The 57,671-nt window shown below is 40.3% G+C and carries 60 protein-coding genes (2 of these 60 cut by a window edge); 30 read left to right on the top strand and 30 right to left on the bottom strand.

Going from position 1 to position 57,671, the window contains the following annotated elements; translation table 11 throughout:
- On the bottom strand, nucleotides 1-636 hold the 5' portion of the coding sequence (motA, locus tag CSV63_RS13695) for a flagellar motor stator protein MotA (protein WP_099696315.1). It extends 174 nt beyond the left edge of the window; the window shows 636 of its 810 coding nt (coding positions 1-636); its start codon is at nucleotides 634-636; its stop codon lies off the left edge, out of view.
- Nucleotides 637-821: 185 nt separating this feature from the next.
- On the opposite strand from motA, the gene CSV63_RS13690 reads away from it, so the two are divergent.
- The 4 genes from CSV63_RS13690 (at nucleotide 822) to CSV63_RS16375 (ending at nucleotide 3,304) form a co-directional block, all read left to right on the top strand.
- The gene (locus CSV63_RS13690; protein ID WP_369823855.1) at nucleotides 822-2,054 is read left to right on the top strand and encodes an aminopeptidase; all 1,233 of its coding nucleotides are present in this window, start codon (nucleotides 822-824) and stop codon (nucleotides 2,052-2,054) included.
- 107 nt (nucleotides 2,055-2,161) lie between these two features.
- Nucleotides 2,162-2,302, top strand: a complete 141-nt coding sequence (locus tag CSV63_RS16670; RefSeq protein ID WP_169535197.1) for a hypothetical protein — start codon at nucleotides 2,162-2,164, stop codon at nucleotides 2,300-2,302.
- A gap of 107 nt (nucleotides 2,303-2,409) precedes the next feature.
- Nucleotides 2,410-2,988 carry a beta-class carbonic anhydrase gene (locus CSV63_RS13685; protein ID WP_099636950.1) on the top strand — a complete coding sequence of 193 codons (579 nt, stop codon included), beginning with the start codon at nucleotides 2,410-2,412 and terminating at the stop codon, nucleotides 2,986-2,988.
- 64 nt (nucleotides 2,989-3,052) lie between these two features.
- Nucleotides 3,053-3,304, top strand: a complete 252-nt coding sequence (locus CSV63_RS16375) for a hypothetical protein (RefSeq protein WP_143565406.1) — start codon at nucleotides 3,053-3,055, stop codon at nucleotides 3,302-3,304.
- 31 nt (nucleotides 3,305-3,335) lie between these two features.
- Here CSV63_RS16375 and CSV63_RS13680 read toward each other — a convergent pair whose 3' ends face one another.
- Entirely contained in the window at nucleotides 3,336-3,881 is a 546-nt protein-coding gene (locus tag CSV63_RS13680) for a GNAT family N-acetyltransferase (RefSeq protein WP_099631768.1), read from the bottom strand.
- A gap of 231 nt (nucleotides 3,882-4,112) precedes the next feature.
- Here CSV63_RS13680 and CSV63_RS13675 point away from each other — a divergent pair, with 231 nt between their 5' ends.
- The 4 genes from CSV63_RS13675 to map all read left to right on the top strand — a co-directional run bounded on the left by CSV63_RS13675 (nucleotide 4,113) and on the right by map (nucleotide 6,117).
- On the top strand, nucleotides 4,113-4,421 hold the full coding sequence (locus CSV63_RS13675; RefSeq protein WP_099696313.1) for a hypothetical protein: 309 nt from the start codon (nucleotides 4,113-4,115) through the stop codon (nucleotides 4,419-4,421).
- A 4-nt stretch (nucleotides 4,422-4,425) separates the two neighbouring features.
- On the top strand, nucleotides 4,426-4,830 hold the full coding sequence (locus tag CSV63_RS13670; RefSeq protein ID WP_143565405.1) for a hypothetical protein: 405 nt from the start codon (nucleotides 4,426-4,428) through the stop codon (nucleotides 4,828-4,830).
- A 101-nt stretch (nucleotides 4,831-4,931) separates the two neighbouring features.
- Nucleotides 4,932-5,273, top strand: coding sequence for a magnetosome magnetite crystal formation protein family (locus CSV63_RS13665; RefSeq protein WP_099696311.1), 342 nt, complete (start codon nucleotides 4,932-4,934; stop codon nucleotides 5,271-5,273).
- A 94-nt stretch (nucleotides 5,274-5,367) separates the two neighbouring features.
- Complete coding sequence (gene map, locus CSV63_RS13660) at nucleotides 5,368-6,117, top strand: type I methionyl aminopeptidase (RefSeq protein WP_099696310.1); 750 nt, start codon at nucleotides 5,368-5,370, stop codon at nucleotides 6,115-6,117.
- Between the two features lie 163 nt (nucleotides 6,118-6,280).
- Here the strand turns inward: map and CSV63_RS13655 are convergent, their stop codons facing one another.
- Both CSV63_RS13655 and CSV63_RS13650 read right to left on the bottom strand, forming a co-directional pair.
- Nucleotides 6,281-7,462 carry a DEAD/DEAH box helicase gene (locus tag CSV63_RS13655; protein ID WP_099631764.1) on the bottom strand — a complete coding sequence of 394 codons (1,182 nt, stop codon included), beginning with the start codon at nucleotides 7,460-7,462 and terminating at the stop codon, nucleotides 6,281-6,283.
- A 38-nt stretch (nucleotides 7,463-7,500) separates the two neighbouring features.
- Nucleotides 7,501-8,544, bottom strand: coding sequence for a lipid II:glycine glycyltransferase FemX (locus tag CSV63_RS13650; protein ID WP_099631763.1), 1,044 nt, complete (start codon nucleotides 8,542-8,544; stop codon nucleotides 7,501-7,503).
- Nucleotides 8,545-8,830: 286 nt separating this feature from the next.
- Between CSV63_RS13650 and CSV63_RS13645 the strand changes: the two genes are divergently transcribed.
- A complete protein-coding gene (locus CSV63_RS13645) occupies nucleotides 8,831-10,564 on the top strand; it encodes a methyl-accepting chemotaxis protein (RefSeq protein ID WP_099696309.1) in 1,734 nt (577 codons plus the stop codon).
- A 48-nt stretch (nucleotides 10,565-10,612) separates the two neighbouring features.
- Here CSV63_RS13645 and CSV63_RS13640 read toward each other — a convergent pair whose 3' ends face one another.
- The 3 genes from CSV63_RS13640 to CSV63_RS13630 all read right to left on the bottom strand — a co-directional run bounded on the left by CSV63_RS13640 (nucleotide 10,613) and on the right by CSV63_RS13630 (nucleotide 13,068).
- The gene (locus CSV63_RS13640; RefSeq protein ID WP_099696308.1) at nucleotides 10,613-11,827 is read right to left on the bottom strand and encodes a carboxylate--amine ligase; all 1,215 of its coding nucleotides are present in this window, start codon (nucleotides 11,825-11,827) and stop codon (nucleotides 10,613-10,615) included.
- Nucleotides 11,828-11,902: 75 nt separating this feature from the next.
- A complete protein-coding gene (locus CSV63_RS13635; protein ID WP_099696307.1) occupies nucleotides 11,903-12,604 on the bottom strand; it encodes an RluA family pseudouridine synthase in 702 nt (233 codons plus the stop codon).
- Complete coding sequence (locus CSV63_RS13630) at nucleotides 12,601-13,068, bottom strand: low molecular weight protein-tyrosine-phosphatase (protein WP_099696306.1); 468 nt, start codon at nucleotides 13,066-13,068, stop codon at nucleotides 12,601-12,603. The genes CSV63_RS13635 and CSV63_RS13630 overlap by 4 nt, the downstream gene beginning before the upstream one ends.
- Before the next feature lie 221 nt (nucleotides 13,069-13,289).
- Between CSV63_RS13630 and CSV63_RS13625 the strand changes: the two genes are divergently transcribed.
- A complete protein-coding gene (locus CSV63_RS13625; RefSeq protein ID WP_099696305.1) occupies nucleotides 13,290-13,664 on the top strand; it encodes an SLAP domain-containing protein in 375 nt (124 codons plus the stop codon).
- A 41-nt stretch (nucleotides 13,665-13,705) separates the two neighbouring features.
- Here CSV63_RS13625 and CSV63_RS13620 read toward each other — a convergent pair whose 3' ends face one another.
- On the bottom strand, nucleotides 13,706-14,422 hold the full coding sequence (locus CSV63_RS13620; protein ID WP_099696304.1) for a YebC/PmpR family DNA-binding transcriptional regulator: 717 nt from the start codon (nucleotides 14,420-14,422) through the stop codon (nucleotides 13,706-13,708).
- A gap of 547 nt (nucleotides 14,423-14,969) precedes the next feature.
- Here CSV63_RS13620 and CSV63_RS13615 point away from each other — a divergent pair.
- The 6 genes from CSV63_RS13615 to CSV63_RS13590 all read left to right on the top strand — a co-directional run bounded on the left by CSV63_RS13615 (nucleotide 14,970) and on the right by CSV63_RS13590 (nucleotide 19,657).
- Nucleotides 14,970-15,677: a phosphoadenylyl-sulfate reductase gene (locus CSV63_RS13615; protein WP_099696303.1), complete on the top strand. Its 708-nt coding sequence runs from the start codon at nucleotides 14,970-14,972 to the stop codon at nucleotides 15,675-15,677.
- A 66-nt stretch (nucleotides 15,678-15,743) separates the two neighbouring features.
- Entirely contained in the window at nucleotides 15,744-16,886 is a 1,143-nt protein-coding gene (sat, locus tag CSV63_RS13610; protein ID WP_099696302.1) for a sulfate adenylyltransferase, read from the top strand.
- Nucleotides 16,887-16,897: 11 nt separating this feature from the next.
- The gene (gene cysC, locus CSV63_RS13605) at nucleotides 16,898-17,494 is read left to right on the top strand and encodes an adenylyl-sulfate kinase (RefSeq protein WP_099696301.1); all 597 of its coding nucleotides are present in this window, start codon (nucleotides 16,898-16,900) and stop codon (nucleotides 17,492-17,494) included.
- Nucleotides 17,495-17,506: 12 nt separating this feature from the next.
- Entirely contained in the window at nucleotides 17,507-18,283 is a 777-nt protein-coding gene (cobA, locus tag CSV63_RS13600; protein ID WP_099696300.1) for a uroporphyrinogen-III C-methyltransferase, read from the top strand.
- A complete protein-coding gene (locus tag CSV63_RS13595; protein ID WP_099696299.1) occupies nucleotides 18,280-19,041 on the top strand; it encodes a sirohydrochlorin chelatase in 762 nt (253 codons plus the stop codon). The genes cobA and CSV63_RS13595 overlap by 4 nt, the downstream gene beginning before the upstream one ends.
- The gene (locus tag CSV63_RS13590; protein ID WP_233192108.1) at nucleotides 18,992-19,657 is read left to right on the top strand and encodes a precorrin-2 dehydrogenase/sirohydrochlorin ferrochelatase family protein; all 666 of its coding nucleotides are present in this window, start codon (nucleotides 18,992-18,994) and stop codon (nucleotides 19,655-19,657) included. The genes CSV63_RS13595 and CSV63_RS13590 overlap by 50 nt, the downstream gene beginning before the upstream one ends.
- Before the next feature lie 72 nt (nucleotides 19,658-19,729).
- On the opposite strand, the gene CSV63_RS13585 is transcribed toward CSV63_RS13590, so the two are convergent.
- From CSV63_RS13585 to CSV63_RS13575, 3 genes are all read right to left on the bottom strand, one after another.
- The gene (locus CSV63_RS13585; protein ID WP_099696297.1) at nucleotides 19,730-20,074 is read right to left on the bottom strand and encodes a DUF6568 family protein; all 345 of its coding nucleotides are present in this window, start codon (nucleotides 20,072-20,074) and stop codon (nucleotides 19,730-19,732) included.
- A gap of 389 nt (nucleotides 20,075-20,463) precedes the next feature.
- Nucleotides 20,464-22,188 (bottom strand): assimilatory sulfite reductase (NADPH) hemoprotein subunit, encoded by a 1,725-nt coding sequence (gene cysI, locus CSV63_RS13580; RefSeq protein WP_099696296.1) that lies wholly within the window; start codon nucleotides 22,186-22,188, stop codon nucleotides 20,464-20,466.
- A gap of 24 nt (nucleotides 22,189-22,212) precedes the next feature.
- Nucleotides 22,213-24,027: an assimilatory sulfite reductase (NADPH) flavoprotein subunit gene (locus CSV63_RS13575; RefSeq protein WP_099696329.1), complete on the bottom strand. Its 1,815-nt coding sequence runs from the start codon at nucleotides 24,025-24,027 to the stop codon at nucleotides 22,213-22,215.
- A 331-nt stretch (nucleotides 24,028-24,358) separates the two neighbouring features.
- On the opposite strand from CSV63_RS13575, the gene CSV63_RS13570 reads away from it, so the two are divergent.
- The 3 genes from CSV63_RS13570 to CSV63_RS13560 all read left to right on the top strand — a co-directional run bounded on the left by CSV63_RS13570 (nucleotide 24,359) and on the right by CSV63_RS13560 (nucleotide 27,974).
- Nucleotides 24,359-25,441: a DUF2157 domain-containing protein gene (locus CSV63_RS13570; protein ID WP_099696295.1), complete on the top strand. Its 1,083-nt coding sequence runs from the start codon at nucleotides 24,359-24,361 to the stop codon at nucleotides 25,439-25,441.
- Nucleotides 25,431-25,970, top strand: coding sequence for a GDYXXLXY domain-containing protein (locus CSV63_RS13565; protein ID WP_099696294.1), 540 nt, complete (start codon nucleotides 25,431-25,433; stop codon nucleotides 25,968-25,970). The genes CSV63_RS13570 and CSV63_RS13565 overlap by 11 nt, the downstream gene beginning before the upstream one ends.
- Before the next feature lie 270 nt (nucleotides 25,971-26,240).
- A complete protein-coding gene (locus tag CSV63_RS13560) occupies nucleotides 26,241-27,974 on the top strand; it encodes an AAA family ATPase (RefSeq protein ID WP_099696293.1) in 1,734 nt (577 codons plus the stop codon).
- 53 nt (nucleotides 27,975-28,027) lie between these two features.
- Here the strand turns inward: CSV63_RS13560 and CSV63_RS13555 are convergent, their stop codons facing one another.
- The gene (locus CSV63_RS13555; RefSeq protein ID WP_099696292.1) at nucleotides 28,028-29,344 is read right to left on the bottom strand and encodes a cytochrome P450; all 1,317 of its coding nucleotides are present in this window, start codon (nucleotides 29,342-29,344) and stop codon (nucleotides 28,028-28,030) included.
- Nucleotides 29,345-29,439: 95 nt separating this feature from the next.
- Between CSV63_RS13555 and CSV63_RS13550 the strand changes: the two genes are divergently transcribed.
- Nucleotides 29,440-29,595, top strand: coding sequence for a DUF1540 domain-containing protein (locus CSV63_RS13550; RefSeq protein ID WP_099631738.1), 156 nt, complete (start codon nucleotides 29,440-29,442; stop codon nucleotides 29,593-29,595).
- Nucleotides 29,596-29,617: 22 nt separating this feature from the next.
- Here CSV63_RS13550 and CSV63_RS13545 read toward each other — a convergent pair whose 3' ends face one another.
- Entirely contained in the window at nucleotides 29,618-30,526 is a 909-nt protein-coding gene (locus tag CSV63_RS13545; RefSeq protein WP_099696291.1) for a DMT family transporter, read from the bottom strand.
- 42 nt (nucleotides 30,527-30,568) lie between these two features.
- A complete protein-coding gene (locus CSV63_RS13540) occupies nucleotides 30,569-30,976 on the bottom strand; it encodes a PaaI family thioesterase (protein WP_099631736.1) in 408 nt (135 codons plus the stop codon).
- A gap of 385 nt (nucleotides 30,977-31,361) precedes the next feature.
- Here CSV63_RS13540 and speD point away from each other — a divergent pair, with 385 nt between their 5' ends.
- The 6 genes from speD to nspC are packed head-to-tail and all read left to right on the top strand — an operon-like array spanning nucleotide 31,362 to nucleotide 37,715.
- Nucleotides 31,362-32,186, top strand: a complete 825-nt coding sequence (gene speD, locus CSV63_RS13535) for an adenosylmethionine decarboxylase (protein ID WP_099696328.1) — start codon at nucleotides 31,362-31,364, stop codon at nucleotides 32,184-32,186.
- A gap of 10 nt (nucleotides 32,187-32,196) precedes the next feature.
- The gene (locus CSV63_RS13530) at nucleotides 32,197-33,651 is read left to right on the top strand and encodes an aminotransferase class I/II-fold pyridoxal phosphate-dependent enzyme (protein WP_483315658.1); all 1,455 of its coding nucleotides are present in this window, start codon (nucleotides 32,197-32,199) and stop codon (nucleotides 33,649-33,651) included.
- Nucleotides 33,651-34,502, top strand: a complete 852-nt coding sequence (speE, locus tag CSV63_RS13525; RefSeq protein ID WP_099696289.1) for a polyamine aminopropyltransferase — start codon at nucleotides 33,651-33,653, stop codon at nucleotides 34,500-34,502. Before CSV63_RS13530 ends, speE begins: the two co-directional genes overlap by 1 nt.
- Nucleotides 34,492-35,352 carry an agmatinase gene (gene speB / locus CSV63_RS13520; RefSeq protein ID WP_099696288.1) on the top strand — a complete coding sequence of 287 codons (861 nt, stop codon included), beginning with the start codon at nucleotides 34,492-34,494 and terminating at the stop codon, nucleotides 35,350-35,352. The genes speE and speB overlap by 11 nt, the downstream gene beginning before the upstream one ends.
- Nucleotides 35,353-35,368: 16 nt before the next feature.
- Nucleotides 35,369-36,568, top strand: a complete 1,200-nt coding sequence (locus CSV63_RS13515) for a saccharopine dehydrogenase family protein (protein ID WP_099696287.1) — start codon at nucleotides 35,369-35,371, stop codon at nucleotides 36,566-36,568.
- Between the two features lie 10 nt (nucleotides 36,569-36,578).
- Nucleotides 36,579-37,715 (top strand): carboxynorspermidine decarboxylase, encoded by a 1,137-nt coding sequence (nspC, locus tag CSV63_RS13510; protein WP_099696286.1) that lies wholly within the window; start codon nucleotides 36,579-36,581, stop codon nucleotides 37,713-37,715.
- Nucleotides 37,716-38,168: 453 nt separating this feature from the next.
- Here nspC and cax read toward each other — a convergent pair whose 3' ends face one another.
- The 7 genes from cax to CSV63_RS13475 form a co-directional block, all read right to left on the bottom strand.
- A complete protein-coding gene (gene cax, locus CSV63_RS13505) occupies nucleotides 38,169-39,215 on the bottom strand; it encodes a calcium/proton exchanger (RefSeq protein ID WP_369823857.1) in 1,047 nt (348 codons plus the stop codon).
- A gap of 204 nt (nucleotides 39,216-39,419) precedes the next feature.
- A complete protein-coding gene (gene nikC / locus CSV63_RS13500; protein ID WP_099696284.1) occupies nucleotides 39,420-40,316 on the bottom strand; it encodes a nickel transporter permease in 897 nt (298 codons plus the stop codon).
- A 17-nt stretch (nucleotides 40,317-40,333) separates the two neighbouring features.
- Nucleotides 40,334-41,338, bottom strand: a complete 1,005-nt coding sequence (locus tag CSV63_RS13495) for an ABC transporter permease (protein ID WP_099696283.1) — start codon at nucleotides 41,336-41,338, stop codon at nucleotides 40,334-40,336.
- A 93-nt stretch (nucleotides 41,339-41,431) separates the two neighbouring features.
- Nucleotides 41,432-43,060, bottom strand: a complete 1,629-nt coding sequence (locus tag CSV63_RS13490; RefSeq protein WP_099696282.1) for an ABC transporter substrate-binding protein — start codon at nucleotides 43,058-43,060, stop codon at nucleotides 41,432-41,434.
- The gene (locus tag CSV63_RS13485) at nucleotides 43,057-44,076 is read right to left on the bottom strand and encodes an ABC transporter ATP-binding protein (protein ID WP_099696281.1); all 1,020 of its coding nucleotides are present in this window, start codon (nucleotides 44,074-44,076) and stop codon (nucleotides 43,057-43,059) included. Before CSV63_RS13485 ends, CSV63_RS13490 begins: the two co-directional genes overlap by 4 nt.
- Nucleotides 44,051-45,076, bottom strand: coding sequence for an ABC transporter ATP-binding protein (locus tag CSV63_RS13480; protein WP_099696327.1), 1,026 nt, complete (start codon nucleotides 45,074-45,076; stop codon nucleotides 44,051-44,053). Before CSV63_RS13480 ends, CSV63_RS13485 begins: the two co-directional genes overlap by 26 nt.
- A 208-nt stretch (nucleotides 45,077-45,284) precedes the next feature.
- Nucleotides 45,285-47,225, bottom strand: coding sequence for an alkaline phosphatase family protein (locus tag CSV63_RS13475; protein ID WP_099696280.1), 1,941 nt, complete (start codon nucleotides 47,223-47,225; stop codon nucleotides 45,285-45,287).
- Between the two features lie 98 nt (nucleotides 47,226-47,323).
- On the opposite strand from CSV63_RS13475, the gene CSV63_RS13470 reads away from it, so the two are divergent.
- Nucleotides 47,324-47,494 carry a hypothetical protein gene (locus CSV63_RS13470; RefSeq protein WP_233192107.1) on the top strand — a complete coding sequence of 57 codons (171 nt, stop codon included), beginning with the start codon at nucleotides 47,324-47,326 and terminating at the stop codon, nucleotides 47,492-47,494.
- A 67-nt stretch (nucleotides 47,495-47,561) separates the two neighbouring features.
- Here the strand turns inward: CSV63_RS13470 and CSV63_RS13465 are convergent, their stop codons facing one another.
- The 3 genes from CSV63_RS13465 to CSV63_RS13455 form a co-directional block, all read right to left on the bottom strand.
- On the bottom strand, nucleotides 47,562-48,365 hold the full coding sequence (locus tag CSV63_RS13465; RefSeq protein WP_099696278.1) for an alpha/beta hydrolase family protein: 804 nt from the start codon (nucleotides 48,363-48,365) through the stop codon (nucleotides 47,562-47,564).
- A 290-nt stretch (nucleotides 48,366-48,655) separates the two neighbouring features.
- Nucleotides 48,656-50,014 (bottom strand): sodium-dependent transporter, encoded by a 1,359-nt coding sequence (locus tag CSV63_RS13460; RefSeq protein ID WP_099696277.1) that lies wholly within the window; start codon nucleotides 50,012-50,014, stop codon nucleotides 48,656-48,658.
- 84 nt (nucleotides 50,015-50,098) lie between these two features.
- Nucleotides 50,099-51,307, bottom strand: a complete 1,209-nt coding sequence (locus CSV63_RS13455) for a CDP-glycerol glycerophosphotransferase family protein (protein WP_099696276.1) — start codon at nucleotides 51,305-51,307, stop codon at nucleotides 50,099-50,101.
- Between the two features lie 130 nt (nucleotides 51,308-51,437).
- On the opposite strand from CSV63_RS13455, the gene CSV63_RS13450 reads away from it, so the two are divergent.
- Nucleotides 51,438-52,655, top strand: coding sequence for a glycosyltransferase (locus CSV63_RS13450; RefSeq protein ID WP_199203671.1), 1,218 nt, complete (start codon nucleotides 51,438-51,440; stop codon nucleotides 52,653-52,655).
- The gene (locus CSV63_RS13445) at nucleotides 52,624-53,358 is read left to right on the top strand and encodes an HAD-IIB family hydrolase (RefSeq protein ID WP_099696275.1); all 735 of its coding nucleotides are present in this window, start codon (nucleotides 52,624-52,626) and stop codon (nucleotides 53,356-53,358) included. The genes CSV63_RS13450 and CSV63_RS13445 overlap by 32 nt, the downstream gene beginning before the upstream one ends.
- 30 nt (nucleotides 53,359-53,388) lie before the next feature.
- On the opposite strand, the gene CSV63_RS13440 is transcribed toward CSV63_RS13445, so the two are convergent.
- The 3 genes from CSV63_RS13440 to CSV63_RS13430 all read right to left on the bottom strand — a co-directional run bounded on the left by CSV63_RS13440 (nucleotide 53,389) and on the right by CSV63_RS13430 (nucleotide 55,374).
- The gene (locus CSV63_RS13440) at nucleotides 53,389-53,940 is read right to left on the bottom strand and encodes an integrase (protein ID WP_099696274.1); all 552 of its coding nucleotides are present in this window, start codon (nucleotides 53,938-53,940) and stop codon (nucleotides 53,389-53,391) included.
- A gap of 254 nt (nucleotides 53,941-54,194) precedes the next feature.
- Nucleotides 54,195-54,524 (bottom strand): KGG domain-containing protein, encoded by a 330-nt coding sequence (locus CSV63_RS13435; protein WP_099696273.1) that lies wholly within the window; start codon nucleotides 54,522-54,524, stop codon nucleotides 54,195-54,197.
- A gap of 556 nt (nucleotides 54,525-55,080) precedes the next feature.
- A complete protein-coding gene (locus tag CSV63_RS13430; protein WP_099696272.1) occupies nucleotides 55,081-55,374 on the bottom strand; it encodes a KGG domain-containing protein in 294 nt (97 codons plus the stop codon).
- Between the two features lie 234 nt (nucleotides 55,375-55,608).
- On the opposite strand from CSV63_RS13430, the gene CSV63_RS16665 reads away from it, so the two are divergent.
- Entirely contained in the window at nucleotides 55,609-55,767 is a 159-nt protein-coding gene (locus CSV63_RS16665) for a hypothetical protein (RefSeq protein WP_199171374.1), read from the top strand.
- Nucleotides 55,768-55,807: 40 nt separating this feature from the next.
- On the opposite strand, the gene CSV63_RS13425 is transcribed toward CSV63_RS16665, so the two are convergent.
- The 3 genes in view from CSV63_RS13425 to CSV63_RS13415 are tightly spaced (at most 13 nt apart) and all read right to left on the bottom strand, a layout consistent with a single transcriptional unit that may run on beyond the window.
- The gene (locus tag CSV63_RS13425) at nucleotides 55,808-56,542 is read right to left on the bottom strand and encodes a hypothetical protein (protein WP_099696271.1); all 735 of its coding nucleotides are present in this window, start codon (nucleotides 56,540-56,542) and stop codon (nucleotides 55,808-55,810) included.
- Between the two features lie 13 nt (nucleotides 56,543-56,555).
- Nucleotides 56,556-57,323: an ATP-binding protein gene (locus CSV63_RS13420; protein WP_143565404.1), complete on the bottom strand. Its 768-nt coding sequence runs from the start codon at nucleotides 57,321-57,323 to the stop codon at nucleotides 56,556-56,558.
- Between the two features lie 13 nt (nucleotides 57,324-57,336).
- Nucleotides 57,337-57,671, bottom strand: partial view of an AAA domain-containing protein gene (locus CSV63_RS13415; RefSeq protein WP_099696269.1) — the 3' end only. 2,725 nt of this gene lie beyond the right edge of the window; the window shows 335 of its 3,060 coding nt (coding positions 2,726-3,060); the start codon falls outside the window, past its right edge; its stop codon occupies nucleotides 57,337-57,339.

Here is a 57,671-nt window from a genome sequence, read left to right as displayed (position 1 = left end):
TGATTTCCGTACGAGTTTATTGGAGAACGGATGCCATAAGACGTATCCCGTAAAAATCCCAAGCAATGTCGCAATAAATGCAGCAGAAATCGCGTGGCCTAACGCATCGATATTATTCATGTCTTTTAGTGCGGCAATCAGTCCTACAACAGCACCGAGAACCCCAAGTGTTGGAGCATATGTACCGGCTTGCGAGAAGATCTGTGCACCTACTGAATGTCGCTCCTGCATCGCCTCCACCTCTTCACTTAATACATCACGAATATAATCGGCATTCTGACCGTCAATCGCCAAACCCAAACCATTTTTCAAAAACGGATCATCAATTTCCTCTGTTTTTGCTTCCAAGGCAAGTAACCCTTCTCGACGAGCAATATCAGCCCAAGAAGAAAATAGACGAATTAATTCTGCATCCGATGCAAGCTTTTGCTGAGTAAAAATAATTTTAAATAATTTAGGTACCTTTTTTAATTCATTCATCGGGAATGCGATGACAACAGCGGCAATCGTTCCTGCTATGATGATTAGAATAGCGGCCGGGTTAAGTAATGCATCGGGCGTTACCCCTTTAAGCGTCATCCCGACGAGGAGAGCTACAAATCCTAATACTAAACCTACAATTGTGGATAAATCCATGTATAAAGCCTCCAAATACTACATTCTTCTTATTATTTCGGTTAATTTCTGACGTTGTTTAGGGAAAACTGTCGACTATTCTTAGGGAGTTAAGAGTATTTCATCCTATCCTGATTGCTTTATCGTTGCGAACTGTGAACTTCACTTGTTAGAATTGTCACATTACGTAAAAAGGAGATGTCATGATGAATCCATTTCAAAACCAACTTTCCAATTATGCCGACTTAGCTGTAAAGGTGGGTGTAAATATTCAACAAGACCAATATCTATTCATCAGCGCTTCTACTGAAAATACTTCATTTGTTCGATTAATCGTTGAAAAAGCTTATGATGCAGGAGCACGACAAGTCTTCGTAGACTGGAGCGATGATGTCGTCACACGTCTACGTTATGAAAAAGCACCAGCGGATTCGTTTTCCGAGTTCCCTACGTGGAAACAGATGGAGCGTGAACAGCTAGCTGAGAAAGGCGCTGCTTTCATGTCGATCGTATCGCAAGATCCAGATTTATTAAACGGTATCGAACCTAGTAGAATTCGCGATAATCAGAAAGCCTCCAGCACTGCGCTTAGCAAATTCCGCCAGGCTATGCAGGCAGATAAATTCAGTTGGACAGTAATTGCCGCACCTTCAACAGCATGGGCAGCAAAAATTTTCCCTGAACTACCTACAGAAGAACAAGTATCCGCTCTATGGGATTCTATTTTACGTGCTGTAAGGGCAGATCAGCCAGATCCAGTGCAGGCATGGAAAAAGCACAATGTAAACTTGCATGAAAAAGTAGATTATTTGAATGGTAAACATTACCGCAAACTTCATTATACAGCTCCAGGCACCGACTTAACAATAGAATTACCGGAAAAACACTTATGGTGTGGGGCGGGTAGTGTCAATCAGGCAGGTCATGAGTTCATGGCCAATATGCCAACTGAGGAAGTCTTTACGGCACCGTTGAAAACTGGAGTGAATGGTTCTGTTACTAGCACTAAACCACTTAGCTATGCAGGAACAATTATCGAGGACTTCACGCTTCAATTTAAAGATGGTAAAATCACTAACGTTACAGCTACTCAAGGCGAGGAAATTCTGAAACAACTCGTCAATACTGATGATGGCTCACAATTTCTTGGCGAAGTAGCACTAGTTCCGCATGACTCACCCATTTCTAATTCGAATGTGTTATTCTATAATACATTATTTGATGAAAACGCTTCGAATCATTTGGCCATTGGAAGTGCCTACGCTTTTTGCCTAGACGGTGGGAAAGAAATGGATTCCGAACAACTACAGGCTAATGGATTGAATCAAAGCTTAACACATGTCGACTTCATGATTGGTTCTGAAAAGATGGATATTGATGGAATATTAGAAGATGGAACAGTAGAGCCTATCTTCCGTAATGGAAATTGGGCATTCTAAAATCCGTCACTTTTCATTCGAAGTTTACAGAAGCTCTTAATATTTTCTCGAAAATCATGTATAATAGATAAGAGAACATAATACATTTCAGAAAGAGGGGCTTTCAAATGGCTTTAATGTATACAACAGTTATCGGTTACATGGTTGTTCTTGGACTTGCATCCTTGTTTACGATGCACTTCTTATCTGGATCAATGGATTCAAACGACTCCATTACTATTGATCCGAAACCAGAAGGCAGAAACTAATTTTTTCAATTCCAGTTTTAATGGAAGTGGATTTCATGATTAGAGTTGCCTAAAATGGCGACTCTTTTCTTTTACATACTATAAACAGTACGGAGGAGATTACAACAATGACATCATTATCCGAAATCATGATTTATAACAAAGGCTTCGTTGAGGAAAAAAAGTATGAGGAGTTTTCCACTACGAAATTTCCTAATAAACGGATTGTCATCCTTACATGTATGGATACCAGATTAATCGAGCTTCTCCCGAAAGCAATGAACTTGAAAAATGGCGACGCTAAAATTATTAAAAGTGCTGGCGCGATTATTACATCACCTTTTGGCGGTCTGATGCGAAGTATATTAGTTGCCGTTTATGAATTACAAGCAGATGAAATCTATGTCATTGGTCATCATGATTGTGGCATGAGCTCTATCAACACGGATCACATTATAGGAAATATGATTGACCGCGGTGTTGATCCAAACATGTTCAAAACATTGAAATATTCCGGAATCGAGATGGAAAAATGGTTGCACGGTTTCAGCGATGTGACAGAGAGCGTGAAAAAGAGTGTGGACGCAATCCGTAACCACCCTCTCATCCCGACCGACGTAAATGTGCATGGTCTTGTAATCGACCCTGCAAACGGCAAGCTGGACGTTATTGAAGATGGTTACAAAGCACAAGAATTGTCTCAGTAAAATAGCTTTATGAAAAACCGGCCTCTTCTACGTGAAGGGCCGGTTTTGTTTGTTGATGGAGGGGGTGGGTTTTAGGAAGTCTATAGAGCGGTTCCGAGTCGACTATGAGCGCTCGGGGCGAGGGTATGAGCGGTTTCTATATGACATAGAGCGGTTGACTGGTTTGATAGAGCGGTCATCCCGTTTGATAGAGCGCGTAGTCATGATCTATGAGCGCTTACACCAAACGTTGATCGAAACACATCCACACCGCCCTAAACCTCAAAATCAAGAAAAACCAGCATCTTCTATTCGAAGAGCCGGCTTTTCCATATAATCATCCACTTTTCCAAAAGGGTCTTACCCTTTCAATAATCCCCTTCCACAATGGCATACATATAATGATCTTCCCACACACCATTAATGAACAGCAATTGACGCAATAATCCTTCACGCTGGAATTGTGCTTTCTCCAATACTTTCACTGAACCTACATTACGAGGAGATACATATGCTTCCACCCTATGCAGATTCACTTTTTCAAACGCAAATTGATTAATGAGTGAGACTGCTTCAGTACCTATTCCTCTTCCAGTTTGTCGTTGATCAATGGAATACCCCACAAAACCACTGGAAAACGGTAACCGTTTAATACTATACAATGAAATTTGACCAATGATCATACTTGTTTCCGAATCAAAAATTCCGAAGTTGTACTCTCGTCGGTCACGCATTTGATAAAGAGACTCCCGAATTTTATCTCGCTGCATTGCTACTGTGTAATACGTATTGTCATGTCTTGGTTCAAATTCTGTCCAGTATTCCTTATTGGCAATAAGTAGCTGGGTGAATTGGTATGCGTCATCTTCCGTGAGTATTCGTAGGTAGCATTGCTCCCCTTCGAGTAAAATCATTTGTCCCCATCCTTTTCGAAGCATTCTGTTCTTATCTTCTACTTTATCCAATCGGTGCGAATGAAATGAAGAATCAGTTCTAGTTATCTGAATTCATTAGTTCTTATTATAGATTTTTTACATGAACAAGACAATAGAATGCCACATTTTCTCATTTGTAAAGGAATATTCATACTTTCCCACTCCATCGATCCGTATTCTCTGTATACTGTTGTTCAGGAGGATTTTATCATGCTAAGAATTATTTTGATGGTACTTTCGCTACTCATCATGATTGGAACTCATATCGCTGCAAATTTAATCCCACTTAATGGACTGACTACTTGGGAAATTGCTAATCGGGTACCGGTTCTATTCATGCCTGCAGAGTACGTTTTTTCAATTTGGATAGTGCTAGATCTGTTACTTGTCAGTTGGCTATACATGTTTTTCAAAACAGTAGCTAGACTTTCTTCATCTGTCGCCAATTTACGTGCAACCTCGTTCTCGGTCAGCTGTTTTTTAAATATCGCATGGCTATTATTATTGGGCCATCGTTAGCGTAATGGCTTTATTAATTTGTTTACTCGTGTTGTATTTCAGTTATGTAAAAATAGAGGGAACGAATCGCGAACGACTTCCGATCTCGGCTTACATGGCATGGATCTTCATCGCTGTCATCGCGAATTCTAACTATGCTTTCAAATTCCACGATTGGACAGGATGGGGTTTGAGTGATCCACTATGGACAGTATTGTTCTTGACTCTAACTACAGCAATTGCCTTACATTTTATGTATCACTACCATGACTCTATGTTTAATTTAATTATCATTTGGTCTTTCATCGGTATTGCAATAAAAAATGGAACGGATGAACTATTTGTTTCAACAGCCGCTTTATTTCTTTCCGCGGTAATTGGTTTTATACTATTTATGGGCCAGCGTTTTTCAAAGCCTAAACAATTATAACACGGTGCCAATTAGGCAGCCGTGTTTTTTTCACGATTATACCGTAAACTAGGGTATAGGTTAGAGTGTGGACTATCATGCTAAAGAGTGGAGGTTACGCTATGTCAAATTCAAAGTTATTGTCATCACTTAGTTATTTTAGTGTCTTTTTCGCCCCCCTTCTACTGCCAATCATCATTTATTTCATTGCGGATGAATTCGAAGTTCGCCGTCATGCAAAAAAAGCACTCGTTTCACATATCGTCCCTATGGTATTACTAATTGCTGGATTCATTATTATGTCCTTTTCGATCTTTTCCTTTAATCCTGATAGTATGATAAATGCAAACAACAATATGATGTTCTGGGGATTCATTCCTGTGTTATTCATCACTTTATATAGTTTATTGTTTGTAATCGTCTTGATTTGGAATGTCTATCAAGGTGTAAAAGTCCTGAAGTAAGGAATGGACAGAACAAGCTAATCATTAAAAAAACATCAATAAAGTATGATATAGTAGAATTGAATAAATTGTACGGAAGAAAGGACTTGTGAACATGATTGTAAAAAATGATGAAGAATTAGAGGGGTTACGGGCAATAGGTAAAATTGTTGCAGAAATCCGTGAAGCGTTGAAAGAAGCTACAGTACCCGGCATCACAACGAAAGAACTTGATGATATGGCAGGTCGTCTGTTTGCTGAAAAAGGTGCGGTTTCTGCTCCTATCGACCAGTATGACTTCCCTGGCTATACATGTATCAGCGTCAATCATCAAGTAGCGCATGGCATTCCAGGAAGCTACGAAATCCAAGACGGTGATCTTGTAAATATAGATGTTTCCGGATCAGCTGGCGGCTATTTTGCAGATACAGGTATTTCATTCGTGGCAGGTACACCTGACGAGCAAAAACAGAAGTTATGCGACGTAGCAAAGTCAGCTTTGGACCGCGCGTTATTGAAAGTAAAAGCAGGCTCTAGTTTGAATCAAATCGGTAAAGCTGTGGAGCGTGAGGCGAAAGATCATGGCTTACATGTGATTAAAAATTTAACCGGTCACGGAATTGGCACGTCTCTTCACGAAGAGCCTCAGCATGTTCTGAATTATTATGATCCTTGGGATAAAACATTATTGAAAGATGGTATGGTTCTGGCAGTGGAGCCATTCGTTTCTCAGGCGGCTGAGCATGTGATTGAATTGGATGACGGTTGGACTTTTGTTACGCCTGATAAGTCATTAGTTGCCCAAATTGAGCATACGATTGTCGTGACGAAAGATCAGCCTATCATTTTGACTCAACTTGATTAATAGTAAAAATGAGTGTGTGCGGACGGTTCCGTGCACACTCATTTTTATGTCACAAAGTTTTGGTTAATTGATAAAGTAGTAAAAGAAAAAGACTGAAGAAAAGCCTCCTCGTATCCGGGCTGTCTCCAGTCTTTACATATCATCGTTTGGATGTTTCGTTTTATTATTTCTTTTTCTTAACTTTCGGCTTTGATTTCTTCGGTGCCGCTTTTTTCATTTCTTCCACTGTCTTGGAGTTTCCTTCAATCAGTTGTCCGTTGTACCAAACTTTTTGAACGGTTTTGATGCCTTTGGAAACTTTTCGGTAGTCGCGTTCTTCCGAGTAAGATAGGAGTGTTAGGACTTCCCCATCTGCTCCTGCACGACCCGTTCTTCCTGATCTGTGCACGTATTGCTCGGCTGTATGGGGAACGTCGACATGGATGACGTGTGTCAACCCTTCGATGTCCAATCCTCGCGCTGCTAAGTCTGTTGCAATCAGTATGCGAATAGTCCCTTTTCTGAAGTCTTCTAACGTTTTCTGGCGATCTAGTTTCTTCATATCTGAGTAAAGGACTGCAATTGGTGCATCATTGTAAAGTAGTTTTAGCTCTTTCATGCGCAATTGATCTACATTATTCATGAATGTTAGTGCGCGCACGCCTGATATTGCGGAGATTCCTCGAAGTACATCGGTCTTTTTGCGTTCATCCACTTTTACGTAAGAATGAATTACTTGACCACTATTTGGAATCTCATCCGCGTTGACTTGCAGACGAATTGGATCCTTCATCATTTGCTTCGCAACCAGTTCGATTTCATCTGTAATTGTTGCGGACACAACGGCTAACTGACGTTCAGGATTTGCCGCTTCAATCAAGCTTTTCACTAGTACACGATATTCGCGCGACAGAAGTTGATCTCCTTCATCAATAACCAAGTATTTTATATCATACATTTTCAGCTTTCTTTCTCTTACTAGTTCATTTAATCTGCCTGGTGTACCGACTACGATTGTCGGTTTTTTCTTCAGCCTTTCGACTTGACGTTGCATATTTGCACCGCCAATTAGCTGGGTTACGGTAACTGGAGTACCTTCCACCAATTCGCGTATCACATTGACGATCTGCATGGACAGCTCTTGTGATGGTGTAATGATTAACGCTTGTGTCTTCGGTAGATTCCCATCAACCATTTGAATCACAGGTAATGTATAGGCAAGTGTTTTACCCGTTCCCGTTGGTGATTCCGCTACTATATCTTTACCAGACAACATCTCGGGTATCATTTGAGACTGAATCGGCATAGGTTGTTTAAATTTCCATTTTGTGCGTAAAGATTCATTCAGCTCATCTAAAAAATTCATTCGGTTCACTCTTTTCTATAGTTGAGGACTTCAACCGGTTATTTTTTTTGAAGCTTCTTTTTCAACTTCTGAATTTTAGGCACTACTTTTACAAATAAGTTATAAATGAATGGTTTGTATACTTTATCGATTTCACCGATAAATTCTGTCACTCCGTCCACTTGACAAAAACTGTTTTTAAAATTATATAAGCCATCCTGCTCACTGTCGAGTACGAATACCCCACCGAGATCATACTGTTCCGCTCCGATTTCCAATCCCCACTTCATCATTTCATAGTTCATAAGATAACTTGGATTTAGATTGCGCTTCGTGTTGGAACTGCCGGCATATAAGTAATACAACTTCCCGTTATAATTAATAGTTATAGCGCCAGCTAAATAGTCGTCTTCGTGCTTTGCTATATAGATGCGTAAATCATCGAATGCCTCTCGCATTTTGACGAAATAATCATATGAACGAATGGAGATCTGATTACGAACAGACATTTCTTCATGAATTTCAAAGAATTTCTTTAAATATTCATCACTGCGTGAATAGGAAATCTCCACACCTTTACGTGCAGAGCTTCGAATTTTACTTCTCGTTCTGCTACGGAACTTAAGCATTAAAGAATCTTCATCTTCGTCAGTCAATTTAACAATCATATTATAACGGGGCTGTATTAAATCTTCTTTACCCGCGCCTTCGTTACGTACTATGTAACCCGCATCACGGTATAGCTTGTCCAATTCATCTGTATACAGCTGTTCCGGATCCATTTTTAATGCAAAGGCTTTATGTTTTTTTACAAGCACCTCTGCCTCTTGAATCAATTCTGCAACCAACTTCTGATTATGTAAATCGCAAATAGGTCCTCGTGGTGCATAGAGTAAGGAAAATCCACCTGGTACTTTCCGTATCAATAAGGACATAGCGGCTACAATTTCTCCGTCCCGTTCTACATATACCTGTTCATTACCCCAGTCGTCTTTCACATTTGCCCAATTGGGATCTTGTGTAATGGAACGAAATGGAGAATTTCTCATAAATGTTTCATATCTTTTTACATCTTCCGCATTGCTTTTATCTAAAATCGGCACTGCTCGAACACTCCTTACATTACTATGACTCCGTACAATTTCCGTTTTAATCGTTTGAAAATCTTAAAGAACCGCACAGCCACAGCTCTATTAAGTGTAGCCTACTGTATTTTTCAAGTCAAGAATCGAAGAGTAGTTCGCTGTCATTTACCAACGGAGTTTGAAAATTAAGTAATAAATTACTATTAATTGAGACAAGCTATTCCGTTATTAATTAGAATAGCCTATACTATAAAAAGGGGAGAAAGGTTTCATGTAGCAAACATGCAAAAGGGGGCATTACATATTGAAAGGTTCAGTACGTAACAAGTTGATAGCGCTTGCAGCACTAGTTATTTTAATTCCATTATTAGCTGTTGGTATCGTCAATTACTTCGTAGCAAAACAAGAACTTGAGTCTGTTGGAGAAATGGGATTACAGAATGGAACGTATGCGATCCTAGACTTGATAGACGAGCTCAATGTTCAAGTAGAGAACGGTACAATGAGTTTAGAGAACGCCCAAAAACGGGCTAAAGACAAAATTATGGGACCTATGGCCACTGATGGTACTCGATCTTTAGAAAATCCAGCGAAATATGGGGAGAACTTCTACTTTTATGTAGTGGATGAGGAAGGCACTTTGCTCGTACATCCGCAGAAAGAAGGAGAAAGTCTCTATGAAACCCAAACAGCAGATGGTCGTTACTTCATTCGAGAAGTAATCTCAGAAGCTAAAAGCGGAGGTGGTTATGTACAGTATGACTGGCCGCTGCCAAGTAACCTGAATGTTGAAGCGCCAAAAATCACGTACAGCCTGCAAGATCCAAATTGGGGATGGATTGTAGTGGCAGGAACCTACCTAGTAGACTTTAATGCTGGAGCGAAAAATGTTTTATGGTATACCTTACTATCAGTTATTATCTCTGTCATAGTGGGTGTTACTTTATTCTCAATCTTCTCAGGACGTCTAACATCCTATATTAAGAATATCCGCCACATTACGGCTGAAATTGCGCAAGGTAAATTATCTGGCGAAGACATTCCGATCCGTTCACGTGATGAGCTCGGTCATTTAGCTGAAAATGTGAATACAATGAAAAATAATCTAAATGAGATGGTCGGTCATACAAGACTTTCTTCAGACCGTATGAGAACCTCTTCCGAAACACTTAGCGCTATTACGGAAGAAGCGACTGCATCGGCTGACGAAATCCATAGCGCTATTACGGAAGTATCCTCAGGGGCAGTTGTGCAATCCGAAGAAGCAGATATCGCGATTACAAAAGTTAGTCAATTATCCAAATTGATTTCCAATGCATCAGAGCAATATGAAAACGTTGTGACAGAAATGCATAGCATGAACACTCTACAAAGTTCAGGTATGCAAAAGGCCGAGACTTTGGAAGAAAACTCTCAGAATTTCAACATCGTCATTAACGACTTACAAGGTAACTTCTCACAACTTGTATCTAGAATGAATGAAATACAAGCAATTGTCCAAACGATTTCCTCGATCTCAGAGCAAACGAATTTACTGGCGTTAAACGCTAGTATTGAAGCCGCTCGCGCAGGAGAACATGGAAAAGGATTCGCTGTAGTTGCCAATGAAGTACGTCATTTATCTGAAGACACAAACGAGGCAACTACAAGAGTTCGCGATCTACTCGTGCATATTCGGAAAGATACGACGACTGCCGAGAACCAAATGAAACACACATTAGATTTGACAAGTCATCAAGAAGGTACGATTCTGGAAACTAAAAATGCTTTCGAACAACTATCCGATTCTATTCTCAACATCACATCGCTATTGAAGACTATGGAAAATGATATGAGTAGTATGGATGAGAATCGACAACACGTTGTTCAAGCAATAGATCAAATTGCAGCTGTCGCAGCCGAATCAGCTGCTGCTACTGAACAAGTCAATGCATCCATTGATGAACAAAAAGCTGCAATCAGCACGATTATGCATGCTTCCCTAGACCTTCATACAGAGGCGGAGAATATGCACGACTTAGTTGATCGATTTAGCTAATTTGTTGAGTGAAGTAAAACATCCCTGCGCGTAGGCAGGGATGTTTTTTCATTCAACAGCATTTTTATATTTCTTGTAATAGTTGATTTGGCGCATCAGTAAATACAATTTACGCTTCATATGTTTATCTTTACTGTAAAATAAAGGATTACCATACTTTCCTGCTTTGATAAGTGACCGAATCTCTTTTTCCATAGGCGGATTATTGACAAACTTTTTTAATACTGCTTTCGGTACGACAGTGAATAGAAAATGGTCATCTAGATATGTTAGAGGTTTTTCCTTCCCGTATACTAAGTCATCGACTAAATACTTCGCCATATTTTCACCGCATTGCGTAATGTAATAACTTGAACGCCCTTGACGGATATTCACTTCAAACGCTTTAAATTTGCCATCGCGTTCATCGTATTTCAAATCGAAGTTTCCATAACCTACATAGCCAATCGCTTCAAGGAAGTTAGCCAATTTCGTCATAATTTCTTCATCATACCGCGTAATCAATGCTGTATAGTTTCCGATCGCCGTCATCGCACGTTCTTGTAATACTACCTGAGCCAATGTGATTAATTGCGCTTTACCATGCTGATCAGCGTAATATACAGCATCCCACATATACGTATCATCGCCAGGAATGAAATCTTGAATGATCAGATCTTCTGTGTATCCACTGGCTTTTACCATTTGGATAATGCGATTGATTTCCTCATATGTATCGACTTTATAGATCTTCTGCAACCCTTCAAACGGATGGCGATAGTATTGAACACCATCGCTAGGCTTGATGATGACCGGGAATAGTACTTCTTCTGTAAATGGTTCATCAGATACACATGAGTGGAAATATGTGGAAGGTGTATCTATTCCATGCTCCGCGCATAATTCATAGAAGTTTTTCTTAATATAGACGGCATTCATAATTTCTTCATCGATATAATTGAACAAGAAATCTTCTTTCAAAGCTTCTCGCTGCTCGATAATCAAACGGACATATAAATCGTCTGTTCCGACAAGTACTAATTTCTGATCAGCAGTGCGATACTTTTTGGCAATTTCACGTAAAAACTGGACGAATACTTTAGGGTCATGCAAACCTGGATGTAGTTCCTGGATATCTGTAATCGTACTATAGCTTGTGAAAGGCAATGGTTCTCTACCTACAATTACAGGTTTAATGCCATATTCTTCATGAAAAGAAATCGCCATATTATAGGCGTTAATATTAGTTCCGACAATAATCGGGATAAAAGAATGCTTACTCATATATTCCTCCAACAGACGTTTTTCCATTTAGTGTAGTTGTACCAAATTCGTAAGTCAAGAAAGGACCGTTCTTCACTAACCATACGTTTTATAAACTTGATCATGAGTAGAATATAATTCCCAAGGATAAACTCGCGGTGCTTCCGAGGTAAATTGCATCATTTCCTTTGTTGTCGGATGTTCAAATTCTAGTTTGTGCGCCCACAACGCAATCTGTTCGCCACGCCTGTTCATTGAACTTCCGTATTTCTGATCACCATAGAGTGGATGGCCTTCTGTAGCCATTTGTACTCGAATTTGATGTGAACGTCCTGTATGTAAACGTACACTTACTAAGCTGTGATCAATTTTTTTATCAAGTACCTGATATTCCAAACTAGCTACTTTCCCTTCTGGATGATTTGGCTTCACACTGTACACTTGATTTTTCAGACGATCTTTGTATAAATAGTGCTGAAGAGTGGATTGTTTTTTTCGAGGCACACCGCGGAGAACCGCTAAGTATTTTCGTCCAATGACGCCACGACGAAGCTGATCGGATAGACGAGATGCTGCTTTGGAGGTTTTAGCAAACACCATCACACCCCCAACTGGACGATCGAGACGATGTACTAAACCAAGATATACATTTCCCGGTTTTTGATAGCGTCTTTTAATATCTTGCTTTAATATAGTCAATACGTCTAAGTCTCCGCTCTCATCTTTTTGCACCGGTACGTTGACCGGCTTTTCCACGACTAAGAGATGGTTATCTTCATATAGGATAGGTATCTTCATTTAATGGATGCCTCTTTTTTTATAAGTTCCAATAATGCCTGACAACCTTCAAGCACCAAGTCATATGTTTCCTGAAAATCACCCGTGAAGTACGGATCTGGAACGTCTTTTTGATGACTAGTCAAATCCAAAAAACGGAGCACACGCTGGTGGTCATGATCACCAAATATGTTATGAATATTTCGGATGTTTTGTTCATCCATTCCAATAATATATTCAAATTCCTCTGCATCTTTTATGTTTAACTGACGTCCAGCCATCCCATCTGCTGAAATTTGAAATTCTGCCAGTTTGGACAGCGTTCCTTCATGTGGAGCTTTCCCGACATGCCAATCGCTTGTCCCTGCCGAGTCTACTTCGATGTGATTCTCCAATCGTTCATCATGAATCATCTTACGAAATACACCTTCTGCCATAGGTGAGCGACAAATATTCCCGAGACAAACGAATAATACACGTATCATACGACTCTCTCCCTTTATGATTATATTTCTATTCTAGTATACATCATTCGATAATTTACTTCATTTTATGTGTAATAATCAGCTACAATTCCGAATGCTACGAAATGTATATCTTATACAAGAGAATTAAGTCGTAATTAATATTTATTATTATTCTGTGATATAATAGGACTTAAATATCAATATCTAGGGAATGATATAGGAGAAAGGGGATCTATCCTATGCATATTGTGTTTGAAAAAACGTGGGAAGCTACTTTATCGGATCAACAAAAACAGGCTTTTATTTATCAATACGAAACGAAAAGAACTGTACATGAAGAATTTACAGCTACACCTATACTGATAAAGAGAAAACGTAATGGAGGGATAGTCGCTACGGTATTTTTGCAAAATAATCGTGATGAATTATTATCCATCCGTGAAGCTACAGTATGTGTAGTAAATGAACATGGAGAAACCGCGGCTGAGGAAACATTTTTATTGTCCCTCGATATTCCACCTTTCGCTGCAACGCCTTGGTCTTTCGTCTTTTTACCAACTTGTGTAGATTCCACTGAAGAACCGACTGATGGATGGAAAGTCACCATAAAGTAATACATGAAAAAACAGCTGCTCCTTGTGGAACAGCTGTTTTTTCATGTTAACTCAACATTATGATGAACTTGTTGTACATCTTCTAAATCATCGAGTGCATCAATCATTTTTTCAAACTGTTCCTGCGCTTCTGCATCTAATGAAATTTCATTCTGAGCTATCATGGACAACTCTGCTACAGTAAAGTCCGTGATACCTGCTTGACTGAATGCTTCCTGCACCTCATGGAAATGGGTAGGATCAGCGTATACAACTACTTGCCCGTCTTCCTCCTCGATATCGTTTACATCAACGTCTGCTTCCATCAATAACTCTAATACTTCCTCTTCCGTTTTGCCTTCTACACCGATAATCGCAGCGGGATCAAACATATAAGCTACAGAACCACTCACGCCCATATTGCCTCCATTTTTACCAAATGCCGCACGCACTTCGGAAGCTGTCCGATTAACGTTATTTGTCAACGCATCCACGATGACCATTGAGCCATTCGGTCCAAATCCTTCGTAACGAAGTTCATCGAAGTTTTCTTCACCACCACCTTTTGCCTTTTCGATTGCACGGTCGATGATTGCTTTCGGTACGCTGTACGTTTTTGCACGTTCCAGTACGAATTTCAGTGCTTGATTCGATTCGGGACTTGGATCTCCTGATTTTGCTGCTACATATATTTCACGGCCAAACTTTGCATAGATTCTACTTGTATTCGCATCTTTAGACGCTTTCTTTTCTTTAATATTATTCCATTTACGGCCCATTGAGTACACACTCTTTCCTTTAGTTTTAATGGTTTGCTACTAGTAAGTATACCAATTGCTTTTTTACATGAAAAGTAAAAAGATAAATAGACGCAGGTAGACACCGCTAATCTTCACCCCAAGCGGACATTCGTCTTTTGCGTGTTTTCGTCTGTAACGAAGTGTGATTAGCATTGTATTCCTTACATATATTGTAGCGAAGTAAGTACCTAGACTAGAAATTTGTTTTGGCAGAACCACTATCCAACCACGCCTGTTGCGGAGGCCGAGCAACGGGCTATCTACTAGCGCCGAAGTAAGGATAATGAATTCTTCACTTACACTGCCAGCCCTATACGTAATGTCTTTCATACCCCTTAAGGAAAGCTGTTTCTAAAAAACACTATCCATTATCGGTTATTCATTACTATGCAACGGACCTTACATCAAATGTATAGGCTCTACTATTTACGCAAATAATTTTTAATCCCTACTATTCTAATTTGCATTGACTATTTTTAATTCTCTGGTAAACTGTTAATAATATAACAGTTAGCGGGGGGATAAAATGGTCACATTTGAATCGTGGAAAGATGCACCGGTCTTACCAGAGTTTAAAGCAGACTCCGAGACCAAAGGAGCTTCCGAAGTGTTGCAATGGGCTTATGATCACTACGGAGAAAAGCTAGTCTATGCTTGTAGCTTTGGTATTGAAGGAATTGTATTGATTGAACTGATTTCACGCGTGAAGCCCGATGCCAAAATTGTTTTCTTAGACACGAATTATCATTTCCAAGAAACATATGACACGATAGAAAAAGTGAAGAAGCGTTATCCACAGCTTCAAATCCATTTGCAACAACCTGGATTGACTATTGAAGAACAGTCAGTTCAATACGGAAAGGATCTTTGGAAAACCAATCCGAACCAATGCTGTGATTTACGAAAAATTAAACCATTGGAAGAAGCAATTGCCCCTTCTACTGCTTGGATATCAGGGTTACGTCGGGAACAGTCTGCAACGAGAAAATCTACGGAGTATCTAAATCTAGATAACCGTTTTAAGAAGATTAAAGTGTGTCCGCTGATTCATTGGACATGGAAAGATGTTTGGCGTTTCGCCCACACACATGAACTGGACTATAATATACTTCATGATCAAGGTTATCCGAGCATTGGGTGCGCAAACTGTACAAAACCTGCTTTTACTGAAGAAGACATGCGTTCTGGACGCTGGACTGGCAGTGGTAAGACAGAATGTGGACTGCATACGTAATTTTTTTAATTTAAAACCTAGTATTTCTATATGACTTATTAAAATGAAAAGGATAGGTGTTTACAAATGACAACAATACAACCACATGGCGGTAAGTTAGTAAATTTATATGATCCCACTCTTTCCACTAAGGGATTGCACAAAACAGTCTCAATTGATGCCACATCATTAAGTGATTTGGAACTAATCGCAACAGGCGCATACAGCCCACTCACTGGATTTTTAACTTCTGAAGATTATCATGCAGTGGTCAATGATATTCGTCTTGCGGACGGCACGATTTGGAGTTTACCTATTACGCTACCCGTAAAAGACAGTTCATCATACTCCGTAGGCGATACGGTTTTACTCGACTATCAAGGTGATATATACGGCACACTTGAAATTACGGATATCTTTGAACCCGATCAACAAATTGAAGCAGAAAAAGTTTATAAGACAGCTGACCGGGCACATCCAGGTGTAGCAAAATTACTTGATCGTGGCCATATCTATCTTGGCGGTCCGATTAAACTGATTAGACGAATAGAACAGAAAAATTTTGCTGAGTTTTATTTTGATCCTTCCGAAACTCGTGAAGCATTTAAAAATAATGGTTGGAAGACGGTTGTCGGATTCCAAACGCGTAATCCTGTGCATCGTGCGCATGAGTATATTCAAAAAACTGCACTCGAAATCGTAGACGCACTTTTGCTCAACCCGCTAGTTGGTGAAACAAAGTCTGACGATATTCCCGCTGATGTACGCATGGAGAGTTATCAAGTATTACTGCGTGACTACTACCCCGAAGACCGTGTGAAGTTGGCTGTCTTCCCTGCCGCGATGCGTTATGCCGGACCACGTGAGGCAATTTTTCATGCCCTTGTGCGTAAAAATTACGGTTGTACACACTTTATCGTTGGCCGTGACCATGCAGGTGTTGGAGATTATTATGGCACGTACGAAGCACAAGAAATTTTCTCGAACTTTACAGCGGAAGAAATCGGCATCACGTTACTGTTCTTTGAACATAGTTTCTTCTGTAAAACTTGCGGCAATATGGCAACACCTAAAACTTGCCCGCACTCCAGTGAAAACCATGTGATCCTTTCGGGAACTAAAGTACGTGAAATGTTGAAAAACGGCATCTTGCCTCCACCGGAATTCAGTCGCAAAGAAGTGGTTGATGTACTGATCAAAGGATTACAAGAAAAAGAACTGGCAAAGTGAGGGATGACGATATGGCAGAGAACATCGTATGGCATGACCAATTAATTTCAAAAGAAGAACAACGGACAAAAAATAAACATCATAGCGCAGTACTGTACTTCACCGGCCTATCCGGTTCGGGTAAATCCACGATCGCCAATGCAGCCGCACGCCGGTTGCACGATCTTGGTGCTAACACGTATGTACTTGATGGCGATAATGTGCGCCATGGCTTAAATAAGGACCTTGGCTTTTCTGATGAAGCACGTAAAGAAAACATTCGTCGCATTGGAGAAGTCTCGAAATTATTCATTGACAGCGGACAGCTTGTATTTACCGCATTCATCTCTCCTTTCCAAGAGGACCGTGACAGCGTTAGACGCTTAGTGGAAGAAGATGAATTTGTTGAAGTGTATATCAGTTGTCCTCTTGAGGCTTGTGAGAAACGCGATCCAAAAGGTTTATATGAAAAAGCTCGTGCCGGTGTCATTCCAGAATTTACCGGGATTTCATCGCCTTATGAAGCACCAGTAAACCCTGAACTTACATTAGAAACTGATCATTATACGATTGAAGAGTGTGTCGAACAATTAATCGACTACTTACGCGATAAAAAATGGATTAATTAAGGAGTGAGTAAAATGGGCAAAGTTTGGCTAGTCGGAGCGGGTCCTGGAGATCCAGATTTATTGACCGTCAAAGCAGTGAAAGCTATACAGCAAGCGGATGTAATTCTTTATGACAGACTGATCAATCAAGAGATTTTAACTCATGCGAAGCCCGATGCGGAATTGATTTTTGTAGGCAAACTTCCTAAGCATCATTTCGTTCAGCAGGATATGATCAATTTCTTATTGGTTAAACATGCGAAGCAAGGTAAACAAGTCGTACGTCTGAAAGGCGGCGATCCATTTATATTCGGTCGCGGTGGAGAAGAAGCAGCGTTTGTGGTAAAGCATCACATCCCATTCGAAGTGATTCCGGGCATTACGTCCGGAATCGCAGCTCCAGCATATGCAGGAATCCCTGTTACTCATCGTGATTACAGTGCTTCATTTGCTATTGTCACAGGGCATCGTAAAGAAGGTGTAGATGAAGCAGATAAATGGAAGGCTCTTGCAAAAGGAATCGATACACTTGCGATTTATATGGGTGTCAGCAATCTTCTGTATATTCAACAACAACTGATTCAGCACGGTAAAGATCCAGATACACCTGTTGCTTTCATTCATTGGGGAACGACTGAGACACAGCACACGGTTACTGCAACGCTTTCCACCATGACGGAAACAGCGCGTCTAGAAGAAGTCAAAAATCCGAGTATGATCGTAATCGGTGAAGTCGTTCGCTTGCGCGATGAATTACAGTGGTTTGAAGAATCAAGTAAAGAACGTCGATTACACGAGGCGATAGTATGAAAGCAATTCTATATATTTGCCACGGCAGCCGCGTAAAGGAAGGACAGCAGGCTGCTTTGGCATTTATTGAGAAGACAATGGAAACCAAAGCGGCCCCTATCCAGGAAGCATGTTTTCTAGAACTTGCCGAACCGTCGATTGCTGAAGGTGTTGCACGCTGTATCGCACGGGGCGCAACAGAAATTATAGCTATCCCCTTTCTGTTATTGCGCGCAGGTCATGCCAACGTGGATATACCTACTGAGCTACAGGAAGTCATGATGAATTACCCTGATATTCCCGTTTACTACGGCGATCCGATTGGTGTGGATGAACGAATGATCAATGTGCTAATCGAACGCTTGCACGAAGCAACAGAATTCATTCCTAAGGATGCATCCATTTTATTGATTGGAAGAGGCAGCAGTGATCCTGCTACGCAAGATGATTTTGCAGAAATTAAAAGGATCTTCCAAGAGAAAACTAAGCTTCGAGATGTCAGTGTCGGTTATCTAGCAGCTTGCGAGCCCTTTTATGAAGTTGAACTTGAACGGTTATTAGAACATCAGCCTAAGAATCTGTATATTTTACCGTATTTATTGTTCACTGGTATTTTGATGAAATCAATTGAACGAACACTAAAGAAAACTAAAACAACAACCGCTATTCATCTATGCCCCGAATTAGGCTATGATCCAGTGATTCAGGCGATTCTGAATGAAAGGGCCGATGAAGCAACAGAAAGGAAACGTGGTCTCTATGTTCCCCATCATGCTTGAAAACATGGATGAATCAAATATCTTTCTAGTCGGAGGAGGGCACGTCGCATATCACAAAGTACTCAACCTACACCGTTTCGGTATTCATCCTACTATTATTAGCCCTGAATTCCATCCGTCTTTTGAAGAATTAGAACAACGAGGTACGGTTACGCTTATCACGAAAGAAGCGGAATGGGAAGACGTTGCAAATGCTTTTCTTACCTTGCTCGTAACGGATGACGAAGCCGTAAATGATCGTCTTGCCAAGCAATTGAAAGAAGCGGGTAAACTAGTCGTTCACGCTTCCAATCCGTCTTTGGGCACTGCACAGATTCCAGCGGTTACTACCCGCGGTAAATTAATTATCAGTGTATCAACAAGTGGCGCAAGTCCTTCATTGGCCAAAAAGATTCGGACCGAAATAGCAGAAACCTATGACGAACGTTATGAAGACTATCTAGACTTCTTGGCAGATGTCAGACATTATGTGAAGCAGCATGTAGCGGATCGTCCAGAGCGTAGGACATGGCTCAAAGAAGCCATTGAGCCCATTTATCTTCATAACACAGAAGAGCGCCAGACTTTCCTGAACGAACTACAGCTAACCTTTCCTTCAGAACAGCTCATTCAGTAAAAATTATATAAATAAAAAAGATCCTTAATTCATGTGCGAATTAAGGATCTTTTTTATGGTGTTTTAAGTTGATTACTTATTCATGAAAGTTTTAATTTCTTCTTCAGACATTGAGGAATCACATTTAACGTTTACAGTGTCTCCATTTGTGTAAATGAAGCCAGGAACTGTCGGAATGTCATATTCGTTTCGGAAAGCAGAAATGCCTTTCATATCAGCGTTTTCTACACTGTTCATGTAGTAGATATGTGCATCTGTTTCTTTGGCTACTTTATTTAGTTTTTCAACGAATATTTGGCAATAAGGACATACGGATTTACCCACATAAATTACAGCCTCTCCATCACCTTTTACTAATTCCTCTGCTCTCGCTGAATCAATTTTATCAAAACCAGCTACATTTTCTTCATAACTCATTTTAAATCCTTCTCCTTTCCCTACTATTAGTAGTATACCGCATTATTTTATGAATCAAACAAATCAACTTATGGGTACGATGCTAAAAGAATTCAAGGGACTTTCAAATTGAAGCCTGTTGAATTCTAAACATCCAATTTTCTTGATAGTGGTTATAAGCCGTTGATCTACGTTGCAGCCCGCCGCGTGTCCTTTAGGCGGGGTCTTCCTGGATCCTCCCGTCGTCGGCTGTTGCGAGGATCAACTAAGCGAGTGCTTAAAACATTATTCCAGTCATTTATCTAATGATATTCAACACCTGGAAGAATCTTTACACTACCTGCAAATACCGTTTTGTCATTCATAAATAAAAGCAGCTAGATTTTACTCCAGCTGCTCTGCATAACTAATTATACTTTATGGAAATTGGTTCCGTCCGTAGTTTCAGCAACAATGCCAGCACGAATTACAAAATCTCCAAAGTGTTCACCGTCATCGCGTTCTTTCGCATAACGTTTTAATATAGGTCCTAATTCACTCAAGATCTCTTCTTCTCCAATATTTTCACGGTAGATCTTGCTCAGGCGTTGTCCCGAAAAACCGCCACCTAAATACATATTGTACTTGCCGGGTCCTTTACCGATGAAACCTAGTTCCGCTATCGCTGGACGTGCACAACCATTCGGGCAACCCGTCATACGCGTTACGATTTCTTCATCTCCAAGCCCCGCCTCATCGAGCAAGCCTTCGATTTTCGTGATCAATGAAGGTAGATATCGCTCGGCCTCCGCCATCGCTAATCCACAAGTCGGTAGCGCTACACACGCCATAGAGTTCTTACGCAGTGCTGACTGCTCTGTTGGCGATTCTAACCCGTATTTCGCAATAATTTCTGCTATATTCTTTTTATTTGAATCCGCTACATCACCTAATACTAAGTTTTGATTCGGACTCAAGCGGAAATCACCTGTGTGGATTTCTGCAATTTCACGAAGTGCGGTCATTAATTTATAGTTTTCTGTATCACGCACTCGACCGTTTTCAATAAAGAATGTATAATTCCAGCGATCATTTTCTGCTGCAACCCATCCATAGCGATCACCGTTATGATCAAAGTGATAAGGGCGTGTTTCTTCCAACTCCCAGCCAAGACGACTATGGAGTTCGCTAATTAGCCAATCTAGTCCTCGAGAATCAATTGTATATTTAAATCGTGCATACTTTCGTACAGAACGGTTTCCATTGTCACGCTGGATCATCATCAAGTGCTTCGCTACCTCCACCACTTGTTCAGCAGGCACAAAACCGATTAAGCGTGCTAACTGCGGATACGTCTGCTCATCGCCATGCGCCATTCCCATGCCGCCACCTACCGCAACGTTGAAGCCGACCAATTTTTCATTTTCTACTATCGCAATTAATCCAATGTCTTGAGAAAATACATCAATATCATTCATTGGAGGTACCGCTATTCCAATTTTGAACTTTCTAGGCAAATAGGTCGCGCCATAGATTGGCTCTACTTCTTCCCCTGCCGTATCCACAACTTTTTCCTCATCCAACCAAATTTCATGATAAGCCGTTGTTTGTGGCAATAAGTCTGAGCTTAAACGCTTCGCCCACTCATATATTTCCGCGTGAACCGATGACTGATTCGGATTCGGACTGCACATGACATTTCGGTTAACGTCACCACAAGCGGCGATAGAATCTAGTAATGCGTCATTCATTGCTTGGATATTTTTCTTCATATTCCATTTCAAAATACCATGCATTTGGAACGCTTGGCGTGTCGTTAATTTTAATGTTCCATTACCGTATTTATGTGCCAATTCATCCATAACCAACCATTGTTTTGGTGTTGCAAAGCCAGCTGGTGTCCGCACGCGAATCATGAACTGATAGGCCGGCTCTAATTTTTGGCGCTGACGCTCGACCCGTAGATCTCGGTCATCCTGCAAATAACTGCCGTGGAATTTCATCAGACGGTTATCATCACCTGGAATTCCGGAACTGATAGAGTCATCCATCGTTTCAATGAGACTACCACGCAAATAATCACTTTTAATTTTAATTTCCTCTACATCACTCGGTGCTCCATCTTGTATATGGATTGGTTTTGTTGTTGAAGACATGCTCCACACTTCCTTTCAAATTACTTAATAGACATCTCGCTGATAGCGTTTCTCTTGAACTAACTGTGTGATGAATTGTTCGGCTTCTTCAAGTGATTTTCCACCTTCTTGTTGAAGAATTTCCAGCAAAGTCGCGTGGACGTCTTTTGCCATGTTCTGTTCATCACCACATACATAAATCACTGCACCTTCTTCAATCCATTGATACAGTTCTTGACTCGCTTGCTTCATACGATGTTGTACATATACTTTTTCATCCGTATCACGTGAAAAGGCTACATCAAGGCGTGTTAACGTGCCATCCTTCACGTAATTTTGCCACTCAGTTTGATAATAGAAATCGGTCATGTAATGCTGATCTCCAAAGAACAGCCAAGACTTTCCTTCCGCTCCTGTTTCACTACGTTCTTCAATGAATGAACGGAATGGGGCGATACCCGTCCCTGGCCCTATCATTATAATCGGAGTTTCCGAATTAGCTGGTAAACGGAAATTATCATTTTTATGGATATAAATCGGCAATGTATCTCCTGGCTCAAGATTTTCTGCACATTGGATAGAACATACGCCTTGTCTGTCACGACCATGTGCTTCGTAACGAACAGCGCCAATTGTCAAATGCACTTCTTCAGGGTTCGCTTCTAGGCTACTGGCAATTGAATATAATCTTGCTGGCAACTTACGAAGAATTCCCACCAGTTGTTGTTCTGACGCTTCTACTGGTCCAAAGTCCGTTAATGCATCGTATAAGTCCCGTCCATCGACATACGCACGAAGCTCATCCGCATTTTCTTTATTTAGGATCCGCTTCAACTCTTCTGACTTAGAGTAATTAGACAGTTTTTCAAGTAGCGGTTTAGTTACTACGGTAATCTCTAAGTGATGAAGTAATGCAATACGTAAAGCACGGCGTTCTCCTTGTGAGTTGATTTCCACTGTTTCATCTGCATTCCAGCTTCCTAACTTAATAATCTCATCGACTAAGTCGGAATTATTCGTTGGGAAAATCCCTACACTGTCACCCGGCTTATACGTCAATCCCGAGCCTTCTAATGAAATCTCCACATGACGCGTCTCTTTATTAGAACCTCGACCGTTTAGATTAATATTTTCAAGTACTTCTGCATTAAACGGATTGGTGCGTGAGTACTGAGTAGATGATGGGTTTTCCACTTCTACACTAGCTGCAGCCGATTGACCGCCAGATTGAATTTCTAACGACACTTCTACCGCTGATAGCCACTGCGCTGCCGGCTCATCATAATCCAAATCACAATCTACTCGTGGAGCTAACTGAACTGCGCCTAATTCGGATAGTTTCTGATCGAAATCAGCGCCTGTTTTACAGAAGAATTCGTACGAGCTATCGCCAAGTGCCAACACTGAATAATGGAGATGATCTAGTTTCGGAGCACGTTTTCCATGTAAAAACTCATAGAATGGCAACGCTGTATCAGGTGGATCTCCTTCTCCATGCGTGCTGACGATCAGTAATAGATTTTCGATTTTCTTCAGATTATTCGGCTTGAAATCATTCATAGACTGGATTGTCACATCAAAAGATTGTTCTTTTAACTTGGCTGCCACCTGTTCAGCGATTCCCTGTCCGTTACCTGTTTGTGAGCCATACAGAACAGTTATTTCTTTTACTGCCGTCGGAATTTCGCTAGCTGGACGTTCTAATACAGCAACACTAGCAGATGATACTGAAGCTGTGCTGACAGCTGTTAAATACCCACTCAACCAACTTTGCTGTGTTTCTGTGATGCTCGGTAATAAACGATTGAGCAATTCTACTTGTTCTTCACTAAAAGGACTATTCGATACTTGTAACGCCATATTCATCACCCTCGCAACCTCTTATTTTATTATTGCTTCATGTTGCAGAAAATCTGACTAAACTGACAACTATTTTTAAGATGGTTTCATTGTAATATGATTATTCCTATTAGTCAAGTAGGCTTTTAATATAGAATGTGGTATCTAATGTCAATAGGGAATTAAAGGTTAAATATGTATCTTTCTAGTATTTATTGTGTTTTTAGAAAATATACGAGATACTATATTTAACTAGATAATTTCTGTGAGAACCTATTCATTCTTGAAATTCTGTAACATATCATATGTTTATCAGTCTACTTAGTAACTATTACGAAAGGAGGGAATTCGAATGAAAAGAAAGGTCAGTAAGCAACAATTGACTTTCTTGCAACAAGAGTTTTCTTTTCTACAACAGCAAGGCAAATTGAAAGAAACGGATGCCGACGAAATGCTCTCGTTATATGAATCTAAAGGTGGCACGAATTTCGTAAGGATTTTGCTGGCTTTCGGGGCAATATTAGTGGGGATTGGAATTCTGAGTTTTATCGCAGGTAACTGGGCTGGACTACCGCCATTCTTTAAGCTCGGATTAATTGTCGTCGGCATGGTCATAGCATACTGTGCAGGATACAAGCTTGAAAACCATTACGAAAGAACGTCGCGCAGTATGTATTATATTGGGGCTGCCATTTTTGGAGCTGGAATATTCCTAATTGGTCAGAGCTTTCATTTACAACATACGGTATATACAGATTTCCTATTGTGGGGGATCGGAATCCTGCCACTTGCCTATTATGTAAAAGATCAATTGCTCGCTGTATTGGCTAGTGCATTTTTTATTATTTACAGCTTTAGTGCTTTCACAACGTATGAAGTGGGAAGTTTCGGTCCTTTTTGGCTACTTCTATTGATCCCTCTACTATTTTGGATGAATGAAACGCGATTCAGGAGAAAAAGTTCGTTGTTTGTTATGAATGTATTGCTTAGTGCAGCTTTTGTCATCAATATGCTAGAATTCTTCCATGTTACGGAATGGATTTCTGTCTTGATTGTCTTTGGTTTAGGTGTGTTTCTCGCACTCGCACCTTTTAAACAATATCGTACAGAGTCAGCTTGGACGGGATCTGTATTATTTGGAATTACGGGTATTATGCTAACATTCCCATTCCTATGGGATGATTTACGCTTTGGTGATACTGTACCTTATATCTTTACCGCGATATTCATTATCCTACTGATTTACCTTCTGAAGAAAGACAGCTTGCCAGCTATTTTGATCACATGTGCGTTAATCTATCGTTATTACACAGATATCTCATATGACTTCATGCCAAAGTCACTATTTTTCATCATAGGCGGTTTGCTGCTGATCGGCTTTGGATTCTGGTTTGAAAAATCACGACGAGAGACGGTGAAACGTCATGAAGAATAAACGGAATCTATTTCTTATTGCCTTAATCGTCCCAATCATCCTCCTGTTAGCGATGACTTGGAAGCCTTTATACACTGTGAAGACAGGTAAAACCATTACATTGGAAACAGTACCTGTCGACCCGCGCGATATTCTTTACGGTGATTACGTCAGTCTTCAATTTGCGATTGAAGAATTCTCCAAAGAAAGTCTTGACCCAGCGCTCATAAAAGAATTTTCCAAACATGATACTGGAAAGCTGACTGTATATGCAGTTTTAGAACAAGAAGAAGGAGCTGTATATGGGTTAAAGACCGTTACACATAAGAAACCAAGTGATGGCCTGTTTTTAAAAGGTGATATGTATTATTATGGTGAACACAACATCGATGAGCACCAAATGTATTTCGCAAACTTTCTTCCTGATCGTTTCTTTGTTACTGAAAATACGGGTAAGCAGTTAGAAGATTTGTCACGCCAAGGTCAATTGCTTGCAGATATAAAAGTTCATGATGGTTTTGCTGTGTTAGAAGACGTCCGGCCTAAATAGGTCACTTTACTGGAGTAGCGGAAGCCCTCACTTGAGTTCGTGGTATACACGATTTCGAGTAGGGGCTTTTTTTAGTTGGTACTATTTTTGAAGGTAGTGAGAAGTCGGCTCCGGGGTGGAGTTCTACCACTTATTTTTTCTGTTTGTGTCTTGTTAGGTATTTCCTCACAATTTCTTGAATTTGTAACTATTTGTTCTGTTTATATACTGTTCAAAACTACTACTTTTACGTATAATTTAGGTAATTCACTAAAGGAGCTGGAGCTTAACTTGAAGCCTATTTCAAAATTAGCATCAAAGATCTTTGTCGTAGCCCTCTTTGTCACGGCCATTGCAGCAGGTGTCACTTGGAACTTTTTACTACCCACTGGAGGAAAAGAAGTTTCATTTGCTCAGATGGAAAAACTGATTGCTGAACAATCAGGAGCTGGTGTCTTATTAAACGAAACGGCCAAAGGAAAGTTATCCATCATTGTAGATAACACAACATACAGCACGATGGTGCGTCCACAAAGTACATTAGTGGATGACTTAGTACAGAAATATAATGTAACGTATCAATATAAAGCTGAGAGTTCGATAGGCGGTTGGATTTTTGGTGGGCTTGTATTGGCGGCTCTTTTGACACTATTCATTCTTCATAAAAAAGGTAAGCTCAATATTGGCGCATCGGCTATGAAGCATCAAGCGTCAAAGGCGACTCCTCTACCTGACATCACAATGGATGATATCGGTGGAATTCCTCAAGAAATGAAAGATGAAATCCAACAGACGTTAGAAGTTTTCAAAAACCCTGATGCGGCAAATGAAATGGGCATTGCCTTGCCTCAAGGGATTTTACTATATGGACCTCCGGGGACTGGTAAAACATTACTAGCTCAAGCTATCGCAAAAGAAATAGGAGCTACTTTTTATTCTTCTAGTGGAGCAGCCTTTACAGAATTATTTGTAGGTGTTGGAGCTTCACGAGTGCGTACACTTTTTGAAAATGCACGCAAACAACGTCCTGCTGTGATCTTTATAGACGAAGTAGATGCGTTGGCTGGAAAACGAAAAGAACATGGTGGAGAAGAATCTGAAAAGACGTTAACGGAACTACTAGTTCAACTTGACGGTGGTAATGATAATGATGGTGTTTTATTCATTGCAGCCACAAATCGGAAAGATATGTTGGATGATGCATTCCTGCGACCTGGACGAATCGACTTTACTTTTCATGTTCAATTGCCAGATACAAAAGGACGTCGTGAAATTATCGATATTCATACAAACGGCAAAACGTTGGCTCCTAATGTGGCTGCGTCTCTCGATACACTTGCAGATAGCACTTCAGGTTTTTCTGGTGCAGAAATTAGTAGCTTGTTCGAAACAGCCAGCCGCCGTGCTATTCGCGAAGGTCGGAAATTAATCGAAAAGCATGATTTGGATTTTGCAATTGACCGGACGATCCTTGGAAATACAGCACGCACGTTAAGCGACCAAGAAACGAAGCGTCGTGTAGCCATTCACGAATCCGGACATGCTATCATTGCTGCACTTACAAAGCCGGGTTCCGTAAGAAAAGCGACAATTATTCCAAGAGGTCAAGCACTCGGTTATGTAGCCCCTATTCAAAAGGAATTACATTTATCTACTGCTAGCGAATTGCTCGATCAAGTCAGTATGATTTTAGCGGGCGGCATTGCAGAGCGTCTCTATTTGGGTGAGCACAGTATCGGAGTTGGTGGCGATGTGGAACAGGCCAAAGACATTCTTGAGCGTATGGTGAATACCGGATTGTTCCAAGAAGGATTTTCTTTGATCTTCAACAAAGCTGAACGTGAAGAAAAAATGCAAATGCTATTTGATCAAGCTGCGCAAAAGACGGAAACGCTCATTAAGGAGCACGCGTATCAATTTGAAGAGTTAGTTAATGCATTATATAAAGAAGAAACGCTTGAAGGTGACGAAGTACAGCGCATAGTCGAGTTGTCGACTCCTAAAGATGCGGTAGTGTTTATCTGATAGCAAAACAGCGATCATCCTTTTAATGATCGCTGTTTTTTAGTTTGCGTTGGTTAACAGCGCTTCTCTAACCTCATTGGCCATCCATCTTTGATCCGCAATGAAATCAATGGTTCCGGAACGGGCGCATGTGGTCGCATATTGCGGAATATAAACTTCTTATACAGTACCGATATGATCAATGTCGCTTCTAGCATAGCAAATCGAGAACCGATACAACTCCGTGAACCACCGCCGAATGGGAAATAACTAAATGGCGCATACTTATTACCTGCCACAAACCGATCGGGGTCAAATGTGTCGGGATCTGGGAACACTTTCTCATTTCGGTGAATTGCATATGGACAAATCAAAAATGTACTTCCTTTTTTGAAAGACCTTCCAAACATCTCGACCGGTTCGTTAAGTTCGCGGTAAATTAGCCAAGCAGGCGGATAGAGACGCAAGCCTTCTTCTATAATTTGCTGTGTATATGGTAATTCTCGCATCCAATTAAATGGGTTACCTACCAAGTTCGCTGAATTCAATTCATTCAACAGACGATGCTCCACTTTAGGATGCCGTGCAATTTCAGCAAATAACCAGCCTAATAAGTTTGCCGTTGTTTCATGTCCTGCTAGCAACATCGTCATCATCTGATCACGTACTTCTTTGTCAGGCAATCTGTTCCCGGTCTCATCTGTCACCGCCATCATCATGCCAAGCAACGAGTCTTCAAACCATTCTGGATGTTTTTTTGCAGCGACTAATACATCGTCAATCATTTCTTCGAGTGTTTGTATCGCTTTTTTATGTTTCAAGTTGGCTTTAGTCGGAACAGAAGATGGAATCATCACAGGACTAAATAAAATTTTGACGCTTTGCTCAATCGTTGTTGTGACGGCATCTGCAAGTTCTTTCTCCTCTGCAGAGACATCTGTCGAAAACATTGTTCGTGTAATGATCGACAATGTCAAACGCATCATTACTGTATGTATGTCTACTTCCTCTTCATGCTCAAGACGTTTGACTAATTTCTCCGTTTCATCGATGATCGAATAGGCATAACGTTCCATCACCTCTTTATAAAACGCTGGTTGAATATATTTCTTCTGCGTCGCATGCCGTTCACCTTCCGTCGTCAATAGACCTTCCCCCACTGTTCTCTGCAACACAGTCGTTGTCCGTCCTTTTATAAATGACTGGTCTTGACGAATTAAGATTTCTCGAATTGCTTCGGGACTGTTGACTACAAACGTCGGTGAAATGCCTGTCTTCAATGAAATCACATCACCAAGTGGTTGTACTCGCATAAAAAAAGCAATCGGATCACGTACGAATTCCAAATAGTTCTGTAATCGTGGTGTCATAATATCTTGTACAATAACCATGAACTTTCCTCCAAAATTATCATAATATGTTACTTATCCATCTCCTGTATGTATGAAATATTTTTGGATATGCTAATAAAAAGGAGGTGGGTCAATTGGCAAAAGACGTATTATGTGAAGTGACAAATTGTCATTTTTGGGAATCAGGTAACCAATGTGGAGCAGATGAAATCAAAGTAATTTCACGAAAAGGAAGAAAAGCAAAAGACTCAGCCGAAACAGATTGTAATACGTTCATTCCAAAAGGATGATTCACCGCGTAGCAGCCACGCTTTATGCTTGGCTGCTTTTTTCTTGTAAAGGTGAACGCCTACGCATCGCTTCCCAGTTAACAGCAATCACACTCAAAACTGCAATCACTCCACCAATCATAGACAATCCACTCGGGAGTTCTTGTAGCCATACCCAAGCCACCAATATCGCCACGACTGGCTCTATATAGAGAAGGCTTGAAACTGCCCCTGCATCGGCAATCGACAGCGCTGTAGACCAGGTTACATAGGCAATCGTTGCTGGAATAACTCCCATATAAATCGTTGATAATGTGGCTTCAAGCGTTGCGCCTTGTATTTCATGTAGCAAGCCTGGGGTGAAGTATAAAAATGGTAAAGTACCCGCCCATGTGAAGTATGCTGTCAATTCGACAGGTGTGTAACGGTTGAATAAAGGTTTCTGAAAGACGAAAAATATAGAAGTAGAAATAACCGCAATAATAATGAACCACGCGCCTACCGATACTTCCAACGCCCCTTCCGAACTTCCTATTGTTATCAATGCAACGCCTGATAAACCGATCGTCATGCCAATCCAACCTAATCGACTAATTTTTTCACTTAAGAAAATCACTGCGATTATCGAAGTGAAAATTGGTACCGTTGCGATAAACAGACCCGCCGTTCCAGCTGATACCGTTTGTTCTCCGTATGTCAGACCAAAGTGATAAATACTGATTCCTGCGAATCCTAGTAGCAAGATTTTCCCTATATCCTGTTTTGCAGGCAGACGAATTTTCGTTCCCGGCCATAATGCATATAAAATAAATACTAGTGAAGCGACAATAAACCGTGTCAACACTAAATGCCCAGGAGAATACCCTCCTAGCAAACTCACTCGAATAGCAGCAAAACTGGATCCCCATGCGACAACGGTGAATAATCCTAAATAAAAAGCTTTCTTATTCATATGAAAACCTGCCTTGATTTGAAATTACAGAGTAGATAACAATCATTTCAACTTAAACGTAGCGGTGCAATGGGCAACTAATTCATCTTTCTCATTGAATAACGTCCCTTCAACCAGAGCCGTAGAGCGTGTCCTATTAATAACGGCAGCTTTTGAATAAACGGTTTCCTGAACGACCGGCTTTAGGAATTGTGTCGTCATTTGTATCGTCATGACATCATTTGCACCCATCGAACGACAAAGCATTCCCATCGTCGTATCGAGAACGGACATATACATACCACCATGAATAGTTCCACGTACATTGTCATACTCTTGACGATAAGGTAAATATAATTCCACTTGACCCGCTTCTAACTTTTGTGTTTGCAGACCGGCAAATTTCCAAAAAGGACTTGTTTCGAAATCTTGTCGAACTTGTTCCAAATATTCCATTGTTGTATCGTTCATTTCATTACCTCCATAGAATGTAGTAATTGTTTTATATACCATATCGTAAAGACGTTCTCACGACAATTCAAAGCATTTTACCAGTTGCTACAAAAAATATTTTTCTACTATTTTTCTATAAAAAGTATATATTTTTCATTCTTTTTCCTTTATAATGAAATCAATTTCATAAGTTTTTTAATTTAGAAAGAGTACCTGTGAGCATTATGCCAATCCCATCACCTGTTATGTAATGGAATAGAGTGAATTTCTATTCTTATATCAACAAGCGAAACAGAGTAAAGGTCCCTCTCCAATCTGTCATGTTTGTATTATTTCATGTGGATTGGAGAGGGACTTTTTTTATGTGATGATACTTTTTAAAATAGCAATTTTGAAAGGACGGATGTTTCGGTTGGAAAATAAGCTGAAGCTCTACGGCTTTAACAACCTCACCAAAACTCTTAGCTTCAACATTTACGATGTGAGCTATGCAAAGAGTAGAAGAGAGCAAAGTGAGTATATCGCCTATATAGATGAGCAATACAATTCAGAACGTTTAACGAAGATTCTCTACGATGTTACTGAAATGATTGGTGCGCATGTATTGAATGTCAGTAAACAAGATTACGACCCACAAGGTGCTAGTGTAACGTTGATGATTTCAGAGGAAAAATTCCCTGCATCACAAATTGATCCTTCTTGTAATCAAGGCGCGATTCCTATCTTGCCAGATAAAGACTCCGTCGTCAGTCATTTAGATAAAAGTCACGTGACCGTCCATACGTATCCCGAGTATCATCCCGATAACTCCATTGCGACATTTCGTGTAGATATAGATGTGTCGACGTGTGGAGAGATTTCTCCGTTGAATGCGCTCGACTACCTGATCGGAAGCTTCGACTCGGATATTATTACCGCTGACTATCGCGTGCGTGGATTTACACGATCAGTAGACGGCAAAAAACTTTTTATGGATCATGCAATAACATCCATTCAAGACTTCATTGACGAGAAAACATTGCAAAAATATGATGCAATCGATATAAATGTTTACCAAGCGAATATCTTCCATACGAAATTACTCATTAAAGAGATTGATTTACAAGATTACCTATTCAACAAAGATGTTTCGGAAATACCGCCAAAGGAACGCCTTCAAATTTCTCATAATCTTCGCAAAGAGATGATTGAAATCTACAGCGGTTCCAACGTCTATGAAAATGAGTGAGGAGAGACCATTGAAATTATCACAACATCGCGTTCCTATTATGGAAGCATTGCAACAATATCAAGAAGCACGTGTCGTTCCTTTTGATGTACCCGGCCACAAACACGGTCGAGGTAATAAGGATCTTGCAGATTTTCTTGGGGAGACTTGCTTACAACACGACGTGAATTCCATGAAACCACTTGACAATTTATGCCACCCCGTTTCCGTCATACGTGAAGCTGAAGAGTTGGCAGCGGACGCGTTCGGCGCGAAACACGCTTTCTTGCTCGTAAACGGGACGACCTCTGCTGTGCAAGCGATGGTCATGACCGCTTGTAAAGCAGGAGAGAAAATCATCATGCCGCGTAATGTTCATCGCAGTGCAATCAATGCCTTGATCTTAAGTGGTGCTATTCCTATCTATGTGAATCCGGGAGTGCAAGAGGATCTTGGCATTCCACTCGGTATGGCAGTAGACGAAGTTAAGAAGACCATTCTGGATCACCCGGACGCCAAAGCGATTCTCATTAATAATCCAACCTATTATGGTATTTGCTCCAATTTGCAAGCCATTACGGATATAGCACATGCACACGGTATGCTCGTGCTAGTGGATGAAGCACATGGCACACATTTTTATTTTAACGATAAATTGCCTGCTTCTGCGATGTCCGTCGGTGCGGATATGGCTTCTATCAGTATGCATAAATCAGGTGGATCTTTAACACAAAGTTCCTTTTTATTAATCAATAATGCGGTGAGTGAAGGCTATACGCGACAGATTATTAACCTGACGCAGACTACGAGTGGTTCGTATCTATTGATGTCGTCATTGGATATTTCACGGAAAAACCTGGCATTACACGGGCAGGAAATCTTCGATAAAGTGATCAAGATGGCGCAGTATACCCGCGATGAAGTCAATCAGATCGGTGGTTATTATGCATACTCTAAAGAACTGATCAACGGCGATACCATCTATGACTTTGACGAGTCCAAATTGTCGATTCATACGCGTCAAATGGGACTGGCTGGCATTGAAGTATATGATATTTTACGCGATGAATACGATATCCAAATTGAGTTTGGGGATGTCGCGAATATACTTGCTTATATTTCAGTCGGAGACCGTACACTCGATCTTGAACGATTGGTCGCAGCACTAGCAGAAATCAATCGTCGTTATAAAAAGGATCCTAGTTCGTTATTCGACCACGAATATATCAATCCGCAAATTGTTCAATCGCCCCAACAGGCTTTTTACGCGGATAAAGAGAGATTATTACTTTCTGAATCTTCAGGACGTGTGGCAAGCGAATTCATCATGTGCTATCCCCCTGGCATTCCAATTCTGGCACCCGGAGAACGAATCACAAACGAAATAATAGAATACATCAATTACTGTAAAGGTAAAGGATGTTTCTTGACGGGTACTGAGGATGCGAAAGTAGATTGGATTAATGTAGTAAAGGAGGACGTCTGATGAATCTATGGTTTACTGAAGATCATTCACCCCATACACGATTTTCATTTCGTGTCGAAGAACATCTATATACTGCGACGAGTGAATTCCAGAAAATTGATGTCTTCCAAACGACAGAGTTCGGTAAAATTTTGACATTGGACGGTTATGTCATGGTGACAGAAAAAGACGAATTCATTTATCATGATATGATTGTTCACGTGCCGATGGCTACCAATCCGTCCATCGAGAACGTGTTGGTTATCGGTGCAGGCGATGGTGGGACCGTACGCGAATTGACGCGCTATCCATCAATCAAACAAATCGATATGGTGGAGATTGATGAGCAAGTTGTAAAAGTGTGCCAGGAATTTTTACCACAAACTGCAGCCCAACTGACTGACCCGCGCGTTACACTCTATTTTGAGGATGGGCTAAAATTCGTTCGGCAGCAAGAAAATACCTATGATTTGATCATTGTCGATTCCACCGATCCATTTGGGCCAGGTGAAGGACTCTTCACGAAAGAGTTTTACGGCAATTGCTACAAGGCTTTGAATAGCCAAGGCATTCTTGTAAATCAGCATGAAAGTGCTTTTTACGCCGAAGATGCACGCGGTATGCAACGAGCACATAAAAGTATTATGGGATTCTTCCCTGTTTCTAAAGTCTATCAAGCACATATACCAACCTATCCATCGGGGCACTGGCTATTCGGATTTGCTTCCAAAAAATATGACCCGATAGATGATTTAGATGCTAATGCATGGAATGCACTTGGTTTGCAAACAAAATATTATAATACAAAACTTCATGTCGGTTCATTCGCTTTACCGAATTATGTTAAGGAGCTACTGACCCATGCTAAATAAAAATATAGAAACATTTCTCGGGTTTGAAGCAGACTACGAGGAGGCTTCATTCGTAATCTTCGGTGCTCCTTTTGATTCCACGACATCTTTTCGTCCTGGTACGCGATTCGCTAGTAAAGCGATGCGTAACGAATCATTTGGTCTTGAGACATATAGTCCTTATCAAGAGGCAGATTTAACAGATTACTCATTATTCGACGGCGGTGATCTGGAACTGAGTTTTGGTAACACGGAGCGTGCTCTTGAGCAAATTGAACAGTTCACTTCACTCGTTTTGGAGGATGGGAAAATCCCTTGCATGATTGGTGGCGAGCATTTAGTCACTTTGGGAGCTGTACGTGCTGTTGCGAAAATGCATCCTGATTTACATGTCATTCAATTCGATGCACATACGGACTTGCGCGAAGACTATTTAGATCAACGCCTATCTCACGCTACAGTTATTCGCAGAATCTGGGACCTGCTTGGAGATAATAAAATCTATCAATACGGTATTCGTTCCGGTGATCGTCCAGAATTTGAATGGGCGGCAAAGCAACATGTCTTTATGAATAAATTTAATTTTGATGGACTTGAAGATACGGTTAAGAAGTTAAAGGGTAAACCCGTCTATTTGACGATTGATCTAGATGTCTTAGACCCTTCCGTATTCCCGGGAACCGGTACACCGGAAGCCGGTGGCGTCAGCTTTGTTGAATTGCTACAAGCGATTTTGACGGTCAGCGGTTTAAATATCGTTGCCTGTGATATCAACGAACTGTCCCCTATCTACGACCATAGCGGTGCATCAACAGCCGTGGCTTGTAAAGTGTTACGTGAATTAACAATTGCTATAAACAAAAATAACTAAATTGGTGGTGTCTTTAATGGGAAAAGCATTAATTATTGGAGCTGGCGGCGTAGCAAGTGTTGTCGTGCATAAGTGTTGTGAGGTACCCGATGTATTTGAAGAAATCTGTATCGCGAGTCGTACGAAATCAAAATGTGATGCATTGAAAGAAAAGCTTGACGGTGGACGAACGAAAATCCAAACTGCTCAAGTCGATGCAGATAATGTTCCTGAACTTGTCGCGTTAATCAATGAATTCAAACCAGATATCGTGATTAATGTCGCATTGCCTTATCAAGACTTGACGATTATGGATGCATGCCTTGAAACAAAAGTAGACTATTTGGATACTGCAAACTACGAACCGCTTGATACAGCGAAATTCGAATATAAATGGCAGTGGGCTTATAAAGAGAAATTTGAAGAAGCAGGTATTACCGCATTGCTCGGCAGCGGTTTCGACCCTGGCGTAACCGGTGTGTTCTCCGCATATGCATTGAAGCATTACTTCGATGAGATCCATACGATTGATATTGTCGATGCCAATGCAGGCGACCACGGCTATCCGTTCGCAACGAACTTTAACCCGGAAATCAATATCCGTGAAATCACAGCTAACGGACGCTATTACGAAAATGGAGAGTTCATCGAAACAGAACCTCTTGAAGTGAAACGAGTCTATGATCTACCTGAAATCGGACCAAAAGATGTCTATTTGCTATACCATGAAGAACTTGAGTCTTTAGCGAAAAATATTACCGGTGTAAATAAAATCCGTTTCTGGATGACGTTCTCCGAAAAGTATTTAACGCATTTGCGTGTACTTGAAAATGTGGGTATGACATCCATTGAACCAATTGATTTTGAAGGTCAGCAAATTGTTCCACTACAATTTTTAAAAGCGGTATTACCGGACCCTGCTTCGCTCGGACCACGTACGAAAGGTAAAACGAATATAGGTTGTATCTACCAAGGTACGAAAAACGGCGAGCCAAAAACGTATTATGTTTACAATATATGTGATCACCAAGAGTGCTATCAAGAAGTGGGTTCACAAGCTATTTCCTACACAACAGGTGTTCCAGCTATGATTGGTGCAATGATGATGTTAACAGGCAAATGGAAAAAGCCAGGGGTCTTCAATATTGAAGAATTCGATCCAGATCCATTTATGGATGCGTTGAATGAGTATGGTTTACCTTGGCACGAAGATTTCAATCCAACTTTGATAGATTGAGGAGAATAGTATGAAATTTGATGTCCAGGCAGTCCCTTCACCTAGTTATGTTGTAGATGAAAAATTGCTGATTGCTAACTTAGAAAAATTAAAATCTATTATCGACCAAACAGGATGCAAAATTTTACTCGCACAAAAAGGGTTTTCGATGTTCGAAGTGTATCCGTTAATCGGTCGGTATTTGCATGGCGTTACTTCAAGTGGTTTATTCGAAGCGCGTCTTGGCTTTGAAGAGATGGGGAAAGAAGTACATACGTATGCCCCTGCTTTCCACGAGAATGAGTTCGAGGATATTCTTCGCTACTCTGATCATTTAGTATTCAATTCATTTGCGCAGTGGAAAAAATTCAAGGACAGAGTTCAAGGACAGGAAAAGTCCATTGAATGTGGAATCCGAATCAATCCTGAGTACTCGGAGATTGAAGTGGATCTGTACAACCCTTGCTTCACCTATTCGAGATTTGGTGTTACGTTAGATAATTTCAAAGTTGATGAACTCGAAGGTATTAGCGGTCTGCACTTCCATACGTTGTGCGAGCAGAACTCCGATACGTTGTGGCGGACGATCCAAATCATCGATGAAGAGTTCGGTCCCTATTTACAGAATATGAAGTGGATCAACTTCGGTGGCGGTCATCATATCACTCGTGCTGATTACGATATTAAGACATTAATCCGTTGCATTCGTTTCATGCAAGATAAATATAATCTAGAAGTGTACCTAGAACCAGGTGAAGCCGTTGCCCTCAACACAGGCTTCCTCGTTTCGACAGTACTTGACACGATGCATAATGGGATGGACATTGCTATTCTCGATACGTCGGCTTCTTGTCATATGCCAGATGTTTTGGAGATGCCTTATCGTCCTGAGATTATCGGGGCAGGTACGCCAAATGAAAAAGCCCATACCTATAGATTAGGTGGACCAACTTGTCTTGCAGGTGATGTTATTGGTGATTATTCATTCGATCAGCCATTGCAACCTGGTGATCGTCTAGTATTTTGCGATATGGCACATTATTCGATGGTGAAGAACAATACGTTCAATGGCGTTAATTTGCCATCGATTGTTCTTCATACTGCTGATAATGCTATCAACGTTGTAAAGCAATTTGGTTATGAGGATTTCAAGCAGCGCTTGTCTTAAGAGTTGAGTGTGTGAAAAGTGAGAGCAAGTTCCTAACTACTAATCAAAATCACTTCATTTTCTTTACTCTATTCGACTATTTCGTTTAAGACGTAAAAACCCGATTCGCTGAAAAATGCGAATCGGGTTTTTACACTTTGATATAAATAAGTAATCTGTAAAAGTCTAGAATAATTTAAGATTTCATTAGAATTACCCATCAACACACTGACCCTTTTTTCCAGATCAAGGTAGAATAGTACATTAGTTTTTCATTCCACTCGCGACTATCAGAAGATAACGCCAGTTGATCGAAGTGGAAGGCGACTCGGGGAGGGTCAGCCCGATCAGGTGAAACAACTAAAGGAGCACCGCGACTAGTTGGTTCACCGCGGGCCCTCTCGAACGCGTCCGCCTGGAACGCAGATCAACGTTACTTACCTCTAACCCGATCTTAAACCTAATACTTATCACTCACAATAAGAAGAATCCAATCCCCATAATTAGATAAGCTGAAAATAGCACGAGACCCTCAAACCAGTTTGACTCACCGTCATGACATATATTGACGACTAGTAATGTGGCAGTAATCATCGCAATCAACTCTGGCCACGTGAATACAAGTGGCATTGCAGTAGGCATCAGTAATGAAATTAATACAAGAACTGGTGTGACAAACATCGCTACTTGCAATGTAGAACCGATTGCAATCTCTACGGATACATCCATTTTATTTTTCATTGCCAATGTAATTGCAGAAGAATGCTCTGCTGCGTTACCAACAATTGCGACGATAATTACACCTATAAATAATTCTGACCAGCCAAACTTTTCACCTAGCGTACCAAATGTGTGCACAAGCTTTTCAGAAACAAATGCAACTGCTACCGTCGCAACTAACAGAACCACTATAGATTTCATCTTTGTCCACTCCGGCACTTCTTCCGTCTCATGATTTTCGGAGCCGAACACGCCTCGATGTGTAAATAACTTAAATACTAGACCCGCCAAGTAAATCAGAATGAGAATGATGGAAATACCGATACTCAAGTTCAGTCCAGTTCTTGAATCCATCGTCATCGAAAAAACTTCCGGAATGACAAATGCTACCACAATCGCAAAAATCAGTAATGCGGAATTAAATCGGGCATCAAAAATATTAAAGTTTTGCCTTTTATGCTTTATACCGCCTGCAAAAAATGACAGACCGAGAACTAATAATAAGTTTCCTAACACTGAACCCGTCAACGATGCGAGTACGATTGCAATCAATCCAGCTTTCAATGTAAATATGGAAATAATAAGTTCAACTGCATTACCAAATGTTGCATTTAATAAACCACCAATTCGTGGTCCACTGACAATCGCTAAACTTTCTGTTGCTCTTCCAATGAATCCGGCTAGAGCAATAATACTGTAACAACACAACGCAAACATCCATAAATCTGACCAATTCAAGAATGATGCAATAAATACTAAAGGTACTCCTGTAAATGCCATGACAGTAAATACTTTATTCAGTGTCTCCACCTCTTTTCATAATCAATTTGTTATAAGCTTTCCCTAATCTTAGGGAAAATAAACTGGTTACTACATGACATTTCAAAAGAATATAGATGTGGCAAATAGCGCCTAATAGAGTTAAAAAAAGATAGAGGACAGTCTGTACATTAGACTGTCCTCTATCTTTTATCGTCTTAAATTATATCCATCATAAAAAACAGCTTAACTCTTCATTTTCGGATCCAACGCATCACGTAACCCATCACCCATCAAGTTAAAGCCTAATACGGTCAGCATAATGGCGAGTCCTGGGAAAATCATTGTCCAGGGAGCATTCTGCAAGTAATCTTTGGAGTCAGCTAACATCTTTCCCCACTCAGGGTATGGAGCTTCTGCCCCCAATCCTAGGAATCCGAGCGCTGCTGCTTCGAGAATAGCTGTAGCAATAGCCAATGTACCTTGTACGATAACAGGCGCCATCGAGTTAGGTAAAATATGCGAAAACAGAATTCTGTAGTCTTTCATACCAATTGCCTTAGCTGCTGTAATATATTCATCTTCTTTAATACTTAATACTTTAGACCGTATCAATCGTCCGAAGTTCGGTACGTTGATGATGGCAATCGCAATCAACGCGTTACGTAAGCTGGGTCCCAAAACGGATACAATCGCAATAGCTAGTAAGATAGAAGGGAATGCGAGCATAATATCAAATATCCTAGAGATAATAGTATCGATCCAGCGGCCGTAATAACCCGCAATAATCCCAAGAAAACTCCCCACTACAATCGAACCAACGACCGAGAAGAAACCGACAGATAACGAAATACGCGCACCGTGGATAATGCGTGAGAATATATCACGGCCAAAGTCATCCGTTCCAAACCAATATTCCGAAGAAGGAGGTTGCAATCGATCTGTCATGAATTGTTCGTTGATGCCCTCTTTTGTGACAAGAGGACCGAAGAGTGCAAGTACAATAAAGAATATCACAATAGCTGCGCCTACGACTGCTACTTTACTTTTGCGAAAACCTGCCCAAGCTTCCCGCCAAGGTCCTATTGTTTTTTCTAATTCCGCTTCCACCACTCCGTCTACTTTAGGTGTTAACTCTGACATGAACTATTCCCCCTTCCTCAATCATACTTAATCCTCGGATCGATCAGTCCATATAGTAAATCGACGATCAGATTAATCATGACAAAGATAAATGCAACGATGAGAATGCCTGATTGAATAACAGGATAATCTCTAAAGTTAATCGCATCATAGATATAGCGTCCAATTCCTGGCCATGCGAAGATTGTTTCTGTCAGAATAGCTCCACCTAGGAGTAGACCAATTTGCAGACCGATAACTGTCAAAACAGGAATGATTGCATTTTTTAATGCGTGCTTATATACTATCCAAAACATTTTCTGACCCTTTGCCCGTGCTGTACGAATATAGTCGGAACGCATCACTTCCAGCATGCTTGAGCGCGTCATCCGGGCAATTATCGCCATAGGAATGGTTGCAAGCGCCAGCCCCGGTAAGATCAAATGTTTAATGACTACCCATAATTGATCAAACCTGCCCTGGATAAGCGTATCAATTATGTATAAATTGGTTATGGCGGATACGGGATCACGGACATTTTCACGTCCAGTTGTCGGTAACCATTGCAATTCAATTGCAAATGCCCATTGTCCCATTAATCCTAACCAGAAAATAGGCATGGAGACACCAACTAGTGCTAGTACCATTGCTGAATAATCAAACCATGAGTTTTGGAACCAAGCAGAAATAATACCCGCATTAATCCCTACAACGACTGCGATAATCATCGCAAATAAGGCCAACTCTAATGTAGCTGCTAAATAAGGCCAAATTTCATCCGCCACAGGAAGTCGAGTACGCATAGATTCCCCTAGATCACCTTTTAAAATACCGCCAAGATAACTGAAGTATTGTGTATACCATGGTTGATCAAGACCTAGCTTGATCGTTAAGGCTTCTACCGCTTCTTTCGTTGCTTGTTGCCCTAATATTACTTGTGCTGGATTACCAGGAATTGCACGAATCAACATAAAAACTAAAAATGTCATACCAAGCAGGACAGGAATTAGCTGTAAAAGCCTCTTAATTGTATAGTTGAACAACTTTTTCACCCCTCCGGCTTTTATTATTTATTAATCAAAGAAAGGGAGAATGCTGGCTTCTCCCTCTTCTTTCATCATGTCATTTACCTATTTTCACTTAAATTCTACATTCGACAACAGATCAGAACCAGTAGGATGCGGAACAAGCCCTGTCAGTTCCTTCGATCCACCTAACAATGGAATAGAGTGTGCAAGTGGTACCCAAGGAGCTTCTTCGTGAAGAATTTCTTGAGCTTGCTTATACAACTCAATACGCTTGTCTTCGTCTACTTCTGTTTGCGCTTCTAGGAATAGCTTATGTGTTTCGTCGTTTTTAAAGTACGTGTAGTTATTACTTCCGATATTGTCTTCATCCAACAATACGTACAGGAAGTTATCCGCGTCTCCATTATCCCCAGTCCAACCAAGCATGAAAGCATCTGCTTCCCCTTTGCTCGCCTTATCCAAGTAAGTCGCCCACTCATACGAAACGATTTTTGCTTTAATCCCTACGTCAGCCAAGTTGCTTTGAATAGCTTCAGCTACTTTTGTGCCGTCTGGCATGTATGGACGTGGAACTGGCATAGCCCATAACTCCATTTCAAACCCATCTTCAAGACCAGCTTCTTTCAATAGTTCTTTTGCTTTTTCCGGATCATATGCATAGGCTTCTACATCATCGTTATAACCGGATATAGAGGAAGGCATAGCATTTTTTGCTACTTCTGCACGTCCTTCAAAGAATGCATCGACGATTGATTGTTTATCAATAGCATAGTTCATTGCCTGACGAACTTCTTTTTTATCAAATGGTTCACGAGTTACTGTTAATCCAAGATATCCTACGTTCATGGAAGGACGCTCGAATAACTGCAATGCATCGTTATCTTCTATCTTTACTCCATCAGCTGGATTGATTCCATCTGCTAAATCAATTGCACCTGAAAGTAAAGCATTCAGACGGGCAGAGTTGTCTGGAATTGCTTGGAAAATGATGCGGTCCAATTTTGGCAACCCTTCTTGCCAATAGTCTTCGTTCTTTTCAATTGTAATGGTTTCATTTGGCTTCCACTCTACAAACTTGAACGGACCTGTTCCGACTGGATTACGCTCATACTCATCGGCGCCTTTCTCGAAAGCCGTGGGACTTGAAATAGCGAACATACTCATCGCCAGATTTTTCAAGAATGGTGCCTGTGGACGCTTCAATGTAATAATCACTGTGGAATCTCCATCTGCTTTAACAGATTCAATTACGTGCTCTTCATCGTCTTTAAATCCACCGAACATAGAGTTATAGTATGGGAATGTATCTGCATCTCCATTAGCCCAACGCTCAAAGTTCTTTACGACTGCTTCTGCATTAAAATCAGTGCCATCATGGAATTTCACGCCTTCTTCTAATTGGAATGTATACGTCAATCCATCTTCACTTGTATCATACTCTTTAGCAAGTCCTGGTTGAATCGTAGTATCTTGCTCCCCAAAATTTAATAAGGTTTCGAATAAATTGACCGTTACTTTAAATGTTTCCCCTTCTGTTACGCGGGATGGGTCAAGAGATGTTGAATCTCCACCTCGTCCAAATACTAACGTTTTGTTCTCACTGCCGCCTTTATCTGCAGCGTCTTTGTCTTTGTCCCCACTGCCTTCTTTGTCATCGCCGCCTGAACAAGCTGCCAAAGCAGTCGATAAGACAAGAAGCATGATCAACGCGAACGACCACAGTTTCCCTTTTCTCATAAACATCCCTCCAATTGTTTTTTTCTTTCTATATCATCGTTGCTTTCCGATGTATAAAGATGGCAAGCAACAGAATGACCCATTTTCTCCTCTGCTAAAACAGGGATTACTTTCGTACACACATCCATTTTAAAAGGGCAGCGAGTGTGGAATGCACAACCGCTTGGCGGATTCGCGGGGCTTGGCATATCCCCTTCAATAATGATTTGCTCCTTTTTATAATTGGGATCTGGTACAGGTACCGCAGACAGTAAAGCCTGTGTATACGGATGAAGTGGATTTGCATATAACTCTTCACTTTCAGTAATCTCCACAATTTTCCCCAAGTACATGACTGCCACTCGATCACTGATATGGCGTACAACACCCAGATCATGTGCAATGAAGATATACGTTAAGTTGAATTCCTTTTGTAAATCTTGCATTAAGTTTAATACTTGCGCCTGAATGGATACGTCAAGCGCAGACACTGGCTCATCTGCAATAATCAATTTGGGATTCGTCATCAAAGCACGTGCTATACCAATTCGCTGACGCTGCCCCCCACTGAATTGGTGAGGGTAACGTTTTGCATGGTATTCACTCAAACCGACAATCTTTAGAAACTCTACAACTTTTTCACGACGTTCCTTTGCATTGCCCCCACCATGGACAAGCAATGGTTCTTCTAAAATTTTGCCGATTGTATGACGAGGATTCAAGGAGGCATAAGGATCTTGGAAGATCATTTGAATATCTCGACGAACTGCTCGAATTTCATTAGCCGAGAGCTTCGTCAAATCTTTTCCTTGGAATTCGACGACTCCCTCTGTAGGTTCCAGCAATTGCATGATCGTCCGACCTGTCGTAGATTTCCCGCAACCACTTTCTCCAACGATTCCAAGCGTCTCTCCATCATTTACATGAAATGAAACATGATCGATTGCTTTGACATGACCTACTGTTTTACCAATCAATCCTTTGCGAATCGGGAAGTATTTTTTCAACCCTTCAACTTTTAGCAATGGTTTGTTCATTTGAACTTATCACTCCTTCCCGTTCGTCATATAAGAAGCATCTTGTTTGTTGATTGTCGGAGTTTCGGTACAATTCTGGTGTTTCTGCTCTGCATCTCGAGAAAGCGCTTTCACATCTCGCTGCAAATCTACATCCCTTTTCAATCGATCCTGGTTTTGGTACGTTTCCTTGAATCGAGTAGAGACGATCTTTTTTATTCCGCATATCTGGCACGGATTGAATCAATCCTCGTGTATATGGGTGACAAGGATTATTAAAAATCACTTCTGTTGATGCTTCTTCAATAACTTGTCCTGCATACATGACTACGACGCGTTCACAGGTTTCAGCCACTACTCCTAAGTCATGTGTAATGAGTAAAATCGCTGTATTCATGCGCTCGTTTAACTCTCGCATCAGTTTGAGAATTTGTGCTTGAATAGTTACATCCAGTGCTGTTGTAGGTTCATCCGCAATGAGGACTTTCGGATCGCATACAAGCGCCATTGCAATCATGACACGTTGTCGCATTCCACCAGATAACTGATGAGGATACTCTTTCATAATTTCTTCAGAGCGAGGTAGTCCAACTAATTTCAACATTTCGATTGCCCGTTCCTTAATTTGCCTTTTCGACCACTTTCTCTGATGAAGTGAAATGGCTTCAGACATCTGATTGCCAATAGTGAATAGCGGATTCAAAGAAGTCATAGGCTCTTGAAAAATCATCGCGACGTCGTTCCCACGAATCTCTCTCATTTCCTTCTCTGTTTTTTTCAGGAGATCCTGACCTTCAAAAAGGATTTCCCCTCCGGTGATTTTCCCTGGTGGACTTGGTATTAACTGCATGATAGATAAAGAGGTGACACTTTTTCCGCAACCTGACTCTCCAACGATCCCTAAGACTTCTCCTTCTCTTACATAAAAGTCCACATGATCTACCGCTGGAATTTCTCCTGAATCTGTGAAAAAGGTCGTTTGCAAATCTTTCACTTCAAGTAATTTCTTTCGTTCGTTCATTTGCTCACCTTTTTCCATTTTCTGAAATAACCAATTAATCACTATTATACTTTAATTCTGATTAAACGCAAGATGCTTTTTTAATAAAGTAATACGTTAAGAGAATTCTGTTAATAATAAAAGAAGTGCTATAGGTAATGTTCTACCTACGCACTTCCTGAAAAACAAAATGGATGAGAATATTATACTTTTCATTTCAGCTATATAACTATTCCCTTGACCAAATGACTTCTCCATCTACAAAATCGGGAATTTGCAAGTCCAATAACTCATATATACTTGGAGCTATATCTGTCATCGTAATTCTTTTGTCCATTTCCCCCGGTGGAATCATAGGTCCTGATGCATATAAAATGGGTCGTAATTGCGAACGCTCAGGATTTCCGCCATGACTCCCTAATTCCTGCGTTGGTTCGACAGCAACTTTTGCGTCTTTCCCCATTAAAAATCCAGGAGCTGCAGATAAAAACACGTCTCCACTATTGTGATTATTTAACTCAGAATACCCTTCTGAGTCGTCTGTCCAAATAGTCTCATATGGATACACTTGTGACTGCTCTTCACTAGATAATACAGACAAAGTCGGATACATATAAATCTTTTCAACGTTTTTACTTTTACTAGTAAGCCAACGTAAAATAGGTTGTGCTACCTTTTCTGGATCTTGGGTGAGGCTAGTAAAAACGGTCCTATTAGTAAAGGTCGATACAATTTCATTCCTCACTTGTTCATATTCTTCTTTTTTTACGATTCCTTTTTTCTCTCTGCCTTTCAAATTTACATAGACATGAGCGATCGTTCCACTTGCTTCTGCATAAGCTTTGGTTTTAGATGCATCTATATTTCCCTTTTTATCTTTTACGAGTAGTCCTGCCTTTTCCAATTCCTTATTCGGCGAAAGTCTGGTATGAATTGGTTCTAACCCATGATCGGAAACAATTAATAAATGATCGTCATCATTAAGATTATTTTTAATTCGACCGATTGCCCGATCAGCTTGGCCAAACGCCCAGCTGACATATGCCTCTTTTTCCAACACATTCGCTAATTGATATCCAGGTTGTGCGGGTTCTCTTAATAGGAATTCATGTAATTCATTATCTACTAGGGAGTAATAGTAAAATAGCAGATCGGGCTGGTAATGCTCCTTAATATAAAAGCTGACATCCGTCACCCAATTCGCAAATCGTTCGCCTACTTGTTCATATTCCTTCCTCGTTATATCCCCATTTTTGAACGCATCAATTTCATCAGCTGCTGGGTAAAATCCGAATTCAGATTGAATCTTTTCTGCAAATTGACCAGGTCCTTTGTATAGTCCGCCCATTACAGTGCCTTGAAATAGCTGAAGTTCTTCTTTGTTCTCAGGATCTCCTTTTAGTTTCACATAAAATCCTGCGCTATCGAGATTATGTAAGTTCAGCGCGACAGCCATCCAATCATTGGGTGATATTTCTTCGCCCAACTTCTTTCTATCCATGGAAATATAATAGTTCGATTCTTTTTCATCTGTTCGCAAAATGTATAACTTTTGAGTAGGTGAGTTTTTTATATCCAATGAAATAACTGCTTCTTCTACCTTGGAAGTTCTTGCATTTATTTGTTCAATGCGTCCATCCTTTATCTCTGAAAACTCCAAGTCATGAAGTTTCGATTCTGCTATGGTTCCACCTGGATAAACAGCGTACGTAGCAGCAGATGCGTTATCCGGATTCGAGTCGGGAAAGGAGACGGTTGCTGTTACCTTCCCTTGATTTCTTGCCTCTCTCCATATAGGCGTAACACCTAACGTCTGTGAAAACCCACTTTGGTCATCTTTCACTTTTTCTCCTGATGAATGGAACTGATTACTCACAATACCTGTCTTTGAAGGTTCAGCGCCAGTAGACATTGCTGCATGTGATGGTGCCGTCAATGATGGTGTAATAGTAACAAAATCTGTGGCGTAAGCTGCCTGTTGCTGAAATTCTTCTAAATTGGGCATGATTCCTTTCGCTATGTAACGTTGTGCATCCCCATATCCCAAGCCGTCAAATGACACGACACTAATTGTGCCTGTTGTCTCAGCGGCTTTTCCAGTTGAATGAGTTGTAGTAACGGTCATACTACATAAAATAATAATGAAAAAGATATTCATAGGTTTAAACATAGTGACATCCCTCGCTTTACAAAACTATTCCCTTGATGAAAACAAGGTAAACTTGCTAACTAAAAAATCATGAATAGTTTCGTACCGTTTTCCTGGATGTGAAAAATCAAAGCCACTTGTTCTTTTTGCTATACGTAGTAGATGTCCTTGAACCGTACAACTATGCATGTCCATGTGCAATCCACCATAGTAAACGTCATCAGAAGTTTGTCAATAACTTGAATGAGCGTTTCATTCAAGTTGCTACACCATCGGCGAAAACGGATTAGGTCACCCTTATTTTATTTCAAAAAAATCCCCCGCCATTTTTATATTCAGCGGGAGATTACAATTACTTTATTTTTGCACTACAAACCTTTCTGCCTGATTACCTTCGAGCCACGCCAAACTTTTATCAAATAGTTCATTTTCAAATGAATAACCCGAAAAGGTGTGATCTGCTTTGTCGATATACTGTTCAACCACTTGCTCGGCATTTACGCGTGTATTGAGTGAATTAGCATAACGCGCCGCATGTTCTTTCGGAATTTGCTCGTCGGCCCTTGCATGAATAATATGCGTTGGTCCCATAAATGAACGAACTGATTCAATTGGGTGATGTTTTTTCAAATCTTTCAGGAACGCTTGGCTGATCATAAACCCTTGGTAATCATGACTGCCTTGTCTAACAATCTCATGAACTGCTTTCGGTCCAAGAATCCCTGTAATATCCTCATATGGCTTGCCTACCGGTGACCAAAGAATTAGTTGCTTAATTCGTGTATCGCTCGCTGCTGTCAGTGATGCAACAGCTCCCCCCATACTATGTCCCACTATCGTAATGCGGTGTTTATCTATCCCTCGAATTGAACTTAAATAATTTATGACATCTTGTACTTCCTTCAATTGATTGGTTATCGTTACATCTGCATAATCCCCATCACTTTCACCACAACCGCTAAAATCGAAGCGAAAAACCCCATATCCACGCTCCGTAAAATACCGTGCAGCTTTTACAAACAAACGGTGTTCCCCTACTTTACTGCCCACAAATCCATGAACAAATATAAGTAGTGGTATGGTTTCATTTCTATATTCAGGCAGATGCAATACACCAGATAAGTTATTTTCCCCAGAAAGAATCGTAATCATTTTTTGCATTTCTTCCCCACTCCTGTCAAAATGTATTATTCCAACATGTTTAATAGGTATTATATAATTTTGATATGAATAAGTCAAATCAACTTGTAGTAATCCCTAATTTTCATATTAAAAAAGACTCTCATAGAAGAGAGTCCTAAAGAACAAAATGCTACTTTAATTGTGAACGATTTTCATTTCAGAATAGGAAACGCCTCAAAGTATAAGAGTTAGTTTCATTATAATGAGCACGAGGAACATGCATTGCATTAGCGAACTAGTAGGATCAATAAATCTTTACCGTACCTACCTTATTTCACAATTCCAAGTGTATTCAAGAACACCACAATAATAGTCAATGGGACTACCCATTTCATTAAAAAGTGCCATAGCGGATAGAAGCCTTTGGATTGCGTATTATACAATGTAAATTCGTCGCGTACCAACACTTGGTCCATTTTGTGGGCGATAAACAATGCGATCAGCAAACATCCTGCTGGCAGCAAAATATTACTTACCAGATAATCGGTTGCATCAAAAATGCTTTTATCGAATAATAGGAAACCTGACAACGTACTCGAAGACAACGCAGAAGGGATCGCGGCAATAAATACAACCGCACCAATCAACCAAGTCACCGACTTCCGTGTCCGCTTGCCACTTGCTGTCATGGCTGCCACAATAATCTCATACAAACTAAACGAGGATGTCAATGTCGCAAATAAAAACAAAATTAAAAATAACGCCAAGAATACTTGCCCGAGTGGAAGTTGTGAAAAAACTGCCGGTAACACCATGAATAGTAATTCTGGTCCCGCAGCCGGTTCTTGACCGAATGCGAAGACTGCCGGGAAAATAGCTAAACCTGCCAGTAAGGAAACAAATAAATTCATTCCCACTACGGAACTAGCAGATGAAGTTAAACTAACATCTTTTTTCAAGTATGAACTATACGTTACCATACAAGAAAATCCGACGGCCAATGAAAAGAAAGACTGTCCAAGCGCATACAACACGGATTCTCTTGTAATGCTAGAGAAATCAGGCTTCAGAAAGAACGATACACCTTCCATTGCACCAGGCAACGTCAATGAACGAATAACTAAAATGATAAAAAACACAAACAATAAAGGCATCATATATTTATTCGCCTTTTCAATCCCGTTTTGTACGCCGGAAGAAACGACTAATAAGTTAATAATAGTAAATAGAAACAGACCGATCAATGTCGTGATTGGTGAACCTACAACCGAACCAAATTGATCCGAATAGGAAGCACCTTCACTAATGATCTTGCCACCAATAGATAACCCGCTGTATACGAATACCCAGCCGCCGACTACACTATAGAAAGATAGCAAAAGAAAACATCCAGCAACGCCGAGCTTACCAATCCACGGCCATGCACTGGCTGGCGCCAACTTCTTGTAGGCATTGACTGCTTCTCTACCTGAACCACGTCCAATAATGAATTCAGAAATCAACATCGGTAATCCAATCAAAACTGTAAATATGACGAATAATAGGAAAAACGCGCCGCCACCACTCATTCCCGTAACATACGGGAACTTCCAAATTGCTCCAAGGCCAATTGCTGCACCTGCCGAGGACATAATAAATCCAAGCTTCGAAGACCATTGTTCTTTACGTTGTTCCACTTTTTCACCCATTTTCCTTTACTTCTGTTTATTACAGTTATACTGTACTGCTTCGATAGACACAAGAGGAAAATGTTTTTCATTCGTAGAATGCTATTAATGACCTCTCTGATCCACTACAAACTCCTCTTGAAAAAGAGCCTTTGCTAGACGTTCACAATTTCGCTGATCGAAAAAGTCGATGTATTCGGGTGCTCTGCCGAAAAAAGGATTATCATATCGTTTTTCTTTAATAATAGTTTCTAAATAATTAAGTACCTTTCCTTGACTATTCGCCTTATAGCCAAATAGATCTGTATCCAAATCTAAATAGGAACCTCGATTTTCCAAAAATGCTTGTTGGTCGAACGTATAGAAAATAATCGGTTTATTCATATAAAGAAAATCCCAGCAAATGCTGGAGTAATCTGTTATCAGCATATCCGCATCATGCAATTCTTGCATGATTAATATTTCATCGAAACTGAAAAATGATATCTGGTCATTAATTAAACTATTTTTTCTGAAATATGTTTCATAACGTTTCATGAAAGGGTGTAGGATAACCCTTACTTCAAGCTTCTCCTCTTGGACAAGCACTTGTAGCTTGTCGCTATTTAGAAGTTCCACGGTTGATTGAAAATACGCACTTTCTAAAAATTCGTCTTCCGTTAGGTCAAATAGCCACTCTCTCCAAGTAAACATCAGCAAAAGACGTTTAATTTCAGTGGAAGGCCGATTGAATGGCAACAGGTCAAAACGAGCCATACCTGTCACAACCAACTTTTCTTCTGGTATACCCCATTCATTGCGCTTGATATTATATTCATATTCCGAAGCACAATTAAAGTAATTACACCTTTCCAATAATGGGATATCTTCTTTCTGAATCAAAATCTTTTTGAAACATTCAATACCATGACTGATATGTAGCATCACGGTTTTTTGGTTTAAAAAGATGAACTTATCCATAAAAGGTGCTAAATCATAGATAATTGAATGACCATAAACAGAATAGCTTGCACGAAAAAACAATAAATAATTCCGGAAACTACCAAGCGGCACAGCATTCGGAATCTGATGTTTTTCTATGTAATCGTATTGCGGATCATACATCCAATAAATATCCATTTGATCCAAAAAGTTATCTATAGCGTAACGATGGAACACCGCAGCGTTATCCTCGTATTTTTCTCCAAGATTTCCGCCAACTAGAAGTATAGTTTTAGAATCTTTTCCATAAAAAAGTTTAGCTATAATATAGGCCAGTAAAATTTTTACATATATCCAGCCTAACTCCCATACTCCATTTTGTTTTAACCGCATAAACCCACCTCCAGTAATCCTTCTATTTCCCTACTATTCTTCGTTATAAACCAAAATATGTTTCTCGTTGAGTTTTTCAGGGTAAAAGAATATAGCTAAGAAAACGAAAAGTAGAAGGGAGAAAATAGATATGATAAGAAACATACTATTTATTTCTGATCATGGCGATCCGTTGGCACCACTGGGAAGCGAGCAGGCTGGCGGACAAAACAACTATGTCAGACAACTGGCTTTGGCATTAGAAAAAGAGGGGTACGCAGTAGATGTTGTGACACATTGGAATAGTATGGACACCCCTAAAGTTGAATATTTTGGTACTTCCTGCCGAGTCATACGGTTCGCAGCTGGAAAACACAACTTTGTGCCAAAACACGAGATGTACCGTCTGATACCGGAATTTTTTGAAGAAATGTCACAGACGCTTAATTTCAAAAAATATGATGTCGTGCATACTCATTATTGGTTATCGGGTCTTATCGGTTCGTTTATTAAGAATAAATGGGGTATTCCATGGATTCACACCAATCATTCACTGGGGATTGCGAAAAAGAAAGCGACCGGTAAATCGGAAGCACTCCGCCTTCTTACCGAAAAAATGATTCTAACTTCAGCAGATCTAGTTGTAGTAACTACTCCATCAGAAAGACAGCTGATTCGTGAATTTATAACTAATCCGGCACCTATAAAAATTATTCCAATCGGCGTTAATGAAGCGTTTCAATCAGAAAGGTCCAAAATCACAGTATTCCCTTACTTTGCATTTGCGGGCAGACTGCAAACGACGAAGGGTATATATACCCTCTTCAACGCGTTCGATTTACTTATAAAAGAAAATCCTACGATGGACCGTACCAAACTGATTATTGCAGGAGGCAGTGAATCATGTATCTTACGTAAGAATCATTTACCCAAAAGCCGAAAGCTTCGTGCAGCAATCGAAGGCTTTGAGCACCGGGTGAAATTCCTAGGCCCACAAAATCAACACCAGCTGGCCCGATTATTTACGAATTCCGTCGCCACTGTTGTCCCTTCACATTATGAATCTTTTGGAATGGTCGCTGCAGAAGCGCAGGCATGTGGAAGTCCTGTTATTGCTTCCAGAGTCGGCGGACTGCAAGACATCGTCAAACACGACAGGACAGGCCTGCACGTGGAGCATAACAATCCCGTTCAGCTGTCACGAGCCATGTCTACATTGTTGAACAATCCCCATCTTACAAAAAAACTCGGACAGAGAGCCGCCGCTTATGCACGGCAGGAATTTAACTGGAGTGTCCTAGCTTACAAAATGAGCGAATTATATAAAGGAGTTGCCAATGAAACAAAAACCATACTTGCTGGCGACTGATCTGGATAATACGTTAGTCGGTGATCAGACAGCATTAAATAACCTTTTCTCATTCTACCGTGACAAACAGTTTGATCCTGCCCTCGTTTACGTAACAGGCAGACATTTAAATTCGGCGCTTTCACTCATCAAACAAGAAAAATTACCGCTGCCCGATATCCTCATCACAGATGTTGGAACAGCAATTTACCATGCACCTGATTGGTCAGAAGACAGGACATGGTCCGCATGGGTAAATGAAACGTGGTCACCTAATGACGTTCTATCGGCTTCTGGAGACTTCCATTCGCTTATCCGGCAGAATTTACCTCATCAAAAGCGTATATCCTTTACTTTAGATTCCTGTCAGCCACATATCGTACAAGCTATTCAAGCTAAGCTCGATACTCATCATATTCCATGTCATATCGTATACAGTTCAGGAAGTGATTTGGATATACTACCTGAACGTAGCGGTAAAGGCAAAGCAATGGAATATGTCCTTCTTGAATATGCTAAGAAAGACGTGAATATTTTACTCGCAGGGGATTCAGGCAACGACGCTGAAATGCTATCACTTGATTATCCGGCCGTGATTGTCGGAAATGCTCAAGATGAATTGAAAGAACTGCCTCACCATGCGCTTCTTTACCGCGCTGAAGGGCATAATGCAGACGGCATAAAAGAAGCCTGGGAGCACTTCTATCCCACAATTCACACCTAAAAACCAATTGGCTTCGTGTCCAATTGGTTTTTAATTTGAAGAATCTTCTTTTATCAGCTGACGGTAAACTTGTAAATGATCTTGAGAGAGTTTGTTATAGGTAGCCAGGCTAGTATTTTCAATTAAATGGAATTCTGTTCGGTTGACTATCTGATACCGCTCGTTCAACTTACACGCATTTTTCCAAGCGGTTACTTCGAAAGCTAGGTTCATTTCATCTTCTTCAATCAACATTTCCAACAAATCGGGCGATTGATAAATCTCTTCCATAGTATAACTCTTTTTCATAGTGAATATTTCCATGGTTCTCGCTAATGATGCTTCTAAAGCAGGCAGATCAATGGCGTGTCCCAGTTCATGCATAGTAATGGTCTGTACATATGTCTCAAACGAACAGGAAAAAGCGAGCTCTCCATAGGCAGTTTTCAGCCGTTCTTCGTCAAATCCTATATATTTTCCTATAAAATTATAACTCATATTGATTCCATCATGAACTTTTCGGATTTCTTCTTTCATACACACACTTTTCATAACACTTTCAATACATTGTAATACATTTAAAGACACAACCTGATTATCCATTCTCATTCATCCCTGTTTCCCTTATATATGTTTCTTCCACAGAATTTTATTCCTGATAATATTATACTAACCCTAATATATTCAATCAATATACTTTATGATTAATTGCCTGTTTAACTTCAAATTTCAAAAAAAAATTCACGTTTTAGACAAAATACCTATTTCACCACGTAAAAATACTCTTGAATCACTTATATGATTCAAGAGTATTTTCATTTTGCCTTTATATTAGATTTTATGTGTAAATCGCATTCTCAGTTATTATCGCGCTGTCTGGCACGTGCTTCTCCGCCTTTACGGCCCGCTTCTTCTCGGCTCATTTTACCATTATCGCGGCTATTGTTGTTCGAGTCGCCTGAGCTATTTGAGTCGTTCTGATCAGCTCTTGCTTCCCCGCCTTTGCGACCGATTTCTTCATAGAATTCCTGGCCATGGTTTTTAGAGGTAGCTTCCCCACCTTTGCGACCGATTTCTTCGTAGAATTCCTGATCATGATTTTTAGAGGTAGCTTCTCCGCCTTTACGTCCCGCTTCCTCAAGACTCATTTTCTCGTCATTGTTGTTGCGATTGTTTTGGTTAGCCATTTTTATAATTCCTCCTATTACATTAATCATTTTTAGCTCGTCGACAAGCTTACTAGATATATTCCCAGCAGACATGGGAATAAACTTTTAAATTGACTTTAATGGCATATCAGTATAAAGGTAATACATTATTCTATTTTTTATTTATATTTTTAGACATTTATACCCGCTAGTTTTGATAAATCACAAATTTATTTTTGGTTATCCCATTTTAATCGAAAGTTATTTATCTTATACAAGTGAGCCTACTTACATTAGATCTTTTACAAGAGAGAAAACTCAACCGTGGGGTACGTTGAATATAAAACAGGCAGTAATGCTTCCCAATCTTGTCAACAAACGATAAAAAATTTTCTATGGATATAAAAGAAGACACTTTCCGAGGGTTCGCCATATTATGCCGTGCTACTATTTTATCAAAAAACACATATCCTAAGTATTGCAATATGGCATTAATCCAGTAGAAAAACCGGGGGTATCCATACTTCCCCGGTTTTTACTGTGTTATTTAATATAAAGAGTCTTTAAGAACTGCTGACTGTTTTACCATGTAAAATCATACGGATGTATGTTTTTCATTACGCTGACTGGCGCGAGCTTCTCCGCCTTTACGTCCAATGTTCTCATAAAATTGTTTATCGTGCTTTTCGGAAGTAGCTTTTCCACCTTTCCGACCAATTTCTTTATAAAATTCACTATTATGCTTTTGGGCTGTGGCTTCCCCACCTTTACGACCAATCTGTTCATAGAACTCTTTGTTATGCTTTTTGGAGGTTGCTTGACCGCCTTTACGTCCCGCTTCTTTCAAAGTCATTTTTTTCTTTTCTTCTGTATGATCTTGGTTAGCCATATATATTCTTCCTCCTTATAATTCAACTTACAAAGCTTAATGAATATATTCCCAATATACTACGTGCTAAACACAAGACATCTTAAACAGCTTCTTTTTAAATGGAAGGCTTACAGAATAGAATTCATTCCACTTGCAAATGAATTTGCCAAACGCTATCTCTATATTCACGTATAACTTTTCATTTTTGAACCAACTTACGTACGAAGGTACTTACAGAAGGGAGATTGACAAATGGGAAGAGATGAACATACTAAAGGAAGTAAATCGGCCGGCTCCTTACCACAAACGCCAAAGAACCAAACGATTGCTGCACGTGATATGCATGAAGAAATCGCGAAAGAATTCGCCGAATTACGTAAAGCTCCCGCACAAAAAAAGCGTAAGTCCTAAATAAAAAAGATCAGGGGAAAGTATCCCTGATCTTTTTTAATTATTTCCGAAGTGGGGCTTGATCATCTAGAAGCTTCTCCAAATGCTCGTCCCATTCTTCCGTTAAAGTATTCCACACTCTAGTGAAATAGCTGTTTTCCGCACGATCGTAAACATAAAACTCCACGCATGGAATAAGTTGGTTATCAAGCTTTTGCGGGATCTCTATTTTATCCACCACATTCTGAAGTGAACCTTCTGTAACTTCTACGCGAGTAGCAAGTAGTGCCACCCGCAATTGTTCATCATCAAGTCGTTGCGAACTTCTTGTGAATTTCTTAGCTAATCTAAACTCTTTAACTTTTGCCGTGAAAATTTTTTCAGGTTGTTCACATAAAATTGAATTGTGGCAAGGACTATAATAAAACTTTTTTTCTGCCTCTTCAGGTGGATGTTCGTATATACCTGATTGTAATTGATTGACTCCTAGGCCCGTCAATTCAAAACTGTCTTTACGCAACTTGATCATCTGTGCGGCTTCCATCTTTCCAAACAAATTCTCTATAAACAGTGGTTCGACGGCAAGAAAATCTGCAATTACCTTGGGCTCAGATACATCTAACCTTTGAATTGTTAATAAGATCATTTTCATTAATATGTCCATCGTCGTGCGCTTAATGATCGTGTAAGGTATATTAATTAGCTCGACCGGCAATCCCCAGCTGTCTGATTGTTGTATTTGGATATCGGGCTGTTGCTCGAGTTCTTGTTGTAATTTTTTACGAAGCGAATCCATTCACTCACCCTATCTAGATTTGTTCTATTTTGTGCAATCCACCTTGATGATCCACCACTTCTAGCAATTGCTTATACATATTTCTCGTCGAGGTATTTTTAGTATGGATGGTGAACATATCAGAACTCCCAACGATAATGAGCAGTTCTCTTGCACGTGATAAAGCCACATTCAGACGTCGATAATCTTTAGCGAATCCAATGTCACCATTTTTATTATCATGATTTCTAACGAAGCTCAAAATAATAATATCCATTTCCATACCTTGGAACTTATCTACCGAACCTGTTCGGCAATGTAGTTGTTGGGGACGAATTTCTTGTTGGATCAATCGATCAATTCGCTTCACTTGTTCACCGTAAAAACTAATAACACCGACACTTTTCTTTTCGTCTGGCTTCATTAGGCCATCTTTTTTAGCTTTTTCCGTCGCTTGTTCAATTTCTAGCAACGTATCTTGTACGATGGTGAGTTCCGCTTCATTGAAACGACTTGTCCCGCCCTTAACTTGATCTTCGAAAAATGAAGGTGTATTGGGTGTATCCAACCATAACAAATGGTCTTTTCGAGTGATTTTACTGCTTTCGAGCAGATGATCACGCAATTCGTCTGAATTGGAAAGCCCACATTGTAATTCATAGTCCCCATCTTTATAAAAAGGTGCGATAGTTTCCATAATTTTTTCATGCATTCGGTACTGAATACTGAGCATTGTTTTGTTTTGCCTAGGCAACGTACGGAATAACCGTTCGAATAATGATTCATTGAGTAGTTTTTTCATTTCGCGTTGCACATCAGGATCTATTTTGCTGATCTACTAGTTCGTCCATCGTTTCTTGTCCTACGAGTGGCGGTAACTGATGATGGTCACCCACTAGAATAACTTTTTTACCTTTTAGCATGGGTAATAGTAATTCTGGGGGTGTTGCTTTAGATACTTCATCAATAATCACTACGTCGAAGACAGGGTATTCTTCCATAAACTTTTTAGAAGCCGATGCGACACATGTCGTGCCTATTACGTTCGCGTGATCGATATACAGCTTACGGATTTCGTCAAGGTCATATTCATTGGCATCACGCAACAATTCCTCCCACTGCGCTTGTAGTTCTTGTAGGATAGGAAGCT

Origin of the sequence: Sporosarcina sp. P34 (assembly GCF_002743375.1) — a bacterium.
GTDB lineage: Bacteria > Bacillota > Bacilli > Bacillales_A > Planococcaceae > Sporosarcina.
This window is presented reverse-complemented; position numbering and strand designations above follow the sequence as displayed.

Coding starts and splice junctions, on each gene's coding strand:
- CSV63_RS13690 (WP_369823855.1), top strand. CDS start 822: ATGAATCCATTTCAAAACCAACTTTCCAATTATGCCGACTTAGCTGTA.
- CSV63_RS16670 (WP_169535197.1), top strand. CDS start 2,162: ATGGCTTTAATGTATACAACAGTTATCGGTTACATGGTTGTTCTTGGA.
- CSV63_RS13685 (WP_099636950.1), top strand. CDS start 2,410: ATGACATCATTATCCGAAATCATGATTTATAACAAAGGCTTCGTTGAG.
- CSV63_RS13680 (WP_099631768.1), bottom strand. CDS start 3,881: ATGATTTTACTCGAAGGGGAGCAATGCTACCTACGAATACTCACGGAA.
- CSV63_RS13675 (WP_099696313.1), top strand. CDS start 4,113: ATGCTAAGAATTATTTTGATGGTACTTTCGCTACTCATCATGATTGGA.
- CSV63_RS13670 (WP_143565405.1), top strand. CDS start 4,426: ATGGCTTTATTAATTTGTTTACTCGTGTTGTATTTCAGTTATGTAAAA.
- CSV63_RS13665 (WP_099696311.1), top strand. CDS start 4,932: ATGTCAAATTCAAAGTTATTGTCATCACTTAGTTATTTTAGTGTCTTT.
- map (WP_099696310.1), top strand. CDS start 5,368: ATGATTGTAAAAAATGATGAAGAATTAGAGGGGTTACGGGCAATAGGT.
- CSV63_RS13655 (WP_099631764.1), bottom strand. CDS start 7,462: ATGAATTTTTTAGATGAGCTGAATGAATCTTTACGCACAAAATGGAAA.
- CSV63_RS13640 (WP_099696308.1), bottom strand. CDS start 11,827: ATGAGTAAGCATTCTTTTATCCCGATTATTGTCGGAACTAATATTAAC.
- CSV63_RS13635 (WP_099696307.1), bottom strand. CDS start 12,604: ATGAAGATACCTATCCTATATGAAGATAACCATCTCTTAGTCGTGGAA.
- CSV63_RS13630 (WP_099696306.1), bottom strand. CDS start 13,068: ATGATACGTGTATTATTCGTTTGTCTCGGGAATATTTGTCGCTCACCT.
- CSV63_RS13625 (WP_099696305.1), top strand. CDS start 13,290: ATGCATATTGTGTTTGAAAAAACGTGGGAAGCTACTTTATCGGATCAA.
- CSV63_RS13620 (WP_099696304.1), bottom strand. CDS start 14,422: ATGGGCCGTAAATGGAATAATATTAAAGAAAAGAAAGCGTCTAAAGAT.
- CSV63_RS13615 (WP_099696303.1), top strand. CDS start 14,970: ATGGTCACATTTGAATCGTGGAAAGATGCACCGGTCTTACCAGAGTTT.
- sat (WP_099696302.1), top strand. CDS start 15,744: ATGACAACAATACAACCACATGGCGGTAAGTTAGTAAATTTATATGAT.
- cysC (WP_099696301.1), top strand. CDS start 16,898: ATGGCAGAGAACATCGTATGGCATGACCAATTAATTTCAAAAGAAGAA.
- cobA (WP_099696300.1), top strand. CDS start 17,507: ATGGGCAAAGTTTGGCTAGTCGGAGCGGGTCCTGGAGATCCAGATTTA.
- CSV63_RS13595 (WP_099696299.1), top strand. CDS start 18,280: ATGAAAGCAATTCTATATATTTGCCACGGCAGCCGCGTAAAGGAAGGA.
- CSV63_RS13590 (WP_233192108.1), top strand. CDS start 18,992: ATGAAGCAACAGAAAGGAAACGTGGTCTCTATGTTCCCCATCATGCTT.
- CSV63_RS13585 (WP_099696297.1), bottom strand. CDS start 20,074: ATGAGTTATGAAGAAAATGTAGCTGGTTTTGATAAAATTGATTCAGCG.
- cysI (WP_099696296.1), bottom strand. CDS start 22,188: ATGTCTTCAACAACAAAACCAATCCATATACAAGATGGAGCACCGAGT.
- CSV63_RS13575 (WP_099696329.1), bottom strand. CDS start 24,027: ATGGCGTTACAAGTATCGAATAGTCCTTTTAGTGAAGAACAAGTAGAA.
- CSV63_RS13570 (WP_099696295.1), top strand. CDS start 24,359: ATGAAAAGAAAGGTCAGTAAGCAACAATTGACTTTCTTGCAACAAGAG.
- CSV63_RS13565 (WP_099696294.1), top strand. CDS start 25,431: ATGAAGAATAAACGGAATCTATTTCTTATTGCCTTAATCGTCCCAATC.
- CSV63_RS13555 (WP_099696292.1), bottom strand. CDS start 29,344: ATGGTTATTGTACAAGATATTATGACACCACGATTACAGAACTATTTG.
- CSV63_RS13545 (WP_099696291.1), bottom strand. CDS start 30,526: ATGAATAAGAAAGCTTTTTATTTAGGATTATTCACCGTTGTCGCATGG.
- CSV63_RS13540 (WP_099631736.1), bottom strand. CDS start 30,976: ATGAACGATACAACAATGGAATATTTGGAACAAGTTCGACAAGATTTC.
- speD (WP_099696328.1), top strand. CDS start 31,362: ATGTTTCGGTTGGAAAATAAGCTGAAGCTCTACGGCTTTAACAACCTC.
- speE (WP_099696289.1), top strand. CDS start 33,651: ATGAATCTATGGTTTACTGAAGATCATTCACCCCATACACGATTTTCA.
- speB (WP_099696288.1), top strand. CDS start 34,492: ATGCTAAATAAAAATATAGAAACATTTCTCGGGTTTGAAGCAGACTAC.
- CSV63_RS13515 (WP_099696287.1), top strand. CDS start 35,369: ATGGGAAAAGCATTAATTATTGGAGCTGGCGGCGTAGCAAGTGTTGTC.
- nspC (WP_099696286.1), top strand. CDS start 36,579: ATGAAATTTGATGTCCAGGCAGTCCCTTCACCTAGTTATGTTGTAGAT.
- nikC (WP_099696284.1), bottom strand. CDS start 40,316: ATGTCAGAGTTAACACCTAAAGTAGACGGAGTGGTGGAAGCGGAATTA.
- CSV63_RS13490 (WP_099696282.1), bottom strand. CDS start 43,060: ATGAGAAAAGGGAAACTGTGGTCGTTCGCGTTGATCATGCTTCTTGTC.
- CSV63_RS13485 (WP_099696281.1), bottom strand. CDS start 44,076: ATGAACAAACCATTGCTAAAAGTTGAAGGGTTGAAAAAATACTTCCCG.
- CSV63_RS13480 (WP_099696327.1), bottom strand. CDS start 45,076: ATGAACGAACGAAAGAAATTACTTGAAGTGAAAGATTTGCAAACGACC.
- CSV63_RS13475 (WP_099696280.1), bottom strand. CDS start 47,225: ATGTTTAAACCTATGAATATCTTTTTCATTATTATTTTATGTAGTATG.
- CSV63_RS13465 (WP_099696278.1), bottom strand. CDS start 48,365: ATGCAAAAAATGATTACGATTCTTTCTGGGGAAAATAACTTATCTGGT.
- CSV63_RS13460 (WP_099696277.1), bottom strand. CDS start 50,014: ATGGGTGAAAAAGTGGAACAACGTAAAGAACAATGGTCTTCGAAGCTT.
- CSV63_RS13455 (WP_099696276.1), bottom strand. CDS start 51,307: ATGCGGTTAAAACAAAATGGAGTATGGGAGTTAGGCTGGATATATGTA.
- CSV63_RS13450 (WP_199203671.1), top strand. CDS start 51,438: ATGATAAGAAACATACTATTTATTTCTGATCATGGCGATCCGTTGGCA.
- CSV63_RS13445 (WP_099696275.1), top strand. CDS start 52,624: ATGAAACAAAAACCATACTTGCTGGCGACTGATCTGGATAATACGTTA.
- CSV63_RS13440 (WP_099696274.1), bottom strand. CDS start 53,940: ATGGATAATCAGGTTGTGTCTTTAAATGTATTACAATGTATTGAAAGT.
- CSV63_RS13435 (WP_099696273.1), bottom strand. CDS start 54,524: ATGGCTAACCAAAACAATCGCAACAACAATGACGAGAAAATGAGTCTT.
- CSV63_RS13430 (WP_099696272.1), bottom strand. CDS start 55,374: ATGGCTAACCAAGATCATACAGAAGAAAAGAAAAAAATGACTTTGAAA.
- CSV63_RS16665 (WP_199171374.1), top strand. CDS start 55,609: ATGGGAAGAGATGAACATACTAAAGGAAGTAAATCGGCCGGCTCCTTA.
- CSV63_RS13425 (WP_099696271.1), bottom strand. CDS start 56,542: ATGGATTCGCTTCGTAAAAAATTACAACAAGAACTCGAGCAACAGCCC.
- CSV63_RS13420 (WP_143565404.1), bottom strand. CDS start 57,323: ATGAAAAAACTACTCAATGAATCATTATTCGAACGGTTATTCCGTACG.